53 protein-coding genes (2 of these 53 running past the window's edge) are annotated in these 57671 nt (G+C 42.5%); 20 read left to right on the forward strand and 33 right to left on the reverse strand.

All coding sequences use genetic code 11. From position 1 onward, the window contains the following. The 8 genes from ACKWCA_RS03820 to uvrC all read right to left on the reverse strand — a co-directional run. On the reverse strand, nucleotides 1-2036 hold the 5' portion of the coding sequence (locus ACKWCA_RS03820; RefSeq protein WP_413976811.1) for a TonB-dependent receptor. The gene continues 538 nt to the left of window position 1, outside the view; 2036 of the gene's 2574 nt are visible here — the first part of the coding sequence; the start codon lies at nucleotides 2034-2036; its stop codon lies beyond the left edge, outside the window. Nucleotides 2037-2211: 175 nt separating this feature from the next. Beyond that, nucleotides 2212-3849, reverse strand: coding sequence for a glucose-6-phosphate isomerase (pgi, locus tag ACKWCA_RS03825; RefSeq protein ID WP_413976812.1), 1638 nt, complete (start codon nucleotides 3847-3849; stop codon nucleotides 2212-2214). A 113-nt stretch (nucleotides 3850-3962) separates the two neighbouring features. Next, nucleotides 3963-5255 carry a M23 family metallopeptidase gene (locus ACKWCA_RS03830; protein WP_413976813.1) on the reverse strand — a complete coding sequence of 431 codons (1293 nt, stop codon included), beginning with the start codon at nucleotides 5253-5255 and terminating at the stop codon, nucleotides 3963-3965. Between the two features lie 9 nt (nucleotides 5256-5264). Then, nucleotides 5265-6227, reverse strand: a complete 963-nt coding sequence (locus ACKWCA_RS03835) for a tryptophan 2,3-dioxygenase family protein (protein ID WP_413977119.1) — start codon at nucleotides 6225-6227, stop codon at nucleotides 5265-5267. A gap of 113 nt (nucleotides 6228-6340) precedes the next feature. Next, nucleotides 6341-7192 (reverse strand): DUF3108 domain-containing protein, encoded by an 852-nt coding sequence (locus ACKWCA_RS03840; RefSeq protein WP_413976814.1) that lies wholly within the window; start codon nucleotides 7190-7192, stop codon nucleotides 6341-6343. 389 nt (nucleotides 7193-7581) lie between these two features. Further along, nucleotides 7582-8745 (reverse strand): 4-hydroxyphenylpyruvate dioxygenase, encoded by a 1164-nt coding sequence (gene hppD, locus ACKWCA_RS03845; protein WP_413976815.1) that lies wholly within the window; start codon nucleotides 8743-8745, stop codon nucleotides 7582-7584. Between the two features lie 174 nt (nucleotides 8746-8919). Continuing rightward, nucleotides 8920-11187 carry a patatin-like phospholipase family protein gene (locus ACKWCA_RS03850; protein WP_413976816.1) on the reverse strand — a complete coding sequence of 756 codons (2268 nt, stop codon included), beginning with the start codon at nucleotides 11185-11187 and terminating at the stop codon, nucleotides 8920-8922. 20 nt (nucleotides 11188-11207) lie between these two features. Then, nucleotides 11208-12995: an excinuclease ABC subunit UvrC gene (gene uvrC, locus ACKWCA_RS03855; RefSeq protein WP_413976817.1), complete on the reverse strand. Its 1788-nt coding sequence runs from the start codon at nucleotides 12993-12995 to the stop codon at nucleotides 11208-11210. 562 nt (nucleotides 12996-13557) lie between these two features. Here uvrC and ACKWCA_RS03860 point away from each other — a divergent pair. Beyond that, nucleotides 13558-14127 carry a 5-formyltetrahydrofolate cyclo-ligase gene (locus tag ACKWCA_RS03860; protein ID WP_413976818.1) on the forward strand — a complete coding sequence of 190 codons (570 nt, stop codon included), beginning with the start codon at nucleotides 13558-13560 and terminating at the stop codon, nucleotides 14125-14127. Here the strand turns inward: ACKWCA_RS03860 and ACKWCA_RS03865 are convergent. From ACKWCA_RS03865 to ileS, 4 genes are read right to left on the reverse strand one after another with little or no spacing between them, the layout of a single operon-like run. Further along, the gene (locus tag ACKWCA_RS03865; RefSeq protein ID WP_413976819.1) at nucleotides 14106-14774 is read right to left on the reverse strand and encodes a lipoprotein signal peptidase; all 669 of its coding nucleotides are present in this window, start codon (nucleotides 14772-14774) and stop codon (nucleotides 14106-14108) included. The two genes, ACKWCA_RS03860 and ACKWCA_RS03865, sit on opposite strands and share 22 nt — an antisense overlap. Before the next feature lie 34 nt (nucleotides 14775-14808). Next, the gene (locus ACKWCA_RS03870) at nucleotides 14809-15432 is read right to left on the reverse strand and encodes a hypothetical protein (RefSeq protein ID WP_413976820.1); all 624 of its coding nucleotides are present in this window, start codon (nucleotides 15430-15432) and stop codon (nucleotides 14809-14811) included. Nucleotides 15433-15478: 46 nt separating this feature from the next. Further along, nucleotides 15479-15862, reverse strand: a complete 384-nt coding sequence (locus tag ACKWCA_RS03875; RefSeq protein WP_413976821.1) for a TraR/DksA family transcriptional regulator — start codon at nucleotides 15860-15862, stop codon at nucleotides 15479-15481. A 4-nt stretch (nucleotides 15863-15866) separates the two neighbouring features. Beyond that, a complete protein-coding gene (ileS, locus tag ACKWCA_RS03880) occupies nucleotides 15867-19268 on the reverse strand; it encodes an isoleucine--tRNA ligase (RefSeq protein WP_413976822.1) in 3402 nt (1133 codons plus the stop codon). Between the two features lie 264 nt (nucleotides 19269-19532). Here ileS and ACKWCA_RS03885 point away from each other — a divergent pair, with 264 nt between their 5' ends. Beyond that, nucleotides 19533-19910: a hypothetical protein gene (locus tag ACKWCA_RS03885; protein WP_413976823.1), complete on the forward strand. Its 378-nt coding sequence runs from the start codon at nucleotides 19533-19535 to the stop codon at nucleotides 19908-19910. Between the two features lie 54 nt (nucleotides 19911-19964). Here ACKWCA_RS03885 and ACKWCA_RS03890 read toward each other — a convergent pair whose 3' ends face one another. The 4 genes from ACKWCA_RS03890 to ACKWCA_RS03905 all read right to left on the reverse strand — a co-directional run bounded on the left by ACKWCA_RS03890 (nucleotide 19965) and on the right by ACKWCA_RS03905 (nucleotide 25900). Beyond that, on the reverse strand, nucleotides 19965-22376 hold the full coding sequence (locus tag ACKWCA_RS03890) for a TonB-dependent receptor (RefSeq protein ID WP_413976824.1): 2412 nt from the start codon (nucleotides 22374-22376) through the stop codon (nucleotides 19965-19967). Nucleotide 22377: 1 nt separating this feature from the next. Further along, nucleotides 22378-23097 (reverse strand): DNA repair protein RecO, encoded by a 720-nt coding sequence (recO, locus tag ACKWCA_RS03895; protein ID WP_413976825.1) that lies wholly within the window; start codon nucleotides 23095-23097, stop codon nucleotides 22378-22380. A gap of 151 nt (nucleotides 23098-23248) precedes the next feature. Further along, nucleotides 23249-24592: an NADP-specific glutamate dehydrogenase gene (gene gdhA, locus ACKWCA_RS03900; protein WP_413976826.1), complete on the reverse strand. Its 1344-nt coding sequence runs from the start codon at nucleotides 24590-24592 to the stop codon at nucleotides 23249-23251. Nucleotides 24593-24742: 150 nt separating this feature from the next. Then, nucleotides 24743-25900, reverse strand: coding sequence for a cystathionine gamma-synthase (locus tag ACKWCA_RS03905; RefSeq protein ID WP_413976827.1), 1158 nt, complete (start codon nucleotides 25898-25900; stop codon nucleotides 24743-24745). Nucleotides 25901-25974: 74 nt separating this feature from the next. On the opposite strand from ACKWCA_RS03905, the gene ACKWCA_RS03910 reads away from it, so the two are divergent. Then, nucleotides 25975-26715: a DUF3298 and DUF4163 domain-containing protein gene (locus ACKWCA_RS03910; protein WP_413976828.1), complete on the forward strand. Its 741-nt coding sequence runs from the start codon at nucleotides 25975-25977 to the stop codon at nucleotides 26713-26715. A 2-nt stretch (nucleotides 26716-26717) separates the two neighbouring features. Here ACKWCA_RS03910 and ACKWCA_RS03915 read toward each other — a convergent pair whose 3' ends face one another. Further along, the gene (locus tag ACKWCA_RS03915) at nucleotides 26718-27179 is read right to left on the reverse strand and encodes a DinB family protein (RefSeq protein WP_413976829.1); all 462 of its coding nucleotides are present in this window, start codon (nucleotides 27177-27179) and stop codon (nucleotides 26718-26720) included. A 129-nt stretch (nucleotides 27180-27308) separates the two neighbouring features. Here ACKWCA_RS03915 and ACKWCA_RS03920 point away from each other — a divergent pair, with 129 nt between their 5' ends. From ACKWCA_RS03920 to ACKWCA_RS03940, 5 genes are all read left to right on the forward strand, one after another. Continuing rightward, nucleotides 27309-27566: an ArsR/SmtB family transcription factor gene (locus ACKWCA_RS03920; RefSeq protein WP_413976830.1), complete on the forward strand. Its 258-nt coding sequence runs from the start codon at nucleotides 27309-27311 to the stop codon at nucleotides 27564-27566. Nucleotides 27567-27773: 207 nt separating this feature from the next. Then, nucleotides 27774-28469, forward strand: coding sequence for an aspartate/glutamate racemase family protein (locus tag ACKWCA_RS03925; RefSeq protein WP_413976831.1), 696 nt, complete (start codon nucleotides 27774-27776; stop codon nucleotides 28467-28469). Nucleotides 28470-28522: 53 nt separating this feature from the next. Next, nucleotides 28523-29125 carry a short chain dehydrogenase gene (locus ACKWCA_RS03930; RefSeq protein ID WP_413976832.1) on the forward strand — a complete coding sequence of 201 codons (603 nt, stop codon included), beginning with the start codon at nucleotides 28523-28525 and terminating at the stop codon, nucleotides 29123-29125. A 13-nt stretch (nucleotides 29126-29138) separates the two neighbouring features. Continuing rightward, a complete protein-coding gene (locus ACKWCA_RS03935; RefSeq protein ID WP_413976833.1) occupies nucleotides 29139-29492 on the forward strand; it encodes an arsenate reductase family protein in 354 nt (117 codons plus the stop codon). Beyond that, nucleotides 29489-30394, forward strand: coding sequence for a DMT family transporter (locus ACKWCA_RS03940; protein ID WP_413976834.1), 906 nt, complete (start codon nucleotides 29489-29491; stop codon nucleotides 30392-30394). The genes ACKWCA_RS03935 and ACKWCA_RS03940 overlap by 4 nt, the downstream gene beginning before the upstream one ends. Here ACKWCA_RS03940 and ACKWCA_RS03945 read toward each other — a convergent pair. From ACKWCA_RS03945 to ACKWCA_RS03985, 9 genes are all read right to left on the reverse strand, one after another. Then, nucleotides 30391-31350, reverse strand: coding sequence for a sugar phosphate isomerase/epimerase family protein (locus ACKWCA_RS03945; RefSeq protein ID WP_413976835.1), 960 nt, complete (start codon nucleotides 31348-31350; stop codon nucleotides 30391-30393). The genes ACKWCA_RS03940 and ACKWCA_RS03945 overlap by 4 nt on opposite strands. 60 nt (nucleotides 31351-31410) lie before the next feature. Further along, on the reverse strand, nucleotides 31411-31956 hold the full coding sequence (locus tag ACKWCA_RS03950) for a cupin domain-containing protein (RefSeq protein WP_413976836.1): 546 nt from the start codon (nucleotides 31954-31956) through the stop codon (nucleotides 31411-31413). Further along, nucleotides 31953-33236 (reverse strand): MFS transporter, encoded by a 1284-nt coding sequence (locus ACKWCA_RS03955; protein WP_413976837.1) that lies wholly within the window; start codon nucleotides 33234-33236, stop codon nucleotides 31953-31955. The genes ACKWCA_RS03950 and ACKWCA_RS03955 overlap by 4 nt, the downstream gene beginning before the upstream one ends. Then, nucleotides 33229-33864 carry a GntR family transcriptional regulator gene (locus tag ACKWCA_RS03960; protein ID WP_413976838.1) on the reverse strand — a complete coding sequence of 212 codons (636 nt, stop codon included), beginning with the start codon at nucleotides 33862-33864 and terminating at the stop codon, nucleotides 33229-33231. Before ACKWCA_RS03960 ends, ACKWCA_RS03955 begins: the two co-directional genes overlap by 8 nt. A 100-nt stretch (nucleotides 33865-33964) precedes the next feature. Beyond that, complete coding sequence (locus tag ACKWCA_RS03965; protein ID WP_413976839.1) at nucleotides 33965-35170, reverse strand: DUF763 domain-containing protein; 1206 nt, start codon at nucleotides 35168-35170, stop codon at nucleotides 33965-33967. A gap of 39 nt (nucleotides 35171-35209) precedes the next feature. After that, a complete protein-coding gene (locus ACKWCA_RS03970) occupies nucleotides 35210-35980 on the reverse strand; it encodes a LytR/AlgR family response regulator transcription factor (RefSeq protein ID WP_413976840.1) in 771 nt (256 codons plus the stop codon). 1 nt (nucleotide 35981) lies between these two features. Further along, nucleotides 35982-36989, reverse strand: coding sequence for a sensor histidine kinase (locus ACKWCA_RS03975; protein WP_413976841.1), 1008 nt, complete (start codon nucleotides 36987-36989; stop codon nucleotides 35982-35984). A gap of 63 nt (nucleotides 36990-37052) precedes the next feature. Next, on the reverse strand, nucleotides 37053-38153 hold the full coding sequence (locus ACKWCA_RS03980) for a serine hydrolase domain-containing protein (RefSeq protein ID WP_413976842.1): 1101 nt from the start codon (nucleotides 38151-38153) through the stop codon (nucleotides 37053-37055). Nucleotides 38154-38294: 141 nt separating this feature from the next. Beyond that, nucleotides 38295-38780, reverse strand: a complete 486-nt coding sequence (locus tag ACKWCA_RS03985; RefSeq protein ID WP_413976843.1) for an acyl-CoA thioesterase — start codon at nucleotides 38778-38780, stop codon at nucleotides 38295-38297. A gap of 115 nt (nucleotides 38781-38895) precedes the next feature. On the opposite strand from ACKWCA_RS03985, the gene ACKWCA_RS03990 reads away from it, so the two are divergent. Beyond that, a complete protein-coding gene (locus tag ACKWCA_RS03990; protein WP_413976844.1) occupies nucleotides 38896-39870 on the forward strand; it encodes an NAD(P)H-dependent flavin oxidoreductase in 975 nt (324 codons plus the stop codon). Between the two features lie 7 nt (nucleotides 39871-39877). On the opposite strand, the gene ACKWCA_RS03995 is transcribed toward ACKWCA_RS03990, so the two are convergent. Together ACKWCA_RS03995 and ACKWCA_RS04000 are read right to left on the reverse strand one after the other, a co-directional pair. Then, complete coding sequence (locus ACKWCA_RS03995; RefSeq protein WP_413976845.1) at nucleotides 39878-41533, reverse strand: FAD-dependent oxidoreductase; 1656 nt, start codon at nucleotides 41531-41533, stop codon at nucleotides 39878-39880. Nucleotides 41534-41536: 3 nt separating this feature from the next. Continuing rightward, the gene (locus ACKWCA_RS04000) at nucleotides 41537-41812 is read right to left on the reverse strand and encodes a UBP-type zinc finger domain-containing protein (RefSeq protein ID WP_413976846.1); all 276 of its coding nucleotides are present in this window, start codon (nucleotides 41810-41812) and stop codon (nucleotides 41537-41539) included. A 107-nt stretch (nucleotides 41813-41919) separates the two neighbouring features. On the opposite strand from ACKWCA_RS04000, the gene ACKWCA_RS04005 reads away from it, so the two are divergent. The 11 genes from ACKWCA_RS04005 to ACKWCA_RS04055 all read left to right on the forward strand — a co-directional run bounded on the left by ACKWCA_RS04005 (nucleotide 41920) and on the right by ACKWCA_RS04055 (nucleotide 52603). Next, nucleotides 41920-42936 carry a bestrophin family protein gene (locus ACKWCA_RS04005; RefSeq protein ID WP_413976847.1) on the forward strand — a complete coding sequence of 339 codons (1017 nt, stop codon included), beginning with the start codon at nucleotides 41920-41922 and terminating at the stop codon, nucleotides 42934-42936. After that, complete coding sequence (locus ACKWCA_RS04010; protein WP_413976848.1) at nucleotides 42936-43898, forward strand: YheT family hydrolase; 963 nt, start codon at nucleotides 42936-42938, stop codon at nucleotides 43896-43898. The genes ACKWCA_RS04005 and ACKWCA_RS04010 overlap by 1 nt, the downstream gene beginning before the upstream one ends. A 77-nt stretch (nucleotides 43899-43975) precedes the next feature. After that, on the forward strand, nucleotides 43976-44458 hold the full coding sequence (locus tag ACKWCA_RS04015; RefSeq protein WP_413976849.1) for a c-type cytochrome: 483 nt from the start codon (nucleotides 43976-43978) through the stop codon (nucleotides 44456-44458). Between the two features lie 271 nt (nucleotides 44459-44729). Beyond that, the gene (locus ACKWCA_RS04020; protein WP_413976850.1) at nucleotides 44730-45650 is read left to right on the forward strand and encodes a glycosyltransferase family 2 protein; all 921 of its coding nucleotides are present in this window, start codon (nucleotides 44730-44732) and stop codon (nucleotides 45648-45650) included. After that, the gene (locus ACKWCA_RS04025) at nucleotides 45643-46512 is read left to right on the forward strand and encodes a formyltransferase family protein (protein ID WP_413976851.1); all 870 of its coding nucleotides are present in this window, start codon (nucleotides 45643-45645) and stop codon (nucleotides 46510-46512) included. The genes ACKWCA_RS04020 and ACKWCA_RS04025 overlap by 8 nt, the downstream gene beginning before the upstream one ends. Beyond that, complete coding sequence (gene rffA / locus ACKWCA_RS04030) at nucleotides 46509-47669, forward strand: dTDP-4-amino-4,6-dideoxygalactose transaminase (RefSeq protein ID WP_413976852.1); 1161 nt, start codon at nucleotides 46509-46511, stop codon at nucleotides 47667-47669. The genes ACKWCA_RS04025 and rffA overlap by 4 nt, the downstream gene beginning before the upstream one ends. Before the next feature lie 2 nt (nucleotides 47670-47671). Further along, entirely contained in the window at nucleotides 47672-49411 is a 1740-nt protein-coding gene (locus ACKWCA_RS04035; protein ID WP_413976853.1) for a DUF6044 family protein, read from the forward strand. Nucleotides 49412-49557: 146 nt separating this feature from the next. After that, entirely contained in the window at nucleotides 49558-49758 is a 201-nt protein-coding gene (locus tag ACKWCA_RS04040; RefSeq protein WP_413976854.1) for a hypothetical protein, read from the forward strand. Nucleotides 49759-49845: 87 nt separating this feature from the next. Beyond that, nucleotides 49846-51399: a family 20 glycosylhydrolase gene (locus ACKWCA_RS04045; RefSeq protein ID WP_413976855.1), complete on the forward strand. Its 1554-nt coding sequence runs from the start codon at nucleotides 49846-49848 to the stop codon at nucleotides 51397-51399. A gap of 98 nt (nucleotides 51400-51497) precedes the next feature. Further along, nucleotides 51498-52307: a helix-turn-helix transcriptional regulator gene (locus ACKWCA_RS04050; protein WP_413976856.1), complete on the forward strand. Its 810-nt coding sequence runs from the start codon at nucleotides 51498-51500 to the stop codon at nucleotides 52305-52307. 164 nt (nucleotides 52308-52471) lie between these two features. Next, on the forward strand, nucleotides 52472-52603 hold the full coding sequence (locus ACKWCA_RS04055) for a hypothetical protein (protein ID WP_413976857.1): 132 nt from the start codon (nucleotides 52472-52474) through the stop codon (nucleotides 52601-52603). 9 nt (nucleotides 52604-52612) lie between these two features. Here the strand turns inward: ACKWCA_RS04055 and ACKWCA_RS04060 are convergent, their stop codons facing one another. From ACKWCA_RS04060 to ACKWCA_RS04080, 5 genes are all read right to left on the reverse strand, one after another. Beyond that, nucleotides 52613-54241, reverse strand: coding sequence for a SulP family inorganic anion transporter (locus tag ACKWCA_RS04060; protein ID WP_413976858.1), 1629 nt, complete (start codon nucleotides 54239-54241; stop codon nucleotides 52613-52615). 96 nt (nucleotides 54242-54337) lie between these two features. Further along, complete coding sequence (locus ACKWCA_RS04065) at nucleotides 54338-54781, reverse strand: Dabb family protein (RefSeq protein ID WP_413976859.1); 444 nt, start codon at nucleotides 54779-54781, stop codon at nucleotides 54338-54340. Nucleotides 54782-54812: 31 nt separating this feature from the next. Next, nucleotides 54813-55607: an SDR family NAD(P)-dependent oxidoreductase gene (locus tag ACKWCA_RS04070; protein ID WP_413976860.1), complete on the reverse strand. Its 795-nt coding sequence runs from the start codon at nucleotides 55605-55607 to the stop codon at nucleotides 54813-54815. Nucleotides 55608-55623: 16 nt separating this feature from the next. Beyond that, entirely contained in the window at nucleotides 55624-57303 is a 1680-nt protein-coding gene (locus ACKWCA_RS04075) for a sodium:solute symporter (RefSeq protein WP_413976861.1), read from the reverse strand. A 34-nt stretch (nucleotides 57304-57337) separates the two neighbouring features. After that, a protein-coding gene (locus ACKWCA_RS04080; protein WP_413976862.1) for a phytanoyl-CoA dioxygenase family protein crosses the window boundary here: on the reverse strand, nucleotides 57338-57671 show its 3' portion. The gene runs 641 nt beyond the window's last position; 334 of the gene's 975 nt are visible here — the last part of the coding sequence; its start codon lies beyond the right edge, outside the window; its stop codon occupies nucleotides 57338-57340.

A 57671-nucleotide genomic window follows, 5' to 3' on the forward strand; every position in this document is an offset into this window, starting at 1 on the left:
AAAATATCGTCACTATCGTCATCGGGCGTGCCGTTCTCGTCTACATCGGTTCCAGTGATTACCCTGTTGTCCCAATCAGTAATATAGAAATTGAAGTTGGCTTTGAATCCTCCTGAAAAATACTTGTAACCAACTTCGATTCCCGTGATTTCTTCGTTGTCCACTTCCGGATTATCAAAAATATCATTGGATTCCCTGATGTTCACAAAAATATTATCAAGGAACGGTTGACGTGAATAATACCCAACATTGGAGAATATCTTATGATTTTCGGCAATGTCGAAAGACCAGCCGGCTTTTAGGTTGTATCCGATTTTGGCCAATTTTTCAGATTCACCGAGCCCTTCGCCCTCAAATCGACCAGTTCTTTGGTATGATTGGTTGGACAAAGCTCCTTGGGCGTACACTGTAAAACGGTCCGCCGCATATTCAATTTGAGAGAAAATACCTTGGTAGTTGATATTCTCGGAATAATCGTAATCTATTCGCTGTCCTTCATCCGCAAAATTGAATAATGATGCCCACGGTGTTGGATTGTATGTTTCCGTAACGGTTGCACCATCTGGTCTATCACCCGTCCAACCCGTCAAACCGTACAAATCGGCAACTTGTCTGAAGTGATCTCCAGTATAGAATCTCAAATCAGTACCAAAGCTAAAATTGATTCTGTCATTTAGCTGTGTATTGAAGTTCGAAACCAGGCCATACCATTGGTGATTATTCACCGAAGACCTTCTGATATAGACGTCATCTCGGCTTCCACCTGTACCGGCAGCCGTATTTTGAGCCTGTATGGCGGCATAATCTACCTGACCAAATAAGGGTCCATCACCATCAGGGTCAGCAGTTCGAATGCGTCCAAAACCTCTTGGTCCGGTTCCACCTCCGCGACCCCAAGACGCATAAGCGACAGTTGCCAATTCAGAATTCTCGGAAATAGTATAATCCCAGTTAAAGTTGAAGACCGGCTTGTGGTAGTAATTGGTTCTTTCCGATTCGATTCCATCTTCCGTAAAGCCCCAGTGTTGATTGAATTTTGGGTTGGCTTCCAGAATCTCTTCACTCTGCGACCAACGCTGACCGTGCTGTTGCGGTGCTCCGGTCAATAGTACGTTAAACGCGTGAGTGTCATTTGGTTTATATCCAGCGGCGAAATAATAGGTTTGGCCACTTCCAAAGGTTCCCTCTGCCCATTTTCTATGTCCTTGCCAATGGTCTAACAATACGGAAAATGACCAGCCTTTATCATTGATTCCCGAATCGTAGGAGGCAGTCGTTTTAAAGTAACTATCGTTTGCACCCATCATACGCACAAAACCACCTTTTTCCCTCTCAGCGGATTTCATCACCAAATTGATGGTTCCCCCAACGGAAGAAATGGCTAAGCGAGATGACCCTAGTCCCCTTTGGACCTGCACGCCATTTGCGATATCCGCAATTCCTGCCCAGTTAGACCAGTATACACGACCATCTTCCATACCGTTCACAGGCTGTCCATTCAATAGGGTCGCGATGTTGATTTGATCGAATCCCCTCAGAAATAACTGGGAATCACCAAAACCGGTTTGTCCTGAAACGAAAGCGGAGGGTGTACTTTTAATGATTTCCGGTACCTCAACATTACCTACCGCTTTTTCTTGTATCACACTTTTGGTTATCGTGGATACGGCAACAGGTGTATTACGCTTTTCGGCCAAATCGATAAGTCCTGAACCGATGACCACAACACCTTCTAATTCTTCGGCATCCGGTTGTAAAACAATTTCCCCGATAGAACCCATCGATGTGAAAGACACTTTCTTGGTCACAAAACCGATATAGGAAAAGACAAGTGTTCCGCTATCTTCGGAAACTTCCAAGGTGAAATTTCCATCAAAATCAGTCGAGGCACCCGTCTTGGTTCCCTCAACAACCACACTCGCACCGGGCAAGGGTTCGTTAAGCTCACCGTCAAGAACGGTTCCGGTAATAGTTCCTTGCGAAAATGCAATGGCGGACATAAGGGACACAACCATCGCGATGTACATTTTTTTCATTTGTTCTAGTGTTTATTTAAGTTCTCAATTTTGCTGCAAATGTGTCACTTTTTTTGACCTTTCGCTTTAAGGCAAAGTTAAATTCGCAACATGCAAATTTAACACTTATTTAGCATTTGAGGTTAAAAATCCAACGAAGTTATTCAGGGTTGTTAAAAATTACCAGAATGGCATTTTAGCCCTTAAAAGATTTTAACAATTGCAATGTAGAACTGTCATGATCACCGATTTCAGAACCATTGATATCAGCTAGGATGGTATTCGCCAATTGTTTCCCTAATTCTACGCCCCATTGGTCGTAGCTAAAGATATTCCAAATGACGCCCTGTACGAATATCTTATGCTCATACATCGCGATCAAGGCCCCTAAACTGCGTGGGGTAAGTTTATCGATGAGAATGGTGTTTGTGGGCCTATTGCCTTCAAAGACCTTAAAAGGGAGTAGTGCCTCCAACTCATTGGTCGGTACTCCTTTGGCCTCCAGTTCTGCGCGTACCTCTTGTGCTGTCTTGCCGTTCATCAAGGCCTCGGTCTGGGCAAAAAAGTTGGCCATGAGCTTGTTGTGATGATCGGTATCTCCGTGTAAGGACTCTTTGAATCCGATAAAATCGGCAGGGATCAACTTGGTACCCTGATGGATCAATTGAAAGAACGCATGTTGCGAGTTCGTGCCGGGCTCACCCCATATGATCGTACCTGTTTGATAATTGACACGATGACCCGCTCGATCTACACTTTTACCATTACTCTCCATAATACCTTGCTGCAGATAGGCCGAAAAACGACTTAAGTATTGTGAATATGGAATGATCGCTTCGGTCTCGGCATCGTAGAAGTTGTTATACCACACACTTAACAAGGCCAGAACAACCGGAATATTCGTTTCAAAGTCGGCCGTTCTGAAATGTTCATCCATCTCATTCGCACCCGTCAAGAGGGCATCGAAATTCTCAAAACCTACGGCCAACGCAATAGAAAGACCAACGGCACTCCATAAAGAGAAGCGACCGCCCACCCAATCCCACATAGGGAAAACGTTTTCTTGGGCAATCCCAAATTCCGCAATTTTCACCGTATTTGTAGAAACTGCAGCAAAATGCTTTGGAATATCTTCTTGTGTGGCGCTCTTAAGAAACCACTTTTTTATCGTAGTAGCGTTGCTAAGGGTCTCTTGAGTCGTAAATGTTTTGGACACCACTACAAAGAGGGTCGTCTCTGGGTTCAGTTCTCTCAATACCTCATGTACATGATCCCCGTCAACATTACTTACAAAATGAACTTTTAGATGGTTCTTGTAAAACTTCAACGCATCGGTCACCATTGCCGGACCAAGATCAGAACCTCCGATTCCGATGTTTACCACATCCGTAAATTGCTTTCCGGTATACCCTTTTTTATCTCCCAAGATGATCGACTCGGTGAAGGTCTTGATTTTGCGCTTCACCTCATATACCTCCTCAACGACATTTTTTCCGTCTACCCAGACCTCATCGTCCTCTTTGGTTCGTAAGGCCGTATGTAACACGGCTCGGTCCTCGGTTTGATTGATATGTTCGCCCCCGAAATACTTATGAATCGCATCTTTCAGTTGTACTTCATTGGCCAATTTCACCAAAAGTCGGAGTGTTTCCCCAGAAATTTTGTTCTTGGAGAAATCGACCAAAAATTCATTCCATTTTATCGTGAAGTCACCCGCTCTATTTTCGTGCGACGCGAAATAGTCTTTGAGATGTATCTCTTTCGATGTATCGTAATGATCTGAAAGTGCGTTCCAAGCACTTAAAATGGTAGGGTTGTTGTTCTGTAACGCCATTGTATACGCTTAGGGGTTATCGTTTACTCACGTATCCTTTTCTTCAAAGGAAAGTGCAAAAGTAACCATAATCCCAATACGTCAGAAAGGGGTAACGAAATGGCAAAGGATTATTATTGATTCAAGGTGATAAGATCTTCGTCTTCCTCTACCATTTGCTTTTCAGGATACAACATACAGTCGAGTTGGTCCTTAAGCGGTGTGATATAGTCGAAGTACTCAGGTTGTAATGTTTCCGCGAGTGGTTCGGCCTTCGGAAGTTCTTCCCTTAGAGGATCTACTTGTCTATTGTTCTTCCAAAAGCGATAACAGACGTGTGGGCCGCTTGTATTTCCGGTCATACCGATCCAACCGATAACGTCACCCTGCCTTACGAACTCTCCTTTCTTTACCTTTTGCTTTTTCATGTGCAGGTACTGGGTAGAATAGGTGGCATTATGACGGATCTTGACATATCTTCCATTTCCTCCCCTACGGGTCGACTCCGTGACGGTTCCGTCAGCAGTGGCCATAATAGGTGTTCCGACCGGGGCGGCATAGTCCGTACCTTTATGGGGTCGAATTCTATTCCCGTAATATCGAATTCTTCTTTTCAGGTTGTATCGTGATGACAATCTACCGAATTCGACGGGCATTCTTAGGAAAGTTCTTCTGAGGTTATTGGCTTCCTCATCAAAGTAATCCACAATGCTTTTCAATGAATCGTTTTCATAAGCAAAGGCATAGATTGGTTTTCCATTATGCTCAAAATAGGCCGATTCAATGGGCTCCGCACCAGCATAGATACTATCATTGATATATTTTTCCTTGTAGATCACCTTGAACTTATCTTGCTTTTGCAGCATAGTGAAATCGATGGTCCAAGCATATACGTTGGCCAAGTTATGCGTTACGGCATAGTCAATCCCTTGTTCCAAAATAGCATCGGAGAGGGAGGTTTCTATGACACCGGATACCTCGCGCTCTACATACTTCACTTCCCTTTTATTCTTATAGGCTACGGCACTATCCCGAAAATCGACTACAGTATAGTTGATAGGATCGTTTTCGTAGATAAAGATCTGGGCGGTTTCGGTGGTGTCTTTTGACTTTAAAATGGTGTACGGTTTGCCTACCCGAATTCTTCGAACGTCGAACGTGTCTTTAAATTCCTGTGAAATTTTGGCAATTTTAGGATAGTCTACCTTGTTATCGAGCATGAGCTCCCCAAAACTATCCCCATTTCTTACGGTGTCTTCTTGTACGGTGAATTCGTCAAGGTTAAAGCCGAACTTGGTCACTACGGGTTTTTCGATAGCATCGATTTTCGCTATAATTGGCTTGGTTTCGTTTTCGACCGCTTTTTGGTCATCTTTACATGAAAATAGTGCGATGCCTAGAAAAAGAATGCCCCAGAATCTCTTCATTATCTACTTTTATACTTTGTTGGGATTAAAGATATGGTCTACCCATTGTTTACCCCAATCATTTAACTCTTCTTTTGAATATAGTTCTGGAAAAAACACAACTTTTTGAAAACTAGGGGGAAGGTACTGTTTCCAATTCGTTCCTCCGGTGGCGCCTATTTGGTCTTTATCTTTCGCCAGATATCTATGGGCAGAGCCCATGTGCATCAAAGGCCAGTTTACGTTTGCATTTAAGTCCAATGTCTTTAACGCTTCAATTAGCTCTTTATTATCTCGTTTAGTAGCATCAAGTCGTTGGTATTTATCGTAGATGGTACCTTTTTTCAACTGTTTGGCAATGCGAACCAAACGCGGGGTATATCGATACTCAAATTGTTTAAGGGTGAGTGTTTTTTCACCAGTTGTCAAATCGGTTGCCCCCTTTTTCCAGTAGATGTTTTCGTAGAGATCCTCAATTTTATCGGTCGAAGAAAACTGGTCACGTTCCGTATGATGCACCAGATTTTCCAATGGTGTCGCATAGAGTTCTATCATACGGTATTGTACCGACTGGAAACCACTCGCTGGAAGTAACGCCATGCGGTATTGTAAAAATTGCTCGCGCTCCATGCCCTTGATCATGATACTGAAAGAAGATATGAGCGCCTGAAAGTAACTATTGATTCTTCTAGTCTTTTCCAAAAAGAAAGCGAGATTCTGTGACTTATCATCTACCAACTGTTTCTGCTCATGCAGAATCAACTTAAAATACAATTCGGTTATCTGATGGTACATGATAAATATTTCCTCATCGGGGAAATAGGTTCGAGGTACCTGAAGACTTAATAGGGTGTCAAGGTGAATGTAATCCCAATAGGTAAGGTAGCGTTGGTAGAGAAGTCCGTCTAGATACGCACTTAAATCTTGTCCTGAATCTTTATACTTCTCTTCAAGTTTTGAGATTTGCGAATCAACGCGCTCCTTGTCTTTCATCATGTACTTTTCTGGCCGTTCGAGAATATGCGCATAGCGAATTCACATACGCAACATTCGTTTTGACGCCATCAAAATTACATAAAGATTTTAAATGATGCGGTATGGAGGCATTAGTCCATTATAATCTTGAACTGGTGTTTCAGCCCATTATAAGCATCCAAATCGGCTTTGATAGCACCTACGGCCAAATCGGCACTAATGCGAACTGGAATTCTATTGTCATCGGCCGAGACCCAAAGAGAAAGACTCTCTTTTTCTTTAAAAACCCGACCTGATTGCACCAGCGGTCGGAATTTATAACAGTTGACCTTTCCAAATTTTGTCTTTAGCACTTCTTGGCCCATGTATTTCAACTTGAAATCAAAGACACCGTCATCATCATACAGCATTTTCAATGTAACGGCCTTGCCCTCGACCAAATTTTCTGGAATGTAGTTATTTCGCAAGTAATAAAAGGCGGAAAGTAAATCTTGAATACTGTCTTGCAGTTCAAAATCCATTTTCTTTTTATTCTTCTTGTCGTTAAGGACGGCTTTTTCTTCTTTATGGTCGAAGTTGATTTCAACGTCCTTCGTATAACCCCCTTCATTGATTTTTCTAACGAACTTATAGGGTTTACCGTCTTCTACTCCAAAATAGCTTTCATAGGTATCGTCTACCTTGAAGAATATGCTGGCAAAACCTGTGGTTTCTCCATGCCCCACCACATGATATACCGGTACTTCATCAATCTCGGCAGTCTTAACGTGTAATGTTGCATAACTGGCATTCAGAAAACCATAATGCAAACGAAATTTCAGCCATTCTCCTGGTTTAAAAGCAGATTCCTTTTTCTCCTTCTTATTTTTTGAGGAAGCAAGAGATCGGCTTGAGTTCATTGCCAAATCACTTCCGGAATACTTCTCTTGAGCATTAATGAACAGGCCGACCGACAAAAAAGTAAGTAGTAAAAATCTCTTCATAGCTTTCGAAATTGCACTAAAATTACACAATGTGTAGTAAAACTTAGTATTAGTTACAATAACTTAAACAAAATTTATTCCAAAGTATTGTGCGATCGCCAAAAGGGTCGAAAAAAAGCTTGAATTGCGCCTTATGTCATTTAGGGCGCGATGACACGTCTATACAAAAAAAGCCCAGCTTAAAAACTGGGCTTTTCCTAAATAACCAACCAAACTTTAAATTATGAAAAACCAATACTTAAAGTTGTAAGGGAACCACCCCTTACTGATGTAAATTTACGCCATACTTATTATGCCCGCATAGCTTTTAACGTACTTTAACTATTCCCTTAACACATATTTAAGCCCCTCGGTATAAAATTAGGAATCTCTTAAGAAAAATGCCTGTTTTAAAGGGTGCCTCTTGCCTCTTGCTCTCGCTCTATGGCCTCAAAAAGCGCTTTGAAATTGCCCACTCCGAAAGATTGTGCACCTTTGCGTTGTATGATTTCTATGAACAAAGTAGGTCTATCGACTATGGTCTTCGTAAACAGCTGTAAAAGATACCCTTCTTCATCACGATCGATCAAAATACCATGCTTTTTGAGCACTTCAACATCCTCATCAATATCACCTACGCGATCAAGTAGGTCATCGTAGTATTCTTCTGGCACGTACAAGAATTCAACTCCCCTTTGACGCATCGCCGAAACGGTGGTCACGATATCATCGGTAGCCAACGCCAGATGCTGCACACCCGGGCCATTATAAAAATCGAGATACTCTTCTATTTGTGATTTCTTTTTGCCCTCTGCAGGCTCGTTGATCGGAAATTTGACCCTACCGTTGCCATTGCTCATTACCTTGCTCATGAGCGCAGTATATTCTGTAGCGATATCGTCATCTACGAACGACACTATTTGGGCAAACCCCATGACCTCACCATAGAACTTGCACCAGGTGTTCATTTCGTCCCAACCCACATTGCCGACCATATGATCGATAAATTTTAGCCCTACGGGCTCAGGGTTGTAATGTGATTCCCATTTTCTATAACCTGGTAGAAAGATGCCCGAATAGTTCTTTCGCTCAACGAACATATGTACTGTTTCACCATAGGTGTATATTCCGGAACGTACGACCTGCCCGTGTTCATCTTCTTCCGTGGTGGGCTTCAGATATGGTTTGGCTCCTCTTTTTGTGGTTTCCTCAAATGCTTTGGTTGCATCGTCTACCCATAAGGCGACCACCTTTACGCCGTCACCATGTTCATTGATATGCCTATTGAGCTCACCTCCTTTTTGCAGGGGTGTTGTCAACACCAAGCGAATTTTATCTTGCCTTAGCACATAGGAGACCCTGTCTTTCAAACCGGTTTCCAGGCCGGCATACGCTTCGGACTGAAAGCCAAAAGCTGTTTTATAAAAGTGGGCGGACTGCTTGGCGTTGCCCACATAAAGCTCGACGTAGTCGGTGCCTAGCAGTGGAAGAAAATCTTCCGCTTCCTTAAAAAGTTTTTTAAGGGAATATTCGGTGTTCTTTAAATCTTTGAGGTTTTTTATTTCTGCTGCCATGATTCTTTTTTGAATTGTTGATGTTATGATTTAAGCGTTGTTCTACGGTATGGAACTTGCTTACCACATCGCCCTTAAATGGGCCATTATATCAATTCTGAATTGCAACATCATATTCTAGGTTCTTCCGATGCAAATATCGGGAAAAAAGTCATAGTCGAACGAATCACCGTTCTAGAACCAATACCCGATACTAAAAAAGAGATTTCCCTTATCGATTTGTGGCGACCACGAATACATTACTTGAATAGGGCCCAAAAAAGATTCATAACCATAGCTGACGCCATATCCGGAATAATTAGGGGGTGTAAACCATTCTCCGGTCCTGAAAAGGTCATCATCGATATTCGCAACATTTGCCGAGAACATGATGTGGTTTTTGGGGGCAATCTCAAAATCTACCCTGCCATAGGCCTTTACATAACTATTTCCAGGCAAGGACAGGAAGTCATACCCTATAAAAGGCACAAAATTATTGATCAAGTTCGTGCCATAGCCTCCCAGCACAAAATCAAAGGAGGTCACGTTGGAGGTGCCTAATTTGAAGCCGCCTTCGGTTTCCAAGTTAATGGATAGATTGTCAAAAAAGGTAAAGGCTCCCCCTATTCTAGCCTTTGCGACCGAAAACTCCTTGAAATTGTTGTTGTAATCGGAAGACAGTACGTAGAAATGAAAATCACCGTTGAAGTATAGTCCACTTGATGGAAAGTACTTATCGTCATAGGTATCGAGGGTGAGTTGCCCAAAAGCGCTGTAAAAATTGCTCTTCTCAAAATTGGTTCTTCCATCGCCTCCGACTATAGAAGGTAATTGCTCGCTTTCATTCAATAACTCTCCCAACGTTCGCGTACTGTATTTCAGGTATTTATGTTCCAAGCCTGTCGTAAATGCGAATTCTTCTTGCCATACGGTCTGTAGATAGACTTGATTCGTCAAATCGGTAACGCCTAAGTTGATGGTATTGACATTTCCGACATTCGGAACTTCAAAATTGCTTTTGATGATATCGAAATCTATTTCCTTGTCAAAGGCGTTGAACCTCGAATTGAAACCGAAACTCCAATACGAGCCTTTATCGATATAGTACTGCAGATTGTATCGAAGGTTGTCGCCTAGAATGAAATCAAAAGAGGTGACATCATCTTGGGTCAAAAAGCTCTTTCTCGTCAGGTTGATCATGGCGGCACTTTTATAGAGATCATCATAGTGGGCCCCTAATCGAATAAATGTCTTGTTCTTGCTTTCCTCTAATCGCAGGATAAGGTCTTCACCCACACTGTTCGATACGAGTCTGTAGCGGATGGTTTCAAAGTTTTTGGTCGTGGAAAGATTGCTGATTCCTTGTTGAAGCTTGCCAAAGGTGATCTTATCGCCTAAATCGAATCGCAATTTGCCTTTGACATATCCCCGGGAATAATTCTCACTACTACCGGATATGACCAAGCGGTTGACCACAATCTCATCATTGGGTGCGATTGATTTTCTGTCGACTTTTTCATTTTTCTGATACTTTGAAAGCGCCGCCAACTCTTCATATTTCGTTCTTGCCGTAGCTTCACCCAATTCCATTATGGCCTCGCGCTGATCAAAGTCAAGAACAGTATACGCATCCATGTTCGGTTTGATGTATATATCCGTTTTTTTGGCTTTATCCTCCATATCGGCTACCGACCTGAACTTATTGATTTGTGAAAGTATTTCCGTAGCGGAAGATAGGGCTTCACGGTTTGAGAGCCCATGTTGCACATCAACACCGATGACTACATCCGCACCCATTTCGTATACTTTGTCCAAAGGGTAGTTATTAACGACGCCTCCATCGATTAAAACGGCACCCTCAATGGTTGCCGGTTCAAAAAGCGAAGGCAGGGTACCACTGGCCATAACCGCTTCTGGTAGATATCCAGTGTTCAAAACAACTTCCTCGCCCGTTTCCACGTTGGTGGCAATGCATACAAAAGGTATGGGCAGTTTGTTAAAATCATCGACATCCTTGACATGGTACAAAAGCCTGACCAATTCGTTATAGATATTCTGCCCACCGGAATAGGCTTGAGGTACGGAGATCTTGAACTTATCGAAAGGTAGGGTCAGTGCGTATCGTTCCGAATCTTCTTTCTCATAAAAGGTTTTGGCGCTTCGGGGCAGGTTATCTTGGATCAGGTTATTCAGGTCCGTTTTTTTGAAAATAGAATCGAGTTCAGTGGCAGAATAACCAGAGGCATACAAGGCCCCGATGATGGCACCCATACTCGTACCTCCGATATAGTCGATTTTGACCCCTGCCTCTTCGATGACCTTCAAGGCTCCGATATGTGCCAATCCTTTGGCACCCCCACCACTTAGCACTAGACCTACACGTACACCATCGTCTTTTTTAGCCTCTTGACCCCATGAAAAGGTCAAAGCGCACAACACCCATAAGAAAACAACTGTTCGCATATATATGTTTGACGGCATTACTAGTGAAATGTTTCATATATTTTTCTTGCCCTCGCCATTCCCACGGTTTGCGTAAGATCCTCAATAGATGCTGCCTTGATCCGTTTTACGGACTTGAATCTTTTCAATAACTCTTGAGCCGTTTTTTCACCGACGCCTTCGATTTCTTCCAATTCGGAATTTATCGCAGCCTTGCTTCGTTTGTTTCTGTGAAAGGTAATTCCAAAACGATGCGCCTCGTTCCGTAACTGTTGGATTATTTTCAGACTCTCGGACTTTTTATCCAGATACAGCGGAATCGGGTCTTCCGGAAAATAGATTTCCTCTAACCGCTTGGCAATACCGATAATCGCTATTTTTCCTCTGAGACCCAAACTATCCAAACTTTTCAGGGCGGACGATAATTGGCCCTTCCCCCCATCAATGACAATCAATTGTGGTAAAGGTTGCTTCTCGTCCAACAATCTTTTGTATCTTCTATAGACGACTTCTTCCATCGAAGCGAAATCATCAGGCCCTTCAACGCTTTTTATATTGTAATGTCGGTATTCCTTTTTTGACGGTTTCCCATCCCGAAAAACGACACAGGCCGCTACCGGATTGCTTCCCTGAATATTACTGTTGTCAAAGCATTCGATATGACGGGGCTCTTCAGAAAGACGAATATCTTTTTTCATCTGTGCCATAAGGCGGTTCACATGTCGTTCAGGGTCGATGATGCTGATCTGCTTGAACCGTTCTTGTCGGAAGAATTTCGCATTGCGTTCGGAAAGGGCGACGATTTTTTTCTTGTCACCCAATTGCGGCACGGTCACTTTCAAATGCGGTTCGACCGTGACCTTAAAAGGCAGGTAAAGCTCTTTCGATTCCGATTGAAACCGATTACGTATTTCCAAAATAGCCAGTTGCAGTAGTTCTTTATCTTCTTCGGCCAGCTTCTTTTTGATTTCCAAGGTATGCGAACGAACGATGGAGCCATGCGATAGTTGCAGGAAATTAACATAGGCAAAGGCTTCGTCGGACACAATCGAAAAGACATCTACATTGTTGATCTTGGGGTTGACGATGGTAGATTTGACCTGATAATTCTCCAAGACATCGATTTTGTCCTTAACGCGTTGCGCTTCCTCAAATTTCATTTCAGCTGCTAGGGCCTTCATTTCTTTTTTGAAGTATTGTATCGAAGACTTAAAATTGCCCTTGATGATTTCACGGATATCCGCGATCTGTTGATGGTACTCTTCTGCACTTTGTAAGCCCACACAAGGCCCTTTGCAATTGCCCAAATGATACTCTAGGCAGACCTTGTATTTGCCCGAGTCTATTTTTTCCTGTGATAGGTCATAGTTACATGTCCTTAAAGGATAGACACTTCGTATCAAATCCAATAAGGTTCTTACCGTCTTCATACTCGTATACGGACCGTAGTATTCAGAACCGTCTTTGATCAATTTACGTGTCGGGAATATTCTTGGAAAACGCTCGTTCTTGACACATATCCACGGATAGGATTTATCGTCCTTTAAAAGCACATTATATCTCGGACGGTACTTTTTAATGAGATTGTTCTCTAAAAGTAGCGCATCTGATTCGGTAGGTACTACGATATGGTGAATGCGTTCGATCTTCTTGACCATGACCCGGGTTTTACCGTATTCATGCTTCTTCATGAAGTAGGAAGACACCCTTTTTTTGAGGTTTTTTGCCTTCCCGACGTATAAGATCTTATCATCGCGGTCATAGAACTGATACACCCCCGGATTATTGGGCAACGTACTTAACTGTATCTCGATGGGTACTTGGGGCATTGATGTGTATTGGTCGTTACTTTAGAAGACAAAGTTAAATTACTACGTTTTTATAAAACCACGCAGCATTTTCTGTTTATTTAACGTGCGCTACTCTTTTATTTGAGCTTCAAATACAACGAGAAACATGGCTATTTCGATTGGATTTCTCTAAACTAGTGCACCCATCATTTTGCAAGAATATCAGCTTCAAAATCAAGATTAAAAAATTAACATTTACTATAATCGGCTCATCTCTTTTATTTACAGTGGAAGTTCTTTATAAATAGTTGTGAATCACATATTTGCATGCCCTAAAAAATAGAATAAATACTATTTTGAGCTTAGACAATTTGTTAAAAAGTGCATTTCATCGATAAAAAAGTGCATTTCATAGGATTTTCACGGGAATTTTTACATATATTTAGCCATCAAAATCGACCATACATGGACACCTATATCATCACACTTGGTACCTACCTTATCCTAATGCTTTTTTGTAAAGTCTATTATGCCGTGGCTATAAAAGACTAGTACTGCTTGCCTCCCTTTTTCTTATCGCAAACCATTTGAACGTCATTGTATGTTGAAAAAAGATGCGCGATTAAAGTATTCCCAATTAAGAAAGAAGATTTCTAAAGAGTCCTTATTAAATTCCAGTCTGGCCATTGCCAATAAAACTCTTGAGCTTCCGATATGGAAAGCCGAGTATTTTCATATTTTTTTACCCATTCCGGAAAAGAACGAGTTGGATACTACCTTTATACTCTCTATCCTTCAAGGCAAGGATAAGACTATTGTGCTGCCCAAGGTCTCTGGCAAAAACCAGCTCAAAAATTATGTATTGACGGATAGTACGAAATTGAAGTTGAGCGAGTGGGGTATTCCAGAACCTGTAGATGGCATTGAATTGCCGGAAGACAAAATCGATGTTGTTTTCGTGCCGCTGTTGGCCTTTGATAAAAAAGGAAACCGAGTAGGTTACGGGAAAGGATTTTACGATGTTTTCCTTCAAAAATGCAAAAGCGATGTCATAAAGGTAGGGCTCTCTATATTCGAGGCCGAAGAGTGGATTACGGATACCAACGATCATGATGTTCCTCTAGACTATGGGGTGACGCCTAAAACCACTTATTCATTTGCCACCGCTTGATTTTCCTCTGTAAAATCATATTCTTCCTCTTCTTTCTTCGGAAACGCTCTTTTATTGAACACCAATAAAATGCCCACTCCGGTGCTTATGGCCGTATCGGCAACATTGAAGACAGGATCAAAAAAACTAAAGGGCTTTCCTCCAAAATATGGCATCCATTCAGGCCACACCGTATCGATTATCGGAAAATGCAACATGTCTACCACTCGGCCATAGAAAAGTCCACCATAGGGCTCATCAGAAAAAAGTGTAGCGACCTCACGGCCGATGCTTTCATTAAAAATAGTACCGTAAAAAACCGAATCGATAATATTGCCCAAAGCTCCGGCAAAGATGAGGGATACTGCTAAAATCAAGGTTTTAGAAGATTTTTTTCTAATGGTATCATAGAGCCAATACCCTATTCCACCTACGGCGAATAACCGAAAAACGGTCAATATCAATTTACCGGAGGACTCTGAAATAGGCAAAAAATCACTCAGTTTCGCTCCCCAAGCAGCACCTGAATTTTCGATAAACAGAATCTTGAACCAACTGAACACCTCAACCGATTCTTGGTAATGAAAATGGGTTTTGATATAGATTTTACTGACTTGATCTACAATCAATATGACCGCAATCACTAAGAGCGACTTCTTCAAACTCATTCTTTACACTATTGATGCGGCAAAAATAGACATATTATTCGACTCTTTTCAGAAGGATATTACCTGTTACAGTGCGCAGATCATACTGCCCATTTCCAGAATTTGAATCAGGACCTATGATTTTCCCGTATTTACTTTTGGCCGTCACCTTGGCTTTTTCATAAAATGCGGAAATGGGCCCGCTTTGGGTGACAACTTCTACATTTTCGGATACTCCGACAAGATCGCACCTGCCGTCATTCAAACTGATGTTCAATAACTCGTACACCCCAGTGGCGGAGACATTGCAATGGGTGCCGAACACATGAACCGTTTTATGCTCGGGCAGGAGTACTTTGAGTGCTATCGATATGACCTTATGGGCACTCAATTTATCATTGGGATTTATGAAATTAGGCTGAAAGGCGGCACTTATGCCGATGGTGGATCCTTGTTCGGTTACGTTCAGTAGCAGGTCTTTTTTATACTCTCCATCAATTTGGGCTTCAATGATCAGTTCTTGTGAGTCGGAGGTTGCCAAATCGATTTCGAAGCAATTGCCGACATCGATCTGTATCTTTGAAATGTTGTCTTTCAATAAAGTCTTCTTGACCAACTTTTGGGCAGTTAGGGATTGAAGACTTACCAACAATCCGAAAAAAAACAACACTCTTCCCATTTCAATAGCTAAGAAAAACGTCCGCTTGGCTGCGGACGTTTGATCTTTATTTCTGCATGTTCTTTGCCTCAATACTCAGCGTGGCATGGGGCACGAGCTTTAAACGTTCCTTATTGATGAGTTTGCCTGTTACACGGCAAATACCATAGGTCTTGTTTTCTATTCGCAATAGGGCATTCTTCAAATCACGGATGAATTTTTCTTGACGGATGGCCAACTGTGTGTTCGCTTCCTTACTCATGGTTTGTGAACCTTCTTCGAATGCCTTAAAGGTTGGAGAGGTATCGTCCGTTCCATTATTCCCATCGTTCATATACGAACTTTTCAATAAGTCTAAATGGCTCTTGGCCTTCTCGATTTTTTCTTCGATCAATGCCTTGAACTCGGCCAAATCCTTATCTGAATATCGTATTTTTAAATCTTGTGCCATTTTCCTAGTGTTTTACTATAAACAATTTTGTATTTACTTCATCGAAGGCAATATCAGTGCCCACATCTAATTTTTCTTCAAATTGGAGCGTTGCGGTCAAGGTCTCCGTTTTTATATAATCCATATTGCTCGTGACCGCTTGTTCTACGAGCCCGTCTTTTAAAATTCTGATCTCGATCTTATCGGTTACTTCAAAACCTGAATCCTTTCTCATGTTCTGAATACGATTGACCAGTTCTCTAGCGATACCTTCCTTTTTAAGGTCTTCATTGATGGTCACATCCAAGGCTACGGTCAGACGACCTGCAGTGGCCACTAACCACCCCTCGATATCCTTTGAAGTTATCTCTACATCCTGTAACTGTAATTTAATGGTTTTATTTTCAATTTCAAGTGTTATTTCGCCCTCTTGTTCGATTTTTTGGATATCATTCTGTTTCAGCTGTGCTACAGCCGCAGCTACTAGCTTCATTTCCTTACCGTATTTTGGGCCTAAAATCTTAAAATTCGGTTTGATTTGCTTGACCAAAATATCGGAAGCATCATCCAAAAGCTGTACTTCCTTTACGTTGACCTCCGATTTTATCAGGTCGGAAACCGCTTCGATCTCCTGTCGTTCCCTTATATCCATGACAGGAATCATGATCTTCTGCAAAGGCTGGCGCACTTTGATCTTTTCTTTCTGACGAATTGAAAGTACCAAAGACGAAATGGTCTGGGCCTTATGCATTTTTCCTTCTAGTTCCGTATCGACGAATGAAGCGTCATACTTGGGAAAATCAGCCAAATGTACACTTTCAAAAGATTCGTGTTTCGTAGCACTGGTCAAGTCTTTATACAGGCGATCCATAAAAAAGGGCGCTACTGGAGCAGAAAGCTTGGCCACGGTCACCAAACAGGTATACAAGGTCTGGTACGCCGATAGCTTATCTTCTTGATAATCCCCTTTCCAAAAACGTCTTCGGCTTAAACGCACGTACCAATTGCTCAAATTCTCCTGTACGTACTCTGAAATCGCACGTGTCGCCCTGGTGGGCTCATAATCGGCATATGCCTCGTCAACTACCGCAATCAACGAATGCAGCTCGGAAAGGATCCAACGGTCAATTTCTGGCCGTTTCGCTAGGGACAGATCTTCCTCTTCATACTTGAATTCGTCAATGTTGGTATAGAGTGCAAAAAAGGAATAGGTATTATAGAGCGTACCGAAAAACTTTCGCTTGACCTCAACAATGCCATTACTATCGAATTTCAGGTTATCCCATGGGTTTGCGTTCGATATCATATACCAGCGCGTCGCATCGGCCCCATGTTCGTTCATGGTATCAAAAGGATCGACGGCATTGCCCAAACGTTTGGACATTTTTTTACCTTCTTTGTCGAGGACCAAACCGTTTGAAACAACGTTCTTATAGGCCACCGAATCAAAGACCATGGTCGCTACGGCATGCAAGGTATAGAACCACCCTCGGGTTTGATCGACACCTTCAGCAATAAAATCAGCAGGGAAGGTTATGCCTTCATCGACCAAGTTTTTATTCTCAAAGGGATAGTGCCATTGTGCATAGGGCATAGATCCACTATCGAACCAAACATCGATCAAATCGCTTTCGCGCTTCATCGGTTTACCGGAATCGGAAACCAATACAATCGCATCTACAATGTTTTTGTGCAAATCAATTTTTTCGTAGTTGGACTCCGACATATCACCCACGACGAAATCCTCAAAAATAGCGCGCTCTAGTACCCCGGCATCAACCGCTTTTTTCATTTCGGACTTCAATTCGGCCACCGAACCGATAATCAATTGCTCGGCACCATCCGCTGTCCTCCAAATCGGCAATGGAATTCCCCAATATCGGGAACGTGAAAGGTTCCAATCGTTGGCATTGGCCAACCAATTTCCAAAACGGCCTTCACCGGTGGATTTCGGTTTCCAATTGATGGTTTGGTTCAGGTCGAACATTCGATCTTTGATCTCCGTCACTTTAATAAACCACGAATCCAAAGGGTAATATAAAATCGGCTTATCGGTACGCCAGCAATTGGGGTAGCTGTGTACATATTTCTCTACCTTAAAGGCTTTGTTCTCTTCTTTTAACTTGATCGCTATTTCAACATCGACCGAGCGTTCGGGTGCCTGACCGTCTTCATAGTAGGCGTTTTTCACATACTTCCCGCCAAATTCCTTGAGTTCGGGTCTGAACCTGCCCTGCAAATCGACCAAAGGAACAGGATTACCATTATCGTCCAATACCAATAATGGTGGAACTTCAGGCTCGGCCTGCTTGGCAACAAATGCATCGTCAGCACCAAAGGTAGGGGCCGTATGTACGATTCCAGTGCCGTCTTCGGTGGTCACAAAATCTCCGGCAATCACACGAAACGAATTTTCCGGATTCTGATACGGCAGTACATATGGGATCAACTGCTCGTAACGCACCTCCAAAAGGTCGCTTCCTTTGCATTCCCCAATAACTTCATAAGGTATTTTTTTATCTTCCCTGGAAAAATCGGTAAAATCAGAGGCGTCTTCGGCTTCTTTATACTTTCCTGCAAACTGCTTGGAAACCAAGTTCTTCGCCAACACCACATGCATGGGTTCAAAAGTATATTGATTGAAGGTCCGCACCCATACATAGTCAATTTTAGGGCCTACGGTTAGTGCCGTATTTGAGGGAAGGGTCCACGGAGTGGTGGTCCAGGCCAGGATAAACACATCACCTATAATTCCATCAAAAAGAGAGGACAAGCTTTCTTTTTTGACCTTGAACTGAGCAGTGACCGTAGTGTCGGTAACATCTTGGTAGGTGCCGGGTTGATTGAGTTCATGTGAACTCAATCCCGTACCTGCTTTTGGGGAATAGGGCTGTATGGTATACCCTTTGTAGATCAGGCCTTTATCATAAATTTGTTTCAACAACCACCACACTGTTTCCATGTATTTGGACTTGTAGGTGATATAGGGATCGTCCATATCTACCCAATAGCCTACCTGCTCCGTCATGTTGTTCCACACATCGGTATAGCGCATGACCGCCTTTCTGCAGGCCGCATTATAATCTTCAACCGATATTTTGGTTCCGATATCTTCCTTGGTGATGCCTAACTCTTTTTCGACGCCCAGCTCAATAGGCAAACCATGGGTATCCCATCCGGCTTTCCGTTTCACTTGAAAACCTTTCATGGTCTTGTACCTTGGAAAAATATCCTTGATGGTCCGGGCCATCACGTGGTGTATACCGGGCATGCCGTTTGCCGAAGGCGGGCCTTCATAAAACACATAGGTCTCCTGACCTTCCCGTGAAGAGACGCTTTTTTCAAAAATGGCATTCGCTTTCCAGTAATCCAGTACCTCCTGCGCTACTTTGGGCAAATCCAATCCTTTATATTCCGCGAACTTCATAGTATGCTTTTAATCCCTCATTTAAAGGCTGCAAAATTAGGAATTTTGATTGAAATAGAAGGCATTCCAACAGGTAAACCACAAGTTTTCAGTGGAATTGCATATCATCGGGCAACACCTGTATTTCTTTTCCATTCCTCGTAATCTATATTGAAATGTTAACAGTTGTCATCCAAAAGACGAATCTGTCCGTATATCTGAGTGAATTAAAACAAACACTAAAACTCAACAAAGATGAAAAAAGTAATTTTAAGTTCAATTTTGATGCTTGCCCTTTCCTTCTCATTTGTATCCTGTAGAGAAACTGCAGACAAGGCAAACGAGGCTGCCGAGGCTGCTGCCGATGCCGCTGAAGAAGCAGGTGAGGCGATGGGCGATGCCGCTGAAGGCGCCATGGATAAAGCTGGCGAAGCGGTAGATGCCGTCAAGGAAGCCGGTGATGATGCTGTGGATGCTGCCGGTGATGCGGTTGATTCGGCCAAAGATGCTGCAGGTAATGCTGTCGATGCAGTTAAAGATGCTGGCAATGACGCTGCGGACAAAGCCAAAGAAGTTGGTGGTGACATCAAGGATGCGGCGAACAAAACTGCCGATAAGGCAAAAGAAGCTGCTAAGGAAGTTGAAGACAAGGTGAAGAACTAAGCATCATTTCCACAAAAGAACGACCCCAGCGTAAACGTTGGGGTTTTTTTATGCCTAGAATTGATAGGACAATCCTAATATGAAGTTCCTACCCGGAGCGGCTATACCCGAAGAGTAGGTTCGATAACGCTGGTCGGTTAAATTTTCTAGATTCATTGTAGCCTTGAACGCATTGGAAATCGCATACTGCGACCGTAGATTAAGCGTATACCAGGAGGGAGAATATGGGTTGCCATTGTCGTCGGCCGCATAAATATATGCCTTGCTCCGTTCCGAATTGGCCAAATCATAAAAAGGTATTTCCCCATTGTAATTCAAAAAAAGGTCGGCCTTCAAACGTTGATTTTTCCAAACTAGGTGAAGGTCACCGAAAGTGGGCGCGACATGCCTTCCGGGAGAGTCTGTTCCGTCATCTTCCTCTTCGATACCCTCTGTTAATGTCAGATTGGAATGTAGTGAAAAGTGATCGGTGATAAACGCTTGTAGTCCGAACTCAAATCCGTAAACATAGGCCTTAGCTGCATTTTGAATGGCTTGTACATTACTCAATTCGCCATTGTATGTTATCTCCGATTGCCCATCGAATAGAAAATCGCGGCGTACTAGGGCATCCACCAAATAGGTATAGAAAGTGGCCGCTTCCAAAACGACCCGGTCATTAAAATTCTTTCGAATACCCAATTCCAAATTGTAGGCATATTCCGGTTCCAAATCGGGGTTGGGCACCACCACCGAGCCCGGTTCAGAATCGAATAACTTGCCTACGTCGTCGATATTCGGAGCGCGAAAACCGGTTGAACCGTTCCATGTAATCTGTAAATCAGCCTTTGGAAACCAACTGATTCCCAAACTACCGGTCAGTGCCCCATTATTCAGATTTGCATCATCAAAAGGAAAGGGATAAAACGTTTTGTCAAAAACGGCGTCGATCCAAACATGGCTGTACCGAAGCCCCGTCATCAATGTCAAATTCGGCTTTGCCTTGTATTCTCCATTCACATAACCTGCTAAGGTCTGCCATGTAGCCCCATCTGGATAACGAGAAGCCGCAATATCAACTGCGTTTGTTTCAATGTTCTTTTGGCTTCCCGTTGAGTTGACTTTATTGAAAATGTACTCTCCTCCATAATACAACCTCAGGTTTCCTATTTTTTTGTTCTCAAAATCGATGTTAGTCGAAAGCGCATCCACGGTTTCACGTGTAGTGAGACGTATCAGGTCTTGAAAGTCCCTATCATTCCTGCTTTCTTCGAAATGCTGGTAGGCCGTGGTCAATTTCACGCCATCGTAAAACTTTCCCTTTCCTTTTTTATTGATCTGTGCATTGGCCATGAGCCATTTTTGAGGCCCATAAAACCATTCTGCGGAACGCAGGCCATCTCCGGCGGCGTTCGGGCGGATTAATCGGTCATATCTTGCATAATCCGATGTTTCGGAATAATGAAGTCCGAAATCATAGCGCCATATCGCATTGGGCTTAAAGGCGACCTTCTGAAGCAGATTGAGTTGATCATAGCCCGTGGGAATTTGCTTTTTGGGCTCTGAATTGGCGATAAGTTCATCGACGGCATTTCTTCTGACCACCAAATTAGTTCTCAAATACGAGTCAGGACCATGGTCGCCCGTGGTAAGGTCTTCAAAGGTGTTATAGGATACACTGGTTAAAAAAGCCCATTTTCTTTTCCCGAAATTAATATCGAAATGGGCCGTGTTTTCAGTATTGGCCGAAGCAAAACGATAATTGGCATTTCCACTCACCCGAAGACTGTCCAAATTGGAAAAATTAGGCTCTTTGGTATAAAAATTCATGACTCCACCTATCGCATCGCTACCGTAAATCACCGAACCGGGTCCAAAAATGACTTCGCTATTCTTGATATTGAAGGGATCGATTGATATCACATTTTGAAGGTTACCTCCCCTAAAAATCGCATTGTTCATTCGAACACCATCGACCGAAAGCACTAAGCGATTTGTCGCAAACCCTCGTATCATAGGACTACCGCCTCCCAACTGACTTTTCTGCACAAATACTTTTCCACTACTCTGCAAAAGATCTGCCGAGGTTTGTGGGGTAACAAAGGCTATCTCACGCGCATCAATGGTAGCGATTTTATTGGGGATGTCTTTCTTCTGTTGCTCCCATTTACTGACCGACATCACCACTTCATCCAACTGCTCGGCCTTCATCATCAGATATACTCTACTGCGTTGTCTTAACAGTTGTGCCTTAGTCGATTTTCTGATTTCATAACTGATGTGTTTGAAGGTGATGCGCTCGTTTCTATCAAAAATAGAGAGATCGCATCTGCCATCGAAATCAGATAGGGCCGTCTTTGATCTGTCAAGGTTGTACACCGCCACATTGATTATCGGCTCTTTGGTATCCATATCAAGTATAGTGACCTCCTGAGCGAAAACCACTCGGACCATGAGAAAGAAACACGTAACTAGCAGGTACCGCATATTAACTGAAAACTTCATTTAAAACGGCCAGTGACTTGGGTTTTCTAAATCCTTGCAAATGCAATTCGTAATACAATACAAGCGATTTGAGCAGCTCTTGCCGATTGGTCTTGTTCATTTTGATGCGTTGTACCTCATCAAAATTTATGCCTAAGAACCTTTTGAAGAAAGAAAGATTCTCTCCGGTCAAAATAGGGTTAAGTGAAGGGGTATTGGTGAACTCTCCTTCCTGCAGATCAAAGCAGACGGTACCCATGTCATTGGTATCAGGGTAAAACCCAAAATATTTGGTCAGGCGAATCAAAAAATAAAGGTGGAAATTGGAGATGGCATCATGGGTATCAAACCACTGTAGTGAGGCTTCCAAAAACTCAAAGAGCGGTTCATTTCGTTCTTCTTCACGAACGCTATTGCCCAGAACTTCGGCCAAAAATAGGGCCATGGCATTTTTTGAAATATCGGTATGCAAGGTTTGGTAATGGTAATTCACCTTTACCTCACGGATACTTTCCAAGGTGCCCTTGTTCTTATGGTTCGCTACGAGCTCTAACTGTGATAAGGGTTGAAAGTAGGCACTTTTCAACTTCCCTCTTTTGGAGGTCAACACACCCTTCAAAAGGTATGATTTTAAACCATCGGAAGCCGTAAAGGCCTTTACGATCAAACTCGTATCACCATATTTCAAAGAGATCAGCACTATGGCTTTGGTGGTCACTTGCATTCGGATGGTCGGGTTTGGTACAAAGATAACCTATAAAAGTACGGTTTTGAAAGTACCTAAAACCAATACTGATTTCAAAAATCAAAAAGAGCCTGTCTAGTCGTTAAAACCAGACAGGCCCAATTCATTATTTATGTTTTGATTTCGGTACTTAGATCACTCCCTGAGCTAACATGGCATCGGCAACTTTTACGAATCCGGCGATATTTGCTCCTTTGACATAATTGCAGTATCCGCCTTTTTCTTTACCGTACTCAATGCACGAATCATGGATATCTTCCATAATATCCCTCAATCGTTCATCGACCTCTTCACGGGTCCAACTGATCCGCAACGAGTTTTGTGACATTTCAAGACCTGAAGTTGCTACCCCACCTGCATTGGATGCTTTACCAGGAGCAAACAAAATCTGCGCCTTTTGGAATTCGTGAATCGCCTCAGGTGTAGATGGCATATTTGCTCCTTCAGCCACGCAAATACATTTATTCTTGATTAGGGTCTTTGCGCTCTTTCCATCCAATTCATTCTGGGTGGCGCATGGCAATGCGATATCACATACAACCTCCCAAGGAGTTTTTCCACTTACGAATTTTGCGGACTTATACTTTTTTGCATACTCTGAAATACGACCTCTTTTGTTATTCTTAAGATCCATGACATAGGCCAATTTCTTCTTGTCGATTCCTTCACTATCGTAGATATACCCTCCGGAATCCGATAAGGTCACCACCTTTCCTCCCAAATGAATTACTTTTTCGGCAGCATATTGAGCCACATTTCCAGAGCCTGAAATTACTACCGTTTTTCCTTGAAAACTCTCGTTTTGGGTCTTCAACATGCTTTGGGCAAAATAAACGGTGCCATACCCCGTCGCTTCGGGTCGAATCTTAGAACCGCCCCAAGAAAGTCCTTTACCGGTCAATACCCCGGTAAACTCATTTCGCATTTTCTTGTACATTCCGAAAAGGAATCCGATTTCACGGGCACCAACACCGATATCGCCTGCAGGAACGTCGGTATTTGGACCAATATGTCGGCACAATTCACTCATAAAGGCATGGCAAAAACGCATCACCTCATCATCTGATTTTCCTTTGGGGTCAAAATCGGAACCCCCTTTACCACCGCCCATGGGCAATGTGGTCAGACTATTCTTAAAGACCTGTTCAAAAGCCAAAAACTTCAAAATACTGGCATTTACCGATGGATGAAAACGCAAGCCACCCTTATACGGGCCAATGGCCGAGTTCATCTGAATTCGATACCCGCGATTCACGTGTATTTCCCCTTTATCATCTACCCAAGAGACCCTGAACGAAATCAATCGTTCTGGTTCTACCATGCGTAATAGAATGTTTTTACCGCTGTATATTTTCTTTCTGGCGATGTATGGAATAACGGTTTCGGCTACTTCTTGAACCGCTTGAATGAATTCAGGTTCATGGCCGTTTCTGACCTTGACCTCATCCATAAATCCATCAATTTTTGCTTGCATTCTTGCGTCCATAAATTCTTTAGGAATAAGTTAAACCCCTTGACCTAGATAGACCCTAATCGCGGGGCATGTTTATTGAATTAAAAATATATCGGCAAAATTATGCTATTATTATAATTTACACCCTATTATTTTCAAAATATGATAAATTTATACGCCGATGGCCTGCTCCAAATCGGCAATTAAATCCGCTACATCCTCAATGCCGACGCTTAGTCGTATCAGTGCGTCGACCACGCCACTCTTTTCGCGCTCTACTTTCGGAATACTGGCATGGGTCATACTAGCAGGGTGTCCGGCTAGACTTTCAACACCGCCTAGGGATTCCGCTAAAGTAAAGACCTCTAGTTTTTCAACGATTTTAATCGCATCATCATAACTACTACCCTTGGGGATAAAGGAAATCATTCCCCCAAAATCATTCATTTGCGCTTTTGCGATGTCATGGTTGGGGTGGTCTTCGAAACCGGGCCAGTACACCTTTTCTATTTTAGGGTGGTTTGCCAAATACTCGGCAATCGCCCTTCCATTCTCGCAATGGCGTTGCATACGCACGTGAAGTGTTTTGATTCCACGAAGGGTCAAAAAACTATCCATAGGTCCGCAAACGGCCCCACTGGCATTTTGAATGAAATAGAGTTTGTCTCCCAATTCTTTGTCCTTTACGACCAGGGCACCAACGACCACATCACTATGTCCACCCAAGTATTTCGTTGCCGAGTGCATGACAATGTCGGCACCTAGATCCATCGGCACCTGCAAATAAGGCGTGGCAAAGGTATTGTCTACGGCCAATAGGATATCATGCTTTTTGGCCAAAGCTGAAACGGCCTTGATATCAATGACGTTCATCATAGGGTTCGTCGGGGTCTCAATCCAGATAAGTCGCGTCTTTTCCGTAATGTATTCAGCAATGGTATCGGTATTTTGCATGCCGATAAAGTGAAATTTGATGCCAAATTTTTCAAATACTTGTTTGAACAAGCGATAACTGCCCCCATAGAGATCGTTAGTGGATACCACCTCGTCACCAGGATTCAATAGTTTTATCACGGCATCTATAGCAGCGAGGCCACTGGCGAACGCCAGACCATAAGTACCGTTCTCGATGCTGGCCAAGGAATTTTCCAAAGCGGTACGCGTAGGGTTGGCACTTCTAGAATACTCAAAGCCTTGATGCCCTCCCGGAGTAGTCTGGGCGTAGGTAGAGGTTTGATAAATGGGGGGCATGACCGCGCCGTACGCTTTATCCGGTTGCTGCCCTCCGTGAATGGTCTTGCTATTGAACTTCAGTTTCTTTTCACTCATGGTTTATAATTATAAGTACAAATGTATCGTTATCTTTGAAAGCATACAATCAGACCCCAATCACTGATACCGAAATGAAATCTTCCATTTGCTTTATTTGCATGCTTTTGCTGCTCATTGGTTGCCAAAACCACGACAAACTTACTTTTGAACCCGTCCTAATTCAAAGTGAATCCAACGTTAATTGTACTATTCAAATAAAGATTCCTCAAGCCATTGATGACACTAAACTGGCCCGTGTGGTCAATACGGCCTTACGTGAAGAGGTCATTTCGTTACTACATTTCGATGAGGAGTCTGGGGTTTCGGATATCAATACGGCCATGGCATCTTTTGAATCGGGATTTGAAATACTCCAGCAGCGCTATGCTGACGAGACCACGCCTTGGGAGGCGAAAATCGATGCTGAAATCACTTTTGAGAACGCGTCGATACTGAGCATTGCCTTAAATGCCTTTCTATTTACGGGAGGAGCTCATGGGTACTCTTCGGAACGCTTCCTTAATTTTGATAAAATCGAAGGACACGAATTGGAAAACTGGCAACTGTTTAAAAATAGTGAGGCATTTCAACATTTGGCAGAAAGCAAATTTCGGGCACAAGAGAACATTCCACCCGACAAACCGATCAACCATACCGGCTTCATGTTCGAGGAAGATTCCTTTTATCTTCCTGAAAATATCGGATTTACCGAAAAAGGACTAACCTTACTTTATAACCAATATGAGATTTCGTCCTTTGCCGACGGTACTCTTGAGCTGGTTTTGCCGTTTGAGGAAATTCAGAAGTTCATGGCAACTGAAACAAAACTATAATACTATTTCATTAGAGCTTTTTGGAGCGATAGGATGACCCCAAGATGCAGGCCCTCGTGAAAAACATTGAATGCCAAGGCATCTTCTACGCACTCCAAAACCACACCAGGTGTCGTCGTATATGGGTCGAAGTTCTTGAAAATACCGTTCTCGTAGTCTTGCTGTATCCATTCGGCGGTGGCAAAAAGATATCCTTCAATTTCTTCCATCTCGTCATCCGTGGCCGTACCATCAGGAACAGTACCTTTCTTGAACTTGTCGATCAACTCATTCGACATACGCATGGGTAAGTTGCTCCTGCCATAGACCAAACGTTGCTGTGTGACCACAACATGTGCAATATTCCACCAGATATTGTTGCGAAAACCGGGAGGAATTTCGAGTAGGGCCTCCTTCGGAGTATTCTTAAGAATCTTATAGAGAATCTTTCTGTTTTTAAGGGTAATGTCAAAGAGCTTTTCCAATCTTTTTATATTTAGTTGAAGATACAATTCATAAAAACATATCTATATTTCTAGATATGTAAATATTATTTATATATTTGTCCTGTGAATATTGTCGAAATTAGTAAAGTATTATCAAACGAGACCCGTGTGCGAATCTTAAAGTGGTTGAAGGAGCCTGAATTGAACTTTCCGCCCCACCAAGATATCGATCATTTTGATGATGGTGTATGTGTCGGTTATATACAAGATAAGACCGCATTGTCGCAATCTACTATCTCGACGTATCTGAATTCGATGCAGCAAGCACAATTGGTCATTCCTACAAGACATGGGAAATGGACCTATTACAAACGGAATGAAGAGGTCATCAAGAGCTATGTAAAGGCCTTAAAAGAAGAACTATAATTTTTTTGCTTAATCCATATCGACAATTAGCGATATATAAATATATAACATGATGAACAATCCGCAACAATGCACGATGAATGAACCGTTGTGTCGCCAATCACAGCGTTCAAAATGGAAAAAAATGCTATCTCAACTGCTCGCTACCATCACCATATGCAATGCAGAAGAGTTGTCTAAAATCAAATAATCCAAAAAAAAGAAAAAATGAAAACAATAGGTTTAATCGGTGGTATGAGCTGGGAATCCTCAAAGGTCTATTACGAGCATGTGAATACCATGATCAAGCAACAGTTAGGGGGTTCACACTCGGCAAAGGTCATAATGACCTCTGTGGATTTCGGTGAAATCGAAAAACTCACTTTCGAAGGGAACTGGAACAAAATCGGAGATATCATTGCCAACGAATCCATAAAGCTTGAGAAAGCTGGGGCCGACATGGTATTATTGTGTACCAACACTATTCATTTGGTGAGCGACCGTATTACCAATTCGGTGGCCATACCCTTTTTTCACATTGCCGACGCCACAGGAGAGGCTATCCAAAACGATGGGTTACAAAAAGTAGCCCTACTCGGCACCAAGTTTACTATGGAAAGGGATTTCTATACCAAAATACTTCAAGCGGTCTATGGCTTAGAGGTTCTTATTCCGAATCCTGAAGAGCGGCAAGTAATCCACGACATTATTTATAATGAATTGGTGAAGGGGGTGTTATCGGAAAAATCAAAGGCGGTCTATCTTGAAATCATTGCAAGTCTCGAAAAAAGAGGGGCCCAAGGCATCATTGCAGGATGTACGGAAATTCCCCTACTGATTTCCCAAAGCGATATTTCAATCCCCTTATTCGATACGGCCAAAATACATTCGGCCAAGGCAGTAAGCATCGCCTTGGGCCAGTAAACGACTTCCAAATCTCGATAATCGATTAAAATGAATTCTAAAACTACAACTACATGAAACTACTGATCGTCGGCGGCCATGGCGCCATAGGAAAAACATTGACCGCGCATTTCAAAAAGGATAACGAAGTTATTATTGCAGGAAGAAGCAATGGAGACATTGAGGTCGACATCACCGATTCCTCATCGATTACGCGGATGTTCGACGCCATTGGCAACATCGATGCGATTATCTGTGCAGCAGGTGATGCGAAATGGGCTACCTTTGAAAACTTAACGGAGGACGATTACTACATTGGGTTCCGCAGTAAACTCATGGGGCAAGTCAATCTAACGCGTTTAGGGTATCGGCACTTGAACGAAGGAGGTTCCATTACCTTGACAACGGGTATTTTAGCGGAACACCCGGTACCAAAAACTGCAAGTGCGGCCATGGTCAACGGAGCAATCCATAGCTTTGTAAAAGCTACGGCGCTTGAGCTTCAAAGAGACGTTCGATTAAATGCCGTAGCCGCAGGAATGGTTCAAGACACCTATGAAAAGTACAAAGATTATTTTCCGGGCCATACCCCCGTCTCTATGGAAAAAGTAGTGTCCGGATATGAGCAGAGTGTACTTGGATCGGAAAATGGAACGATCATAAAAATTTACAACTGATAATACCTTAGCGATGAAGAAACTATACCACCTAAGCACCTGTGATACCTGTCAACGTATCATCAAAGAATTGGAGTTGCCAAGCGATTTTGAACTTCAAGACATCAAGACCGATCCCATGACCGAAAAACAGATAGAAGAAATGAAAACCTTTGCCGGAAGCTATGAAGCGTTGTTCAGTAAAAGGGCGCGTTTGTACCGGCAACAAGGGTGGCACGAAAAGCAACTTGCGGAGACGGACTTCAAAAACTTGATCTTAGAGCACTATACCTTTCTAAAACGTCCGGTCATTCTGCTGAACGGGCACATATTTGTAGGCAATAGTAAAAAGGTGGTTCAGGCTGCCAAAGAGGCCATTCATTCTTGAGCAAACGAACTCTAGCCATACTAGCGGCCATTGGCGCAACCACCATTTATGCGCTTAACCATACGATTGCTAAAGGAGTGATGCCACATTATGTGCAGCCCTTTGGGTTTATCATCTTTCGAGTAGGTGGTGCAGCCTTGCTATTTTGGTTGATTTCCTTTTTCGGTCCAAAAGAGCGCCTACGGAAAACGGATTATATGCGTATGTTGGTCTGTGCCCTTCTCGGCATGGGTATCAACATGTTGGTCTTCTTTAAGGGGTTGGCGCTCTCTACCCCTATCAATAGTGCGGTTTTGGTCACTACCACTCCGATTATCGTATTGATCCTTTCCGCGATATGGATCAAGGAAAAAATATCGGGGCGGAAAATTCTGGGTATCACAATCGGACTCATCGGAGCCTTAGGACTCATTTTCTTTTCCTCGGAAACTAGGCAGGATGCCCCAAACATTCCTCTGGGGAATTTTCTAATTCTAATGAACTCCGTATTCTATGGCTCCTATCTCATTGTCGTGAAAACCTTGATCGATAACTATCATCCGTTTACGTTTATGAAGTGGTTGTTTACTTTAGGAATTTTTCTCGTACTTCCGTTCGGGTATAAGGAATTCATGGAAATAGACTTTGCCCATCTGCCCCTTGAAGCGATATGGAGTATCATTTTTGTGGTGGTCGGCACTACGTTTTGTACCTACTTGTTCAATATTTTTGCCTTGACACAGTTACGCGCGTCTACATTGAGCGCATTTGTTTATGTACAGCCCCTAATCGGAATTCTCTATGCCGTTGCCATGGGAAAAGACACATTGACCACCCTGAAAATATTGGCGGCCTGTTTGGTTTTGGTCGGCGTGTATCTCGCCAGTAGAAAACCCCGTGCCGGCCGGGCCAAGAACGCTTAAAGCCGATAGATTTCCTTGCGTACCAGACGCATCAGATCCATATGTTTTTCTTCGGCCATCAATCGCCGGTACTTCTTACGATCTAGCTTATCGACCAAATTCCAAAGGGCCAGATTCATTTCGGCATGTTCCGTAAAGAAACCGATCATGTCAAAAATACGTGGAGAGGCATCAGCGGTAAAATACTTGTCATACCCATATTCCTTGGCATAGAAAAGGAATTCTACCGTGTGTAGAAAGTTCCGGGAACCCGAAATCAAATCCCAATCAAAATTGAAGTCATTATCGTTCGTATGCAAATAATAGTCTGTTTGGGTTTCTTCACACAAAGCAATGACCTGAGCCGGATTTTCCTTGGCCAGCAAGGCATGCCCGAAGTCGATGGTCACACCCGTAGCCCTATTGCCGACCTCTTTTAAAAACAGTATCGTTTTCGCACAAGTGTCCAATTGTGCATGTACCCGGGTCTCATTGATTTTGTATTCGATAAACAATGGCATTTCAGGCATGTAATCCGCTGCTTCTGCTATTGATTCTACCATATTCCGCCACGCTTTCGGATAATCGACCTGAAACAAGTTATCATACCCATCTGAAAGTGGGCAACAGGTCACCAATGGTGCGCCTACTGCCTTGGCATAGTCCTTGGCCTTTTTGATAATGGCTATTGCCCCTTTTCGCAAGTCGGCGTCGGAACGTGACAAAGCACCCGGCACCCATTGGGTTTCCTTTTTGATATTCGCGTTGACTGCTGCAAAGTTCAGCCCCCGCTCCTCGAAGAGTTGCTTGGTCGAGGCGGCCTCTTCCGTTTCATAGGGATATACGATTTCGACACCGTCAACCCCAGGAATCTTAACGACCAAGTCTAGACGTTCTACTAAACTGGTTGGTTCTTGATACTCGGAAAATCGATCTTGGGTCCTCCCCAAAAATGCGGTGATAATACTCTGCTTCATAAATTTCTAGTTATAGTTCTTCCCGATGCATCGGGCGTCTTTTTATCTCTCTCTAGGGTCTTAATACCCCTCGATTTTGGTCTCCCTTACAATATTGGGGTCGGTAAACTCGTCCATCAGGTCGGTCACCTTGGTGGAAAACGAATACATTACAGCCCCGCGCGCACCCGCTTGAAACCAGTGTTTGGTGCCTGGGGGAAGTACTAGTTGCTCTCCCGGATTAATGATTACTTCGTTTCGCATGGTGTAGCAGGCTTCTTTTCCTTCTGGAATAAAGCCCACTTGCATCGTATCGGCTCCTGGGATGTAAAAGGTCAGGTCGCCCCAGATGCCCCGAATCACTTCTTCCTTACCTGGGTCGTCGCCAACAGGTGGATGCCAATGTTCCGGCTCGGTCTGGTGCGGGAGTAATACCAAAATCTTGGCCGCCATGCGATCAGTATCGAATAGGGTAAGAATCTGAACCCCTTCTGCCTTGATTCGACTCAGTCCAAAATCTGCCGCTGTGATATTTTTCTTGTCCTGCTCGGTCAATAGAATTCCGGCTTCTTCTATCATATCGATAGATTTCTCGCAGACATACTTAAAATCTTCTTTGGTAATCATAGTTTAGTATTGCTAATTAGTTGAAGTGGCTTCTCTGGGTTTACTCCCCACCACAAGAGTATCGCCAACACATTGAGCCCTGCGGCCAGATAGAAAAAGGGAACTTCGGAGCCTGTCATATCCAACAAATACGGAAAGGCCAGAGCCGTCAAGAACGACCCGATATTCCCGGCCATATTCATAGTGCCGCTTACGGCCCCGGAAAACTGCTTTCCGATATCGACACAGGCACTCCAAGAAGGGCTTAGGGTCATATCAGCGCCGAAAACGGCTATGGAAATGAAGATGATTGCGGGGGTGACCGTTTCCATATACACACTAGCGACAATGCCCACGGAAGCCAAAATAAAACCGATAATAGCGGGTGCTTTTCTCGAGAGCGCCCACTTTTCTCTTTTGTAAATGTAATCGACCATAAACCCGGAAAACCAATTGCCCAAAGCGCCAGAAACTAGTGGTGCAGAGGCGTAAAAGCCGGCTTCCAAAGCATCAAGACCGTATGTGGTCTTCAAATGGGGAAACAACCATGTCAAACAGAAAAAGAAGGTGAAATTACTAGAGAAATACTGTCCCATCAACAACCACATTTGCTTGGACCTGAACAGCTTTCCAAAATCGATCTTGGTCTTTTCTTCTTCCCCCGTACTCCGATTCGTATGAGCACGGATAAAAGCCGCCTCATCCGTTGGCATTCCCTTATGATCTTCAGGATTATCTCGAAACCACAGGTACCATATAAGACCCCATAACAGCCCCACTCCCCCTAAAATCACGAAGGTCATGCGCCAGCCTACAAGTTCCATTAGCCAAGCGACCATGGGTAGGGCAAATGCAGCCCCAATACGGCCTCCAGAGAAATTGATTCCATTAACAATGCCCCGTTCCTGCAACGGAATCCAACTATAGATGGCACGGGCCATCCCGGGAAAAGCCCCTGCCTCCCCAGCACCGAAGAGAAAACGTACGACCATTAATATGCCGTAATTATAGACCACTCCGGTCAAGGCGGTAAACAGGGACCAAAGCGAAACTACCGCGGTTAATATCTTGCGCGGACCGTATTTATCGGCGAAGAGTCCGGCCGGCGTTTGAAAGAGCGCATAGCCCAAGGCAAAAATACTCATGGCCCACCCCATTTGTTTGTCGGACAGTTGCAATGATTCCGCGACGGGATCTTTGGCGACGGATAGTAAAATGCGGTCAAAGAGCACGATCATTGCCAGAAGGAACGTGCCAAAAACCATTTTGTAACGGGTTGGAAACCAAGATGTACTAGGCATCTTTCATTTTTTTAAGGATGAGCTGCCTGGATTTTTCCAAATGTTTCTTGATCAATTTTTCCGCAAGGTTTACGTCCCTTTGATGAATTGCGGAGATGATGTTCAAATGTTCCGGCAAGGTCTCTTCAGGGGTACGTACCAAGCCGATCCTATCAATACAGCCTAAAAGATTGCCCTTTTGAAAAAGATCATACAGAAATGCATTCCCACAATTCTTGATGATCATATCATGGAATTCACTGTCCGCCTGCTGGTATTGCCGCGTATCTATGGTCCCTTTCCCAAAAATGGACAGCACCTTGTGAAGACGATCGACCTGACTTTGGGAAGCCTTCTCCGTAAAAAGCCGAACAGCAGTACTTTCCAAGGCTATTCGACAATCATAGATTTCAATGATCTCGGCATCGCTGAACTGACGTACGACCACGCCCCGTCGGGGAATGGACTCGATCAGTGATTCGGCTTCCAGCATCCGTAGGGCCGCACGAAGCGGGGTTCGGCTGATGCCCAACTTATCGGCCAATTGTTCTTGTACGATTTTCTGGCCCGGCTCCAACTTTCTGGAAACGATCATCTGCTTTACCTTTTTGTAGGCTTGCTTACTCAATTCGTCATTGGTGATTCGCATAGCTCGAATATAGTCAATATTGTATACGGTATACAAAATAACATTCTATTTCTTCCATTTTATGAATATGAAATACGAGTCGCACCCGTGATTCCTGACCTTAGAACAACCGCAATTGTGTATTTTGGGAAGGGGGCTTGGCGAAACCAAAAACACTACGGCCGCCATGCTTGTACGACTCCTCGTTTTCTTTTTGAACCAAGGCTTCGAAATTGGTATTGGGGCTAAATCCGTTTTCAGCCTTTTGCGCCAACGCAGTCAGCTTTTTTACCGCTTGAAGTTTGTTGGAATTACCGATCTTGGCCCTGTTCACGGCCTCTCGAAGGACATCAATAGTCTCATCATACACTCTGGTAGGCACGGGAAAGGGGGTCGCGTCTTTTCCTCCATGAGCAAAGGCGAAACGTGCGGGATCGGAGAATCTCGATGGGGTACCATGAATGATTTCACTGACCAATGTCAATGATTGTAGGGTTCTTGGACCGAGCCCTTTTAACAATAGTAAATCCTCGAACGTATGTGTCTCGTTTTCCTGTGCCAACCATAAAATGCTGCCCAGTCGTTTCATATCGACATCTTTGGGTTTGATATGATGATATACGGGTACCAAAAGATGGGGTACTTCCTTTAAGATCTTATCCGGATGCTCATTTGCAATCTCCAAAATGGCTCGCTGTGTAGGTAAGGCTTTTTGATGAACCAGGTTCAAGATATTCCCTTGGTTCTCTCCGCAGACGGCCGTATGGGGTTCCTCGACAAAAGATTTCAAATTTTCGGAATGCCAGTGATACCGCCGTGCCATACCATTCGTAGGGTGCATTCCCTGTTGCACGACAGACCACTTTCCCGTATCGCTCACCACAAAGCTATGAATGTATAGGTTATACCCGTCTTGCAAGGCCGTATTGTCAACTTTTGCGCTTAGCTTACTACAGTTTGAAAGATAGTTGCCGTCAAGTCCGGTCTTATTCCCGACCACTACCAGCTCATTAGGGGTCTGAAGTGATTTTTTTCCCTTCCCGCCACAGACGTAAAGTCCCAATTGTTTGGACACCGGATTAATAGATTGTTTCAGCACGTTCAACACCGTTGTCGTCACTCCGGAAGAATTCCAATCCATACCGATGACCGCCCCGAAACTTTGAAACCAAAAAGGATCGGAAAGGCGTTCCAGAAAGTCATCTTTTCCTTTTTCTTCAATCAAGGCTTCAACAATCGGCAGTGTCAATTGCTTCATACGGTGGAACAACCATGACGGTACTGCTCCACCATGCAGCAATAAATCAGCCGTGCCCGAACGTTTCATGATTTAGGAATTTATCCAAATATATGGATTTTTTCCATGTTAACTCTCTATCCATAGTCTAAAACTCCTTGTCGTGGCGGTACTCGTAATTGCATTTTCTTTCACTCCTGTAATCTTGAGCGCAAGCCTATTCTTGGCATACGGTATTATTTTTTCGATATACCCGATTCCGACAATTTGGCTCCGGTTAATCCTAAAGAATTGTTTGGGGTCAAGTTCTTTCGTCAATGTGCCCATGTTTTTTGAAATACTATGCCGGAGACCATTGGAATCGACAATTTGACAAAAATCCCCATGAGCTTGTATCAAGACTATCTGGGACGTCTTCAATAGTTGTATTCCATCTCTTTTCTTAATCGCAAATCGCTTTTTGTAGTTTTCAAGATTACTTTCCAGGGCTTCCTTTAATTGGTAAAACATATCTTTCTTGAAAACCTTGGGTTCAAATAAGACTTCAAACTTTTCGAGAGCACTTTCAAGATCTCGCTTTTGATAGGGTTTTAAGATATAGGCGATGCCGTTGGATTGAAACGCTTCAAGTAAATGTTCGTCATAGGCCGTACAAAAGATGATAGGGGCCTTAATGGTTACTTTTCCGAAAACGTCGAAGGCGGTACCGTCAAGCAGCTTGATATCTGAAAGTATAAGATGATAGTCTTGGTTTGCTTGCAAAAATTCAATGCCTTCCTTCACACTTCTGGCACAGTCGAATCGAGTGGCTTCCCCGAAAAAATCCATTAGGTAGCTGACCAGTTTTTTCTTGGCCGGAACCTCGTCTTCCAATATGAAAATACGCATGTTGCGATTCATCTTATTCGATTAGGTGCAATAAAGGTAATACGATGTTAAAACTACTGTCTTTTTCCTCAATTCGGATAGTATGATCACTTAACAGTCGATAGCGTTTGTTCAAATTTTTGAGACCTGTACCCATAGATGTCACCTTTCTTGTTGGCTTGGAAATCGAATTGATAATACTGACCGATTTCTTATCGATAATCACTTTGGCCGTTATGGTTTCATCGCTAGATGCCACATTGTGTTTAACGACGTTTTCTAAGACCGTTAGGAGGGCACCGTGGGGTAGGTAATGGGCAAGTGGGGGTTCTCTTTCGATAATCTCAAAACTGTAATCACCTGCAAAACGGGTTTCGATCAAATAAAAATAGTCTTTAGCAACGCCAAGTTCATTGGCCAAAGGAACAATATCTTCATCCCTGGTATGGATCAAATACCTGTATAGGGAGGCCAAATGCCCGATATACTCTTTTACTTTTTCTTTTGGGGAATAGTCGATTAACGCATCTATGGTATTCAGACTGTTATAAAGAAAGTGCGGGTCATATTGGGCTCGGAGCACTTTAAGCTCCAAATCCTTTTGGCTATTGAGTAATGCAATCGTGTCTAGTTTATTCTCATAATACTTCTTACCGAGCACCAAACCAATCAACATTACAGAGTCTGTGGCACTTCTATGGAAATTTTCGATGAGCATGATTTCAAATGAAGGGAGCTCCCACGGTTGGTGGGCCGTAAAATAATCACGCCACATATCGAGAAATCCGACCGCCTCCCATGCGACGAAAGCCAATACAATGAAAACGACGTAATTCTTTTTCACGATCAGGTATCTATTGATCAACCACCTGAACATATAAAGCAATAGTAGATTCTTGATTACAAAACCCACCAATCCTGTGATAATTTCAAAAGACGTATAGTTTTGCACGTTCCATCGGAACAATAACCAAATGGCTGCGCCTAAAAGGTAAATTAGAATGAACCTATAGTCGGATCGGTTAAACTTGAACGTGTTCATCTTCGGAATTTGCTGTTGCCAATATAATGAAGTTCGCTACAATGGAATGCACACCACATAATACTATGGAGTCATCAAGTATTCAAGGAATACCATCGGCAATGGAGACTGATTACCATTGGTAAACATGACAAAACCCCATTGTGTTTCAGGAACAATAATAAAAATACTGGTGTAGCCAGGATTATTCCCTCCATGACCTAAGGCCTCTCCGAAGGGCATTTTGGCCTTTGCGAATCCAAGGGTCCAGTCCGTGACTCCCGCCTGCGTCTGTGGATGCCCTTCTGGCAAGGTTACCTGGCTTTTGAAAAGCTCTTGATAACTTTTCTCGGACAACCCCTTTTTATTCATTAACGCAATCAGCCATTTTGAAAAATCGAGGGCTTCGGAATGAATCGAAAATGCCGATCCAAAAATGTTAGGGTCGTCATCTTCCTCGACCGCCTTGCCTTCGATGTATCCGTGCACCTTATTTTTCATGTTTTCGGCATCTTGAATGTACTTGGTATGTTTCAAATGTAAAGGTTGTGCGACCCGCTCTTGATACATCGCCTCTAGACCGGCATCGTCTGTGTCCATTACATGTGCCAAAACCTTCGCTAAATATTGATACCCTTCTCCTGAATATTGAAAGGTGCTGCCCGGCTCAAAAGAAATGAACAGTTCACCACCATCGTAATCCGATCTCCAATTCGGAAATCCAGAGGTGTGTGTAAGTACCATTCTCCCCGTGATTTTTTTGTAGCGTTCATCTTGGGCGATATCCGGGTAGGGCAAATATTCGTACAGAGGTGTGTCCAAATCCAATTTTCCTTCCTCAACAAAGCCCAGTACAAAATAAGCGAATAGCGGTTTGGAAAGGGAGGCGCCCTCAAAGATACTTTTATCCGTAACCACTATCTTCTTCTCCAGATCGGCATACCCCTCTACCCAATGATATGCCACTTCGCCCTCATTGATAATTGCCAATGATACTCCAGGCACATCAAGGGCTTTCATTTGAGTCTGCAGGAATACTTCAATGGAATCGGTAGAAACCACCTCACCTATCAGGTTTTTAATCTCCCCTACTGGAGTTGATAGTTGCCCATAACCGTGATTGTTGATGAATTGGATACCCCAGAATAAAACAAGAGGGATACTTCTTTTTAATACTAATAGCATGATTGTTCGTCTTTGATGTTCGGACGGCAAGATTGACTTATTTGCTAAAATCCGAAAGCGAAAAAGGATGAACCGGGCGCACAAAAAGTTCTATTGGGATAAAATTCGGTCGAATGAAAGGCTCTTTACCTTGCAGAGAAATTAAAATCCACTATTCAGATGCTTCGGCACCCGTGCCAACTTTCTTGTATCCGCTTTAGTTAAAACGCGAAAGCCACTCTGCTTATCCATTGCATTTAGCGCATCGATGAATTCTTTTGGTGGTACGGTAAGACGTCTCGTTTTTAAATCCATCCATGCGCCCATCATTTCACTGCGAGCAACATTTTCCCCTTGATGATTATAGAAATCATGTTTGAATTCAAAAAACTTACCGTCTTCGCTCATTCCTACCACCTCCATAGAAACCTGAATCGGTCTTCCCGGCAACACTTCCTTAAAGTAATAGAGGTGTTCATAAAATGCTACAGGCCCCATTTGCAGACGTGTAAAAGATTTTTGATTTAAACCGAGCTCCAACAAAAAAGCGATTCTGGTATGACTGGTATAATTCAGATAAGCGGAGTTGGCGAGGTGCCGATTGGCATCTACATCACTCCAACGAATTTCAAATTCTTTACGATACATTGAAGAAATAATTTATTATGCATGCATAGGAATGATAAAAATACCATAGTTTTGAAAAACAGCCACACTTATTCGAAGGAATTAATCGCTATTTTTAAATCAAGAAAATACTATCATGAGCCAAAAACCCGCATTTATTAAAGACCTTTCACTACCTGCAATCGCTGCCCCGATGTTCTTGATCTCGGGCCCTCAATTGGTTATTGAATGTTGCAAAAACGGTATCGTAGGCACTTTTCCCGCCTTGAACCAGCGAACCAGTGAAGGTTTTGAGGAATGGCTCATTGAGATAAAAACGGAACTTCAAAAATTCGAGAAGGAAACAGGCAAAAAGGCGGCTCCTTTCGGCGTTAATTTGATCGTACACCAAACCAACCCACGATTAGAGGCCGATATCAAACTATGCATCAAACACCAGGTGCCGATTATCATCACCTCATTGGGTGCAGTTTCAATGGTGGTGGATGCCATTCATAGTTACGGAGGATTGGTTTTCCACGACATCATCAAAAAACGTCATGCCGAAAAAGCGCAGGAAGCCGGTGTCGATGGATTGATTTTAGTTGCCGCCGGTGCAGGTGGGCATGCCGGTACGATCAACCCAATGACCTTGGTTTCCGAAATCAAAAAATTCTTTGACAAGACGATTATTCTTTCGGGATGTATCAGCACAGGGCGCGATATTGCCTCTGCTCTACAAATGGGTGCCGATTTGGCCTATATGGGCACACGCTTCATTAATACCGATGAGGCCAAAGCGCCGGACGAATACAAACAAATGATCATCGATGCCGGGGCAAGTGATATTACCTATACTGCCGCTATTTCGGGAGTGCACGCCAATTTCTTGGGTGCTAGTCTCAAAGCCGCAGGACTCACGGAAGAGGATTTAAAAAAGGACCGGAAAATCGATTTTGGTAAGGAACTGGATACCGAAGCAAAAGCTTGGAAAACCATCTGGTCTGCCGGTCAGGGTTCGGCCATGATCAAAGATTCGGTTCCTGTTTCGACCTTGGTAGATTCCCTAAAATCGGAGTTCAAATCTGCGATTGAAGTGCAGGCAAAAGTTTTGGAAATCTATCCTAAATAAAAAAATCTTACACCTCCATCGTTTTCCGGGCATTCAATTCGCCCAAGAATTGGTGTACTTGACTAATGGCCATTGAGCCTTCGCCAACCGCCGAAGCAACCCGTTTCACGGACCCTTTTCGCACGTCACCTACCGCAAAGAATCCCGGTATGCTCGTTTCAAGCGATTGCGGTTTTCGCTTTCTGAAAATATCACATTTGAATAGCGCTTTCTCCTCAATACCTGGGCCCGTACATATAAATCCTTTTTCATCCGTAGTGACCAATCCTTTTAACCAATCGGTGCCAGGCCTGGCACCGATAAAGGTAAACAAGTTGGTAATGGCCTTTTCAGTTTGTTCGCCATCTTTCGTTTCTAAGATCAGACTCTCCAAATGGTGCGTTCCATTCAACTGGGTCACTTGGGTAAAGAGGTGCACAAAAACATTCGGGGCCGCCTCGATGCGCTGTACCAAATAATTACTCATTTTCGAACCAAGGTCACCTCCTCTCAAAATGACATGTACTTCCTGGGCGTGGTCGGCCAAGAACAGTGCGGCTTGTCCCGCAGAATTGCCACCTCCTACCACACCAACGATCTCATCTTTACATGAAGAGGCGTTCATTCCCGTAGCGGAATAATACACTCCACTGCCTTCATAGCGTTCTATATCCTCCAAAGGAAGTCTACTATACCGTGCACCAGTAGCGGCAATCAATGCCTTGGTCTTGATTTCCTTTCCATTGGTCGCGCATAACACAAAATGATCTCCGGTATGTTCGATACTTTTTGCGCGATGCGGAATCGAAATATTACAGCCGAACTTTTGGGCCTGTACATAGGCGCGATTAGCCAGTTCGCTTCCGGAAATCCCAGTAGGGAACCCAAGATAATTCTCGATTTTCGAACTCTTACCGGCCTGCCCGCCTGGGGCATTACTGTCGATCGTAACTACATCGAGTCCTTCGGAAGCCGCATAGACGCTAGCTGCCAGTCCGGCAGGCCCCGCTCCGATAACCAACAGATCAAAGACCTTATCTTCGAATTCCATTAAGACGCCCGAATTTCGTGCCACAGAATCCAGAGAAGGATTTTTACAGATTTTGGTGTCACTCGTAATCAATATCGGTAAATCGGCCTCGTCAAGATTGAAGCTCAACAACAGGTCTTTTGCTTCCACTGAACTATCGACATCCATAAAATTATACCAGATGTGATTTTTATCCATAAAATCGCGAATGGCATAGGTCTCCTTTGAATTGCCCGAACCGACCAATTTAAGACCCCCCGTAAACTCAGAGAGTACCGTTTGCTGGCGTAATAAAAAGGCATTCAACAACAGGTCGCTGATATCGCTATGCTTGGCGATAGCTCTTCGTAGTTCGAGTGGGGTCAACCTAAGCAGGGTGGTACCCCCTTTTGCAATAGCATGAAACTGAGCACTGCGGTTTGAAAGCATACCACTATCCCCGGAAAACTCGTTTTTTTGGTGTTCAACAATTAGGGCATTTTCGTTGGTCGGGTCTTCGATCGCTATTGCCCCTTCGAGCACTACGAAGAAATCATATTGCAAATCACCTAAGGTAAATACTCGGGTATCCGTATCAAAAGATTCAATTGTACCGTGCTCTTTGAGGATAGTGATCTGCCGCTGGGTCAATTCAGGAAATCTAGGGTCTGTCATTTTCTAATATCTAGCAATTAATTCATGTTCATAACACCACATCCATTTTTCGCCGGGTTCGGCGGAACTAATTACAGGATGCTTTTTTTCTTGGGCGTGTTTGCTGGCATGTTTGTTGGGTGAACTATCGCAGCACAGGGTCACACCGCAACGCTGACATGTTCTCAAATGCACCCAGCCACCACCTATCTTCACACATTCTTCGCATTGGTATTCTTTCGGAGTTTTAACGGTATCGATTACCGCTAAATGCGCACATTTTTTCATTTTGAAAGCCATACTGAAATTTACGATAAAGATTCAAATAGACCTTCACCGACCCATGCCGATTCTTAAAGTTTTACGTATTTTTAACGCTCGCCGTTCAACTTTCAAAAAATTTCGTAATGTACATAAAACGCAATATAGGCTGGGGTTTGATTCTCAGGTATGCATGGAAAAACCTCATCTTCTTTACGTTTTACGCGGGCGGTATTTTTTGCTTATACCATTTTTTGGGGTGGACTTTTATCGACATTCCTTTTCAACCGTTGAGTGTTATCGGTATTGCGGTGGCGTTCTATATCGGTTTTAAGAACAGCCAAAGTTATGATCGGTTTTGGGAAGGACGTAAAATCTGGGGCGGTATCGTGAATTATAGTCGTACCTGGGCTATCCAAGTTTTGAGTTTTGTCAGATCGGACGACCCTGAACATGACCAAAAAATACATACTCAAATGATTCATCGCCATATTGCCTGGATCAACTCCTTACGGGTACAGTTGCGCCAACCAAAGTCATGGGCCTTGAAGAAAAATAGACTGGTAGAGAAGGTTTTTGACAAACATGAGGAACGGAATATCTCTTGTAATGAAGCCTATAATTACGTCAGCATGCGAGAATTCAGTGACCTAAAAAAAAGGGTGAACCCGGCCACCCACTTGGTTAAAAATCAAGCTTTCGATATCTTTGAGCTAAAACGGAAAGGTATCATTGATGGCTTTCAAGAAGATCAGATGCAATCTGTTTTGGAGGAATTTTATAATCTTCAAGGTAAGTGCGAGCGTATCAAAAACACTCCTTTTCCACGCCAGTACGGTTACTTTTCCAAGGTATTCACATGGATATTTGTATTGCTGCTGCCCTTTGGATTACTGGATGTCTTTGAAGATGATGCCATGGCCACGCTCGGAAAGGTGGAACCTTGGTATATCTTTTTAATGATTCCGTTTTCGGTCTTGATCTCTTGGATTTTTACAACTATGGAAACTATTGGGGACAACAGCGAGGACCCCTTTGAAGGACGCATCAACGATGTGCCCATGACGGCCTTATGCCGCACTATAGAAATCGATCTGCGGGATATGTTAGATGAAAAAGATTTACCTGTCGACGTACTTCCAAAAGATAACATCCTATACTAATGCCGCTTATTCCCTCTCTGTACCGCCCACCCGTTTTCTTCAAAAACGGCCATCTGTCGACCATCTATGCAGGTGTCGTCAGAACGGTCAATGGTTTTGAACAAAAGAGAGAACGCATTGAACTACCCGATGGTGACTTTCTGGATTTGGATTGGAGCTTTTCGGAGGGCATTTCCAAAAAAGTCGTAATTCTGATCCATGGTCTTGAAGGAAATGCTCAGCGGGCCTATATGAAAGGAAGCGCCAAGCAATTCAATCGAAACGGATACGATGTGTGCGCCGTCAACCTGCGTACCTGCAGCGGAGAGACCAATCGTCTATTCCGCTCTTACCATTCAGGAGCTACCGAAGATCTAGACGCCATTGTTCAACACCTCTTAAAGACAAAAGACTATGGCGCTATATATATTAAAGGGTTCAGTCTTGGGGGTAATTTGACCCTAAAGTATTTAGGGGAAAATCGGGTGCTTCCAAAACAGATCAAGGCAGCCATAGGTATTTCGGTTCCCTGTGACCTATATAGTTCTTGTAAGGAACTGCTGAAACCGAAGAACATACTCTACGCGATTCGATTCAAAAAAAACTTGCTGAACAAATTAAAGGAGAAGCAAAAACGCTTTCCGGAGAGAATATCAGATGCCGATATCAAAAGGGTGGTAACCCTAAAGGATTTCGACGATGTCTACACCAGTATCGCCCATGGCTTTACGGATGCATTAGATTATTATGCGAAATGCAGTTGCTTACAGTTTCTACCGCAAATCAAGATTCCTACCCTGATCATCAATGCTAAAAACGATTCCTTTTTTGGCCCGGAGTGCTATCCTGAAAAAGAGGCTAGGGTTCATCGAAACCTCTTTCTCGAAATGCCCGAGCATGGCGGTCATGTCGGTTTTACGGGGCCCAAAAATATCACGTATACGGAAAAAAGAGTGATAAATTTCTTCAATGAAGTGGATTAGATTTGGTGATTCCTTATATTAGTGACCTAATACAAACAGATGTCGATTTAGATCGACACGAATGAAATTCGGCTTACATGAAAAAATTACTCGTAGTAGTGGCTATCGGCGGATTGTTGATGAGCTGTGGTGAATCAAAAAAGGAAGAAAAAAAGGAAGGCTTTGAAATGAACCGTGCCAAAAAGGAAGTGAAAGCTGAAACAGCTTCTGAAGGTGTGCCGGTAGATTTGGATAATGACGGCGTCGGTCCGTTCAAAGATATCGAGTTTCCTTCCGATATCGATACCGAATTGGCTGCTGCTGGAGAAGCAAAATTCAGCGCGATATGCACGGCTTGTCATATGGCGGAGCAACGGATGATCGGACCCGCTTTGAAAGGAGTCTATGAAAGAAGAAGTCCGGCCTGGGTGATGAACATGATCGCCAACCCCGATGGCATGCTCAAAGAAGACCCAATAGCCAAGGCGCTTTTAAAGGAATATAACAACGCCATTATGTTGAATCAGAACTTGTCGGAAGAGGATACTAGAGCTGTTGCGGAGTATTTGAGAACGCTTTAATAAATAGTTAAGTGCATCATTAAATTAATGTTGCTATTTTTCTTTTCGTTGATAATGTTTTTCAAGGTTGCAAATCAAATTGTTTATACTAAAAAAACCTTATCTAACCAGTCGCAATGTTGACATATTATCACATAGTTCTCTACGAGATCCTTAACGGTAGATTTTGGATTACACTTCTTTTAGTTTTAGCTTTAAAACATACTATTCAGCGTTAAAAATAATATTTTCTGACTATCTAGTATTCGGTAGTCATTCTTGAATCGTTAGAATGAAAATATCCATAGTTAGCCCGGTATATCATGCTGAGAAAGTCATTTCTCAACTGGTAAATTTGATTGAAAGAAACATTCAAGAAATTAGCTCTGACTATGAAATAATTCTAGTTGAAGATTGCAGCACTGATAATTCGTGGTTGGAAATAGAAAAAATCAGTAGAGAAAACAAAAAGGTAAAAGCGCTACAGTTGAGTAGAAACTTTGGGCAGCATTGTGCCATAACCGCTGGATTAGATTGTGCAAGTGGAGATTGGATTGTTGTTATGGATTGTGACCTACAAGACCGACCAGAAGAAATTAAAAACCTTTATCAAAAAACCTTGGAGGGTTATGATATTGTGCTTGCAAGCAGACACGTAAGAAAAGATTCTTTTGTGAAAAAATTGTTTTCAAAATTGTTTTACAGGTTACTAAGCTATCTTACTGGCTTTAAACATGATGAAAGTGTAGCTAACTTTGGTATTTATAGCAGAAAAGTAATTGATGCTGTAATTCTAATGCGCGAGTCCGTTCGATACTTTCCAACCATGGTAAGATGGGTAGGGTTTAAGTCTACCAAGATAATTGTGAACCATGCTCCCCGGCAAGAAGGAAAATCAAACTATAATTTTAGGTCTTTGTTACGCCTGGCCATAGACATTATACTTTCGTCTTCAGACAAACCCATACGCCTACTTATTAAAACGGGCGGAATAGTTTCTATTGGGGCTTTCTTTATTGCACTTGTTTATCTTTTAAAGTGGATAAGGGGAGATATATTTATTCTAGGCTATACCAGCCTAATCGTATCTATTTGGTTCTTATCGGGTGTTATTATGGCTACATTAGGAGTAGTCGGGCTATACGTTGGAAAAATATTTGAAAGCGTCAGAAAAAGACCCCTTTACATCGTGAAGCAAATCATCAATGGTTAGATTGTACCTCCTTGGGAAAAAGGGATTCGAAAGTTTAAAAAAACTAAAACCAAGACACCTTTCATCTATTACCGATATCGTTGTTGGACAAGATAAAAATGTGTCAAATGATTTTTCCAGCGAGATACGCCTTCTTGCAAAAGAACTTAATTTGCTGTCTTATATCAGAAACTACGAGAAAGAGAACAAGTCAATTAAGCTTAGTATAGCCATAGGTTGGAGATGGATAATTTCCCCAGCTACAAACCTCTTGGTTTTTCATGATTCCTTACTTCCTAAATACCGAGGTTTTAACCCCTTGGTTACTGCACTGATCAATGGAGATACAACAATTGGCGTTACAGTAATTGAAGCTAATGAAGAATTCGATACCGGTAACATTGTTAACCACGTAAAACTCAATATTTCTTATCCTATAAAAATTGAAAATGCTATAGAAAAATTGGCGAGGCTATACGCTGATCTTTTAAACGAAGTATTGAAAGATTACCTTGGAAAACGACTTAGCTCGTACCCGCAAAAAGACAATTTGGCTTCCTATAGTCTCTGGCGTGATGAAGATGACTATGAAATAGATTGGAATCTTTCCGCTACAGAAATCAAACGCTTCATCGATGCCGTTGGCCCGCCCTATAAGGGAGCCAAAACCAAGCTCAATGGAAAATGGTTACGTATACTTGATGCTGCCTCTGAAAAAGATGTTACTATAGCGAATAGGGGGCCAGGAAAGGTGCTTTTTAAAAAAAAGGAGGGGGTATACATCGTTTGTGGCGTCGGCCTACTGATTGTAAAAGACTTTTATGATGATAGCGGGAATCTAGTATCCTTTGAAAATAAATTTAGACTTAAATTTGGGCAATGAACTTCTCGCAGTATCAAATTCCTTTCAATAAACCCCACCTTACCGGTAAAGAAACAAGTTTTATTGAAGATGCTGTCAAAAATGGCCAGATTTCAGGAAACGGTAAGTACACTAAGTTGTGTCAAAACTATTTTCAAAAACAATTTGGTTTTACAAATTGTCTGTTGACAACTTCTTGCACTGATGCTCTTGAGATGGCAGCAATACTTCTTGACATTAAAGAAGCTGACGAAGTAATCATGCCTTCATTCACCTTCGTTAGTACTGCCAATGCTTTTGTCTTAAGAGGAGCAAAAATAATTTTCGCCGACAGCAGAAAAGACTGTCCAAATATAGATGAGAATTCTATTGAAAAGCTCATTACATCTAAAACCAAGGCAATTGTTGTAGTTCACTATTCTGGCGTCGCATGTAACATGGGTAAAATCATGCAATTGGCAAACAAATATGATTTATATGTCATTGAAGATGCAGCTCAGGCTATCGACAGTTATTATATAGGGCATCCGAAAACTGATAAAAAAGCTCTTGGGTCGATTGGACACTTAGCAACATTTTCGTTTCACGAAACGAAAAATATTATTTCTGGCGAAGGCGGAATGCTCGTTATTAATGACTCAAAATTTCTAGAAAGAGCTGAAGTAATTTGGGAGAAAGGAACGAACCGTTCTGATTTTTTTAGAAAAAAAGTACATAAGTATGAATGGGTAGATATTGGCTCTTCTTTTCTACCCTCCGATATCATTGCGGCATTTTTATATGCGCAACTTGGCGAACTCAATGATATACAACAAAAAAGGAAGGATATTTGGAATACTTACTATGATAATTTATCGGAGTGGGCAAAGAAGCATAAAATTCAATTGCCATATATACCGAAATACGCAACAAATAATGCCCACCTTTTTTACTTAGTAGTAGAAAATCAAGATCAGCGACAAAAAATATTGACCTATTTGAAAAATCTAGGAATCTTGGCTGTGTTTCATTATCAAAGTTTGCATAAAAGCAAATTCTATCACGATTTTCATGGATCGAGAGAACTACCTGAATGTGATCGGTACTCTTCATCGCTCATTCGCTTGCCCTTATTTTATGATTTAACAAATAATGAGTTACAATATATTATTGAATCTCTCTTAATGTTTGAAAAATAGAAATGTCATCAGCATTTAAGCCTTTCTTTAATAATATAGCAGTACAGTTAACAATAGCTTCAACACTTATACTGGCCTATTATTTTCCTTATATCTACAATGGTGAAAACAGCTATATTACCATACATGACAATCTAGATTCGAACCTCAGTTGGGTAAAAATATTACTTGATAGTGGCACTATGTTTTCGAATCCACAAAATCTGGTTCCACAAGTATTCAATGGTATTCCAAGGTCGGCGCTATATGGTAATTATGATATCAGTCTTTTATGGTTTTATCTATTTGGCATGTATGAAGGCTACATATTTAACAAAATCATCATGAGTTTGGTTGCGTTCATCGGAATGCATCTATTGCTTAATAAACATGTATTGCCAAGGAACTCTTCTTCAATAATTCCTTTTTTTGTTTCACTAATGTTTTCATTGCTTCCATTCTGGTCTTTCACTTTAAGCGTATGCGGACTACCATTGATTTCATATGCATTCATGAATCTAAGAAACGGAAAATCTGGGCTTTATCATTGGCTCATTATCATAGGGTTTGCATTTTATTCCTCATTAGTACTTTCGGGCATATTCTTTATGGTAATTGTATTTTTCATTTTAGCATATGACTGGTATCGATACAAAAAAATAAATTGGTTATTTCTGAAAGGCGTATTATTACTTTGCGGTTCGTATCTGCTGAGCCATTATCCCCTTATCTATTCATTTTTGTTTAAGGGCGACTATACATCACATCGGGTTTCATTTTATTTTGAACCCTATTTCTTCTCGGAAGGCCTTGATAAATTTGACCAAATTCTTAGATTTGGCCAGTATCATGCACATAGTTTTCACACGTATCTGATTATTCCAATCATTGTTGTGCTAATTCTACAATTGTTCAAAAAAGAGCTTGATAAAAGGTACCTATATTCCATAGTTTTCTTACTCTTAACTTCTTTTATTTATGGCTTTATCAGATGGGAGCCCCTAAGTGGTATAACAGAGCTAATGACCGATTTTCTGCCACTACAGTTTCAAAGATTTCATTTCTTACACCCAATGACCTGGTATATTCTATTAGCCCTAGCCTTATGGCATTTGTCTAAATATGGCACCATAGGAAAGGTCCTAATATGGATTATTTTATTCTTTCAAATTGGCTATATAGGTCAAGAGCTTAAGGTTTTGGATCAACTACCCAATCAACCATCGTATAAGGAGTTTTATGCGGAATCGTTATTTGCCGAAGTAAAAGATTTCATTGGCCAACCCAATTCAGATTATCGAGTCATTAGTCTAGGTATGCATCCTTCGATTGCTCAATACAACGGGTTTTATACCCTAGATGGATATTTTCCAAATTACCCCTTAGCGCATAAGTTAAAATTTAGGAAGGTAATTGCTCCTGAACTAGAAAAGAATCCCAGTATTAAAAACTACTATGACAATTGGGGTTCTCGCTGTTATGCGTTTAACGATGCTTTGAAAATGTTTTTTCTAAGGCCTAAAGTAAAAAAAATTGAAAAGCTTGATTTTAACTTTAATATCCTTAAAGAGATGGGAGGCCATTACCTATTATCAACAGGTGAAATAGATACCTCTTATACTAAAAGTCTTCAATTAGAACATGTTTTCGAACATCAGGACTCATTTTGGAAAATTTATCTGTATAGGAATCTTGCCGATTCTGATACCCCAAAACTCTGTAGAACCAATTCGCGGTTTTGTCAGAAGACGGCAAAGCTATGAGTGGTGCTCAGAGTTCCGATGTTAAACTGACACTCATGTTGCATTTATTACTACTCGAATTAAAAGTCTTACAACTACCTTAAAAATTGGAAGAATATACCACTCGGTGACCCTTTTTTAGTATATTCCATGATAAGAAAGACTTCATGAAAGTTTTGATTAAAGGGAAATACTACCGAGAAAAAAAGTGGGAACTTGGTAATAAGGGAGTCATTCACTCCGTGTACAACTGCTTAACTCCAAATATCGATTGGTACGATCATGAAAATCCTTATTTCATGTCTATCATTCAAGGCAATGTTTATGATATCAATATTCAAAAAAAACCACCTTGGTTTCTGCTCTAACGGAAATGATACTTGAAGATACCATTGAAAAACCGTTGCCTATTTGATGAGGCAATGGCTTTTTTTTAATTAACGCCTATTTCAAAAATGATGAAAAAAGTATTGTCGATCCTACTATTTGCCTTGGGTCTCGTGGCTTGCCAGGAAAAAAGCAACCTGATTTCAAGAAAAATTCCGATTCAGGTCATTCCCACACCCAAATCGATAGAAGCAGGCAATCATGCGTTTCTGATTACGGATAAGTTCTTTGAAATGTCCGCCGCCAATACCGAATTACAGCCTGTCTTGGCCGTTTTCAAAAAAGAACTTGAAGTACTTTCAGATATCAATCCAACGATAAGTACCGACGGTGACCAATCGCTTCTATTGTTTCGTCTTGATGATTCGTTTGCAAAAGATGCCTATCAGATTGAAATCAGTAATCGAATTTTGGTCAAAGCGGGTAGTCCGCAAGCCGCCGCAATGGCGCGCACTACGCTACTTCAGATGGCTCTTTTCGAAGACGGGGCCTTGCTTTTTCCGCAGGTGACCCTAGATGACCATCCAGATGCCAAATATCGCGGACTTATGGTCGATTTAGCTAGAAATTGGCATTCTATGGCCACTATTAAAAAACTAATCGACCTCGCCTCCTATTACAAGGTGAATTATGTACAACTCCATTTCACCGACGATCAATCCTATACCTTACCTTCCAAGAAATATCCAAAATTGTCGACACCTGACCGGCATTATTCCTTCGAGGAGTTAAACGAGTTAGAGACCTATTCACAGGAGCGTGGAGTGACCATCATTCCGGAAATCGATGTTCCGGGACACGCAAAGTCTTTGGTAACAGCCTACCCGGAATTATTCGGAATAGCCGCTTATGAACAAAACCCCTATATCATTCATATGGGTAAAGAAGAGGTGTATGCTGCCCTCGATACCCTGTTTTCTGAAATCATTCCCATTTTTAAGGCAACACCCTATTTTCATATCGGTGGAGACGAAGCAAGATTCGACCAAGTGATGGAGGACCCAGAAGTGAATGCCTACATAAAGATAAATGCATTGGGCAATAACGATGTTCATGAATTATATCGCCATTTTTTAGTACGAACAAACGATCTCGTTAAAAAGCATGGGAAACAAACTTGTATCTGGGAGGGATTTGCAAAAGAAGGACAGGTCGAAATACCAAAGGATATGATCGTATTTGAATTTGAGTCACTATACCACTTGCCAAATGATCTTATCGATGCCGGGTACACCGTCGTGAATGCGTCTTGGAAACCGTTGTATGTGGTCAATGAAAAAAAATGGGAGCCCCAAACCATTTTTGATTGGAACCTATGGCGTTTTGAAAATTGGTGGTCGAGGTCGCCTGCCACAGCCAACCCTATTCAATTGGAAGAGACTTCCTCTATCATCGGTGCCCAGATGTGCACTTGGGAGCAATCACAAGAAATTGAGTTCAGTAGCTTACGAAGAAGGCTTCCAGTACTAATGGAACGCATTTGGAATACCAATAAGACCGTCACTTATGATGTCTTTATGGAGCGCTTGGACTTTACGGACGAAACCCTATCAATATTGGCCAATGATGCTACTCAAGACCCCATATTGCTAGGCCATAACCACAAAGAACCAACCAACTAAAACTCACATCCCCATACTTGACGCCATTCCTTGTATTAAAATGTAACCAAAGCCCGAAAATCGCGTCTATATAGTAGTTAATCGACAATAGTTGTTTCATGAAAGTCCTAACCAAAGGGAAATACTACGGAGAAAAAAAAATGGAACTCGATAACAAGGGCATCATTCTCTCGGAATATGACTACCTCACTTCCCGTACCGATTGGCACTATCATGAGAATCCGTACTTCATGTATATTATAGAGGGGCAGGTATACGATGTGAACAAACACCGGAAAACCAACTGTAGTTCTGGAAGTCTATTACTGCATAACTGGAACGAGTCTCATTATAATAGTAAGGAATCAAACCTTGCCAGAGGGTTCCACATCGAATTCGAGCGTACGTGGTATGAGCGCAAGAAGCTCAATGTCGACCTTTGGGAAGGAAGTCAGACTATCGAAAACCCAATGATGCACCATCTCTTGGGAAAGATTTATTTTGAATTCAAATGCCAAGATCCTTACTCTGAGCTCTCTATTGACCTCTTATTGCTACAGCTCTGTGAAACTACCCAAAATGAACAACTGTTGGCATACGACAATACGCCGCCTTGGGTTTCCTCCTTAAAGGAAATACTGCATTCAGATAATGACGACATGCTCAACCTAAGTTCGTTATCAAATGAATTGGGAGTACACCCTGTTCATCTCTCTAGAACTATTCCGCGTTATTTTTCAGCCACCTTAGGCGATTACATCAGGCAACGGAAAATAAAGAGCGCCCTGATGTATCTGCTCGACCCCAAGCTATCCCTCACCGAAATTGCCTATTTATGTCATTTTGCCGATCAGAGCCATTTCTCCAAAACCTTCAAATTATACTTGGGTAAAACACCAAAAGTGTTTCGGGCTCAGCTTTTAGGTTGATTCATTGTCGCAATCTACTTCGACTTCACCTCCTTTAGTGAAAGCGCAGACAAGCACTCAACCGGGCCTCAATTCTATTATTTTAAAAATTTTAACAAAACTTTGTCCTTTTCCCTAAGTAGTGTTCGTCTTTATAACAAACGGACCTTTTAAACTATTACATTATGAGCACAGAAAAACTTATTCAACCGGAACAAAAGGTATTGGAGAATAAACTACACCGAATTCAGCAGCAGATTTCAGCTAAATACTGGTTTGGGTGGGGCGGCAGTTACACGAGTTCAAAAAGAAAATAGTGCTGGGTATCAAAAGCCCCAGAGATTCCACGGATCCTCAGCCTCAACCCCGTTTTTCTTCTGCACACGATCCACGACCACCTTATAAGTAGGGTCTTCCAACACATTGACATCGATTATATTTTCGGCATTTCCCAAAAGTCGAATACAGTCTTTACTCAAATGCCTTAAATGAATTTTTTTTCCTGCTTTTTTATAGCGCTCCGTAATCTTATTCAAGGCTTCGATACCCGACATATCGGCAATACGGCTTTCCGCAAAATCGATAATGACTTCTTCAGGATCGTTCTGAATATCGAATTTCTCTGCAAATAGCGTAGTTGATCCGAAAAATAAGGGTCCAAAAATCTCATAGTGCTTGATTCCATGCTCATCCACATATTTTCTAGCCCGGATACGTTTGGCATTTTCCCAAGAATAGGCTAAAGCGGAAATCACGACTCCCAATAATACGGCTATGGCCAAGTTGTGTGTAATTGCGGTAATCAAGGTGACCAATACCATAACCACAACATCTGATTTAGGCATTTTTCCAAAAGTCTTAAAACTTGCCCATTCAAAGGTTCCGATAGCTACCATGAACATCAGACCTACCAATGCTGCCATGGGAAGACGCTCGATGAGGCTCGATCCAAACATGATGAAAACCAATAGCATTACGGCAGCGGTAATTCCAGAAAGACGGGCCCTGGCCCCTGAAGAGGTGTTGATCAGACTCTGCCCTATCATTGCACAGCCCCCCATACCCGATAGAAAGCCTGATAGTATATTTGCGGTACCTTGAGCCACACATTCCTTATTGCCACTACCTCGAGTCTCCGTAATCTCATCAATGATATTCAAGGTCAACAAGCTCTCAATAAGACCCACCCCGGCTACGATCGCGGCATACGGAAAAATAATAGTGAAGGTCTGCCAAGTGAATGGAATTTGGGGAATGGAAAGGGGCGGCAACCCTCCTTTAATGCTCTCCCCTTCGCGCATAGTATCGGCCACGGTCAACGTATCGACACCAAATCCGATGACGATTGCAGAAACGACCACAATAGCCACTAAAGATGAGGGTACGGCTTTGGTCAACTTCGGAAGCCCCCAAATAATCAACATCGTCAAAAGGGTCAACCCGAGCATGATATACATTGATGAGCCACTGAGTAAGGTCTCCGATTCTTTTTTATAAAAATTCGGAAATTGGGCCATGAAAATGATAATCGCCAATCCGTTGACGAATCCGAACATTACGGGGTGTGGTACTAGGCGTATGAATTTACCAAGTCGAAGCAGACCTGCCCCGATCTGTAATAGTCCCGCTATGATTACCGTAGCGAAAACATAATTCAAAATGGTCTCGGGTTCTATTCCAGGAAAATTTCTTTTAAGCTCTAGAATCAAACCCACGAAAATAACCGCTACAGCTCCTGTCGCACCAGAAATCATACCCGGTCGACCACCTAAGATAGATGTCACCAAACAGAGGATAAAAGCCGCGTACAACCCTGTCAAAGGGGAAAAACCTGGGATCAACGCAAAGGCAATAGCCTCTGGAACCAACGCCAAGGCCACCGTCAAACCCGAAAGAATTTCGGTCTTATAATCTACTTTTTGCTTAAAATCGAAAAGATTGAGGTACTTTTTCATCTGCCGTCGAATTAAGCTCGCAAAAATAGGACTTATTGCCTTGTAATAGTGCTATTTATTCGAAAACCTCATTTCCAAGACTTTCTTGAACGTTGATTATTTTGCCCAATAATCGACAACGAATACCTTTTCAATATGCGGCTGTAGGCTTGCCACGAATTCTTGATGTTTTGGATGTGGTGTATAAATACTGTCCCTATCTTTTTCTGAAGCAAAGGTCAACATATAGCAATGGGTAAAGCCTTGATGAAAATCTTCCGGACTATCATTTAATCCCCATTCGAAATCTTTAATGGCTGAAATGTGTGTGGGTAACGCATTGAAGCCATCATTTAACTTCTGCACATCCTCATCACTGGCATCATCCTTGAATTTGAAGATAACCACATGACGTAGTCGTTCTTCTTGTTTGACTTGTTCTTCCATTACTGTGCTTTCCATTTTTTTAGCTTGTTTTTGTTCGTCCTTTGCTTCGCCACATGATAATTGTACTAGACAACTGGCCAAAATAATTCCGAATGCAATTTTTGTTCTGCTCATTTACTTTGTTTTAGAAATATGAATTGTTCAACTATATAATTCCTCCCATACTACCCCCATCAACCTTGATAGCCACACCATTGGTGGCCGAAGAAAGTGGGCTCGTCAAATAGGTTATCGTATTTGCTACTTCTTCTACTTTAGCAAAACGCTGTAGTAGTGAAGAAGTGCGGACTTCCGTAAAAAAGGCTTCCTCTACCTGCGCTTTGGTCTTGCCTTCCTTCTTCGCTGTATTTTCCAAAAATAACTCTGCTCCCTCTGACAAAGTAGAACCTGGAACTACGGTATTTACGGTCACCCCAGAACCTTTGGTCAACTGTGCCAATCCTCTTGAAACGGATAAAACAGCTGCTTTGGTCATACTATATGGAATCAAATCGACCGGAACCAAAGTCGCACATTCGCTAGAAATGAATAGAATACGCCCCCAATTGTTGGAGAGCATCTTTGGAAGCAATTCTTTTGACAAACGAACACCGCTCATCACATTAACTTCGAATTGTCGATACCAATCTTCTTCTCCTTCCTCAAAGAAAGACCCCGATTCATACATGCCCACGTTGTTAATTAGGATGTCTATTGCCGGCAGCTTTTCAAGTAACGCTCTCACTTCATTGGGTTTACTAAAATTCGCAGCCAAGCCTGAAATGGAAGCCTCAGGATACGCTTGTTGTAATTTTCGAATCGATCGATTTAACTTTTCCTCAGCCCTTCCGTTAAGAATAATTCTCGCCCCTTCTCTTGCCAACGATTGCGCAGTAGCAAAGCCAATCCCCGCAGTAGCACCTGTAATAAAAGCAGTTTTTTCCTGAAGTTGTAAATCCATCGTTTTCCAAATATTCTTATCCGGCGATACCCCATGTACTGAATACCCCCCATAATAGTAGTACAAGCGCCACTAATACAACGGTAAGTGTCATATCAGAAGACCACTTGAATACAGGTCTTTCCGCACGTTTTTTAAACGTAACCAGTTCTAACCGTTCTACCGGCTGTGCAGGGGTCATCTTGCTGACCATCATCAAAATCATCGCGCAAAAAAGGAATAGGAACAAGGCGAAGTGCAAGAAATTAATACCTAGAAATATTCCTAAAAATGAACCTTCTCCCACTACGATCGTTCCTTCATTCGCAAGAAATTCAGCAATTAATCTAAAAACCCCGATGACAAAGCCTACCCACAATGCCACAATAGCACCACGTGCATTAATCCATTTATAAAACAGACCGAAGAGAAAAACCGCGGCTATCGGTGGAGAAATATATGCTTGGATACTTTGGAGGTAATGAAAAATTCCGCCTCCCATAAGCGCTTTCATAAAAGGAATCCATCCAAGGCTGACCACCACCAATACTACCGTTGCCAATCGGCCAAAACGGACCAGGTCTTTTTGATTGGCGTTCGGTCTATACTTTTGATAGAAATCGATGGTGAGTAGTGTCGAACTCGAATTAAAGGCTGAAGAAAGGGAACTCATCAGCGCTGCCAATAACCCGGCAATGGCCAAGCCTTTTAATCCTGTTGGCAAAAATCCGTTGATCATGGCCGGTAAAGCCTGATCGGCATTATCCATTGAAAACTCAATTGCTCCTTCTTGTAAAAGGGCATAGGCGATTACACCGGGAATAAAAAAGATAAATACGGGAAGTAACTTCAAATATCCTGCAAAAAGGGCTCCTTTTCTTGCGTTGTTGATATCTTTGGCCGAAAGGGTTCGCTGTACAATATATTGGTCGGTACACCAATACCAAACCCCCAAAATAGGAGCCCCGAACAACATACCCGTCCAAGGGTACTCTGTATCGGACATTGGTCGCCAAAGATTAAAAAACTGTGCTGTAGGTGGATTGCCTTCTTGAGCCGCGGCCGTTGTGATTACCGCTATCATATGGTCCCAGCCGCCCAGTGCATACAAGCCAAATACGGTTACCGCAATGGTACCCAAGAGCAAAATAAAGGCTTGTACCATATCCGTGTAGATTACGGCCTTGAGTCCACCCAAAACCGTATAGAATCCCGTCGCAACAACGGTGACTATGGCGCCGGTCCAAAAAGGAACACCGACGGTTTCGAAAACCAAGGCTCCTGCAAAAATGATAAGGGATATTTTAGTAATCACATACGCTAAAATGGAAATTACGGAGAGGTAACTTCTACACGCTTTAGAATAACGTTTTTCAAGAAATTCGGGCATGGTATATACTCCAGAACGTAAATAAAAGGGAACAAAGACCCATCCCAAAAGAATTAGAACCAAAGAGGCGATTATCTCAAAATTCGCCATGGGCATATTGCCCCGTGCACCCGCGCCGGAAACCCCCAAAATAATCTCCGATCCGATATTCGATGCAAATAACGATGCCCCGATAACAAGCCAGCCCGAGTTCTTCCCAGCGAGAAAATAATCGACCGCTCCGCCTGAATCCGATTTGGTTTTTGATGCCCACTGGGCAATCCATAAGATAATTCCAAAATAGACAAGGATAATGGCAATATCCCAAAAACTAAGGCTTGATAGCATACGATGGTTGGTTTTTATAGTGGTTTACTCTGAATTACCAATTCTCCAAACCTAAGAGTTTTTTACCCAATTCAGTGAGCTCGGCCGTATCGTATTTGGTTTGCTCCCAATTTCTCGGATCACCTGGAAAAGCATAGCCTTCAGGGGCGATGCGGTTTTTCCATGAATTGATACGCCATTTACGCAATTCTTCATTGTCTTCTTCTGCAGGCATCATTGAAATGTATTGCGCGATACGTACTTTATCCTTTGATTTATTAGGGCGAATGCCATGGGGTTCCGTACTATTGAAAATCAGCAAATCGCCAGCTTCCATCTTCACTTTTACGATTTTATCTTCCAAGTCGGTAATATCGGGTTGAAAGTGA

The organism is Maribacter corallii (assembly GCF_047345415.1).
Taxonomy (GTDB): Bacteria; Bacteroidota; Bacteroidia; order Flavobacteriales; family Flavobacteriaceae; genus Maribacter_C.

Coding starts and splice junctions, on each gene's coding strand:
- ileS (WP_413976822.1), bottom strand. CDS start 19,268: ATGAAGTTCGCGGAATATAAAGGATTGGATTTGCCCAAAGTAGCGCAG.
- hppD (WP_413976815.1), bottom strand. CDS start 8,745: ATGGCAGCAGAAATAAAAAACCTCAAAGATTTAAAGAACACCGAATAT.
- ACKWCA_RS04025 (WP_413976851.1), top strand. CDS start 45,643: ATGGTTAGATTGTACCTCCTTGGGAAAAAGGGATTCGAAAGTTTAAAA.
- ACKWCA_RS04010 (WP_413976848.1), top strand. CDS start 42,936: ATGCCGCTTATTCCCTCTCTGTACCGCCCACCCGTTTTCTTCAAAAAC.
- ACKWCA_RS03960 (WP_413976838.1), bottom strand. CDS start 33,864: ATGCGAATCACCAATGACGAATTGAGTAAGCAAGCCTACAAAAAGGTA.
- ACKWCA_RS04020 (WP_413976850.1), top strand. CDS start 44,730: ATGAAAATATCCATAGTTAGCCCGGTATATCATGCTGAGAAAGTCATT.
- ACKWCA_RS03990 (WP_413976844.1), top strand. CDS start 38,896: ATGAGCCAAAAACCCGCATTTATTAAAGACCTTTCACTACCTGCAATC.
- ACKWCA_RS03935 (WP_413976833.1), top strand. CDS start 29,139: ATGAAGAAACTATACCACCTAAGCACCTGTGATACCTGTCAACGTATC.
- ACKWCA_RS03870 (WP_413976820.1), bottom strand. CDS start 15,432: ATGGGAAGAGTGTTGTTTTTTTTCGGATTGTTGGTAAGTCTTCAATCC.
- ACKWCA_RS04035 (WP_413976853.1), top strand. CDS start 47,672: ATGTCATCAGCATTTAAGCCTTTCTTTAATAATATAGCAGTACAGTTA.
- ACKWCA_RS03850 (WP_413976816.1), bottom strand. CDS start 11,187: ATGCGAACAGTTGTTTTCTTATGGGTGTTGTGCGCTTTGACCTTTTCA.
- ACKWCA_RS04005 (WP_413976847.1), top strand. CDS start 41,920: ATGTACATAAAACGCAATATAGGCTGGGGTTTGATTCTCAGGTATGCA.
- ACKWCA_RS04045 (WP_413976855.1), top strand. CDS start 49,846: ATGATGAAAAAAGTATTGTCGATCCTACTATTTGCCTTGGGTCTCGTG.
- uvrC (WP_413976817.1), bottom strand. CDS start 12,995: ATGCCCCAAGTACCCATCGAGATACAGTTAAGTACGTTGCCCAATAAT.
- ACKWCA_RS04040 (WP_413976854.1), top strand. CDS start 49,558: ATGAAAGTTTTGATTAAAGGGAAATACTACCGAGAAAAAAAGTGGGAA.
- ACKWCA_RS03985 (WP_413976843.1), bottom strand. CDS start 38,780: ATGTATCGTAAAGAATTTGAAATTCGTTGGAGTGATGTAGATGCCAAT.
- ACKWCA_RS04060 (WP_413976858.1), bottom strand. CDS start 54,241: ATGAAAAAGTACCTCAATCTTTTCGATTTTAAGCAAAAAGTAGATTAT.
- ACKWCA_RS04075 (WP_413976861.1), bottom strand. CDS start 57,303: ATGCTATCAAGCCTTAGTTTTTGGGATATTGCCATTATCCTTGTCTAT.
- ACKWCA_RS03830 (WP_413976813.1), bottom strand. CDS start 5,255: ATGAAGAGATTCTGGGGCATTCTTTTTCTAGGCATCGCACTATTTTCA.
- recO (WP_413976825.1), bottom strand. CDS start 23,097: ATGCAAGTGACCACCAAAGCCATAGTGCTGATCTCTTTGAAATATGGT.
- ACKWCA_RS03995 (WP_413976845.1), bottom strand. CDS start 41,533: ATGACAGACCCTAGATTTCCTGAATTGACCCAGCGGCAGATCACTATC.
- ACKWCA_RS03965 (WP_413976839.1), bottom strand. CDS start 35,170: ATGAAACGTTCGGGCACGGCTGATTTATTGCTGCATGGTGGAGCAGTA.
- ACKWCA_RS04015 (WP_413976849.1), top strand. CDS start 43,976: ATGAAAAAATTACTCGTAGTAGTGGCTATCGGCGGATTGTTGATGAGC.
- rffA (WP_413976852.1), top strand. CDS start 46,509: ATGAACTTCTCGCAGTATCAAATTCCTTTCAATAAACCCCACCTTACC.
- ACKWCA_RS03865 (WP_413976819.1), bottom strand. CDS start 14,774: ATGAGTTTGAAGAAGTCGCTCTTAGTGATTGCGGTCATATTGATTGTA.
- ACKWCA_RS04070 (WP_413976860.1), bottom strand. CDS start 55,607: ATGGATTTACAACTTCAGGAAAAAACTGCTTTTATTACAGGTGCTACT.
- ACKWCA_RS03975 (WP_413976841.1), bottom strand. CDS start 36,989: ATGAACACGTTCAAGTTTAACCGATCCGACTATAGGTTCATTCTAATT.
- ACKWCA_RS03890 (WP_413976824.1), bottom strand. CDS start 22,376: ATGCGGTACCTGCTAGTTACGTGTTTCTTTCTCATGGTCCGAGTGGTT.
- gdhA (WP_413976826.1), bottom strand. CDS start 24,592: ATGCAAGCAAAAATTGATGGATTTATGGATGAGGTCAAGGTCAGAAAC.
- ACKWCA_RS03945 (WP_413976835.1), bottom strand. CDS start 31,350: ATGAAGCAGAGTATTATCACCGCATTTTTGGGGAGGACCCAAGATCGA.
- ACKWCA_RS03875 (WP_413976821.1), bottom strand. CDS start 15,862: ATGGCACAAGATTTAAAAATACGATATTCAGATAAGGATTTGGCCGAG.
- pgi (WP_413976812.1), bottom strand. CDS start 3,849: ATGGCGTTACAGAACAACAACCCTACCATTTTAAGTGCTTGGAACGCA.
- ACKWCA_RS03955 (WP_413976837.1), bottom strand. CDS start 33,236: ATGCCTAGTACATCTTGGTTTCCAACCCGTTACAAAATGGTTTTTGGC.
- ACKWCA_RS03885 (WP_413976823.1), top strand. CDS start 19,533: ATGCTTGCCCTTTCCTTCTCATTTGTATCCTGTAGAGAAACTGCAGAC.
- ACKWCA_RS03860 (WP_413976818.1), top strand. CDS start 13,558: ATGTTGAAAAAAGATGCGCGATTAAAGTATTCCCAATTAAGAAAGAAG.
- ACKWCA_RS04055 (WP_413976857.1), top strand. CDS start 52,472: ATGAGCACAGAAAAACTTATTCAACCGGAACAAAAGGTATTGGAGAAT.
- ACKWCA_RS03910 (WP_413976828.1), top strand. CDS start 25,975: ATGAAATCTTCCATTTGCTTTATTTGCATGCTTTTGCTGCTCATTGGT.
- ACKWCA_RS03835 (WP_413977119.1), bottom strand. CDS start 6,227: ATGAAAGACAAGGAGCGCGTTGATTCGCAAATCTCAAAACTTGAAGAG.
- ACKWCA_RS03925 (WP_413976831.1), top strand. CDS start 27,774: ATGAAAACAATAGGTTTAATCGGTGGTATGAGCTGGGAATCCTCAAAG.
- ACKWCA_RS03930 (WP_413976832.1), top strand. CDS start 28,523: ATGAAACTACTGATCGTCGGCGGCCATGGCGCCATAGGAAAAACATTG.
- ACKWCA_RS03980 (WP_413976842.1), bottom strand. CDS start 38,153: ATGCTATTAGTATTAAAAAGAAGTATCCCTCTTGTTTTATTCTGGGGT.
- ACKWCA_RS03840 (WP_413976814.1), bottom strand. CDS start 7,192: ATGAAGAGATTTTTACTACTTACTTTTTTGTCGGTCGGCCTGTTCATT.
- ACKWCA_RS04000 (WP_413976846.1), bottom strand. CDS start 41,812: ATGGCTTTCAAAATGAAAAAATGTGCGCATTTAGCGGTAATCGATACC.
- ACKWCA_RS04050 (WP_413976856.1), top strand. CDS start 51,498: ATGAAAGTCCTAACCAAAGGGAAATACTACGGAGAAAAAAAAATGGAA.
- ACKWCA_RS03950 (WP_413976836.1), bottom strand. CDS start 31,956: ATGATTACCAAAGAAGATTTTAAGTATGTCTGCGAGAAATCTATCGAT.
- ACKWCA_RS04065 (WP_413976859.1), bottom strand. CDS start 54,781: ATGAGCAGAACAAAAATTGCATTCGGAATTATTTTGGCCAGTTGTCTA.
- ACKWCA_RS03970 (WP_413976840.1), bottom strand. CDS start 35,980: ATGAATCGCAACATGCGTATTTTCATATTGGAAGACGAGGTTCCGGCC.
- ACKWCA_RS03905 (WP_413976827.1), bottom strand. CDS start 25,900: ATGAGTGAAAAGAAACTGAAGTTCAATAGCAAGACCATTCACGGAGGG.